Below are 57671 nucleotides of genomic sequence, written 5' to 3' on the forward strand. Positions count from 1 at the left end.
ATATAGTTTTTTATATAATGGTCTCTTAGCGTTTGTGTATCCTACAAATACTAATAAGATATGCTTAAGCAACTGTCTATTTGACAATTAATGTCACTGCGGTTGTTTTTAATACAACACCCCGTTAGTTTCCTCAAGTTTTCTATCAGAAATAGATGTAAAATTCATATCTAGTGCTTCAAAGGTATTTATGTTATTCTTCTTTTAATTAGTTACTATTTATTCATCTAAACCCATTTTGCTAAGTATCTTTCCACATCTTTTCCAATATTATAAATTGTTTTAATAGGATCCATGATAATCGTAAACCATTGCCAGAGAGGTTACACCGCAGTCGCGAGTATTAATCTGAGAACGGTAGTGTTTTCTTCTGAATGTCATAGAATCTCCTAATAATGTTATATACTATATTTTATCATGGTTTTTATTATTTAGATAGTACGACAGTTAAAATTTAGTTTATAATCCACAATAATTTTATTTTCCGAATTTTCAAATCAAGTGCAACAATTGTTATCTGACTAAGTCAGTGTGTTTTATGCGGTTTGATCTATTTAAAACCGTTTTTTAGCAGATTGATAGTCATGTATTCTTCTTGGCCTATCATTGATGGATTGGGTGCAAGTTTCCAGATCAGTTAGAGTCAGCTCTTTTAGCGAGATCCCTTTTGGAACGAACTCCCTCAGTAAGCCATTGAAGTGTTCATTGTTAATACGTTCGTGTGAGGCATAAGCATGGGCAAAACGAGTTTGACGTTCAACCAAGGTCATAATAGATGGATCTCCAGCAGTCTTTAGCCCTAAAACGGAATCAATCTCCCAATGCCCAAAGGTCGAACGGTCGTTGATGTCCTCGGGTCTTTCTTCAATAGAAGTCCCCAGATGTTTCTTAGTGGATGGGCGGAGCTTTTTTCGCTTACGAATGCGGACAGATTTAGGTAAATCAATAGGTTTGATGTCCAGTAACCCTTGATGACCATAGTTGTAAAGAGTTTTGGTGCTAGGAATGATTTTTTCAGGGTGCTCAAGTTTGTATACATGAACAAAAGTATCGACACTATGAATTCTAGGTTTAGCCGTCATCGCTTTAGTAAATGACAATAAGAGAGCTTCTGACACTTTCTCAAGCCTCAGATAACAACTCCCTTTTCTGCCTTCAGAGTACCGAATTTGAGCGGTTTCTGCAAAATATTGTTCCTAGTAAACTTTCTTTCAATTGACTTGTTTAACAGTCCCACGTCTGAGCTCACGAGAGATGGTAGAGCGATTTCTCCCCAAACGTCTTGCAATTTCAGCTGGTTTCAATTCTTCTGAGAGACAAGCTTCAATTTTCCTACGTTCAGCTTCTGAAAGGTTGTGATAGGGCTGTTTGGTGGTAGAATGATTAGTGGACATGTTCATCTTTCCTTTATGCTTTTTTTCGCGACTTTAGTATATCAGACGAACATGTCTTTTTTGTTGCACTTCATTTTATAACGCGGGTCTATATTTTATTAGAAATACACTAAAATCACTACATATAAATATTCTTGTTTACAAATGGACTATCTTTAAATTATTTTTTGAAAAATTAGAAAATTGCAATAACAAAGGATTTGGCGTCTCAATATTATGATGTGAAAAAATTTTTCAGAAAATAATATTTATCTTTTAACTAATAGGAAAATATGCAAGTCCAAATTATATATTAGTTTAGTAAAAAGTGGTTTTGACTTGATGACTAAATGCTTGATATAATAAACCTCGTTGCTCTTTGAAATAGCAAAAAAAAAGAAAAGAGAAGGCATGAACAAGAAATTTTTAAAATCAGTAGCAATTGCCGGACTAGCTAGTACAATTTTAGGCATGGAACAGACAGTTGGGGCGGTTGTGAATAATAAAAAGTATCATTCACAGTTTAAAAAAGTTGAGAAAGAGTTTCAGGAACTCAAAGGCACAAAAATTCATACTGGTCATGTGAAAGACATAACAAATAATTTATTAGATTTAATTGCAATAGTTCATTACATCTTAGCAAAAAACGAGTTTCGAGATGAGGCATATGATAATGCCAGAACTAAATTAGATTTAGCGGTCTCAGGATATGAATTATATTTAAGTTCACGAGCAACAGATGAAAATGGTTTGAAGAAAATTTTTAGTAATGATGAATTAGACTCTATAAAAAAAATGGAACCAGTTTATAGACAAGTCGCAAGCTTAAACATGTTGCAATACAACAAAATAAAAGCTGAAATTGAAGCTGCACTGAAAGAATTTGCTGAGGAGGTAGGAAATATTCAGTATAATAGCCCAGAGCTCTTTTCTCATGCCTATTATATGGATCCAAAATTTGATACTTATACAAATAAAAATAATGATAAAATTTTAGCGGAGATTTTTATTGAAGAGGGATATTATGATAAATTTTATCAACAAGTAAATGATGGCTATCAAAATCCACATTTATCAGGTTTTTATTTGTATAAAGAAAAAGTAAGAGAAATTTTAATATTGCAACATAAAATTGATTCAATAGTTAATAAGGAAGATGAGCATACCGATAGCTTACAAGAATTAGCGTTAGCATCTGGAGTTATCTTTAATACAAATAAAAGAAAATCAAAACTAACATCTAACTTTGATAAAGGTGAGATAGTCCCTCATTTAGTTTTAGCGGAGGATATTCCAAATTTAAAAGTAGCTGAACAAAAAATTGCTGAATTAGGAGGAGTTTTATATGATTATTACGAAGCTATTAAGGATACAGAAGGAATAGAAAAATTTAAAGCATATAAAAATACCCCAAAGCAAATAGTGCAAGAAAAAATTGAGGAAACTCAGGAAAAAAAAGAATATGAGAAGTCTAAATCAAAAATTGAAGAAAGACTCCGAAACAACAAAGTATTATCAATTAACCCCTTAATTAACACTCATAGTATTCCTACTGTAACTACACAAACTTCCGATAGAATCATTGATCCTATTAAACAAGAGAAAAAGGTCCAAACTTTCACAATTGAATTTCCTGCTATATTTTCAGGAAGAAACAACGGTAAAACTTTACCTTCTGTGAAAAGATATGGTTCAACTCCAGCATTAGGCATCATTGATTACTCTAAGACTAGTAGCTTATCTGGCTTGATTGGTGTACGTGAAGATGTAGCAGAACCATATACAATCGATATTGATTATAAAGTTGATTCAGTTACTAGTAATCAAGCTAAGGTAATTGAAGAAACTATTAAACAAGTGGTTCCTGAAATTGAAGTAGAAGCTGTACCTCAAGTAGAAGTTATTGATAATCGATTTAGTGATTATCGAAAAAAAGAAGCCGGTCGTATTATGACTGAGTATGCAGAGATGAGAAACAGCCTACATTTCTACGATTGGGATGCTAAAGTTGTAGACTTGGTTCAAAAAGGAAATTCAAAGTTCAAAGAAATAGAAGATGCTTTAAGCAATTCTAAAAAAGTTACTGAGCAAGAACTAATCTTTGCTACAGACTGGTTAGATATTTTACGAGCTAATCTTCAAATACGTACAGAAGAGTTAAGTTATCAGGAACTTAACAGGTTACATCATGCTGAATAGGTTACACTAAACTAGATAGTCTTATAAAGTGTTCTACACTAAAAAGAAAAACAGGAGAATCTATATCTAGAAAAATTCGTCGCCACTTCACTGATGATTTTAAGCAATAAATCGTTGATCTTCACAATGCTGGGAAAATCGTAGTGAACTTATCAAAGAATATGACTTAACCCCTTCAACCTTCTATAAGTGGATTAGACAATCCAAAACAACTGGTTCCTTCAAATCTGTTGATAATCTAACAGATGAACAGCGTGAGCTAATAGCCCTTAGAAAACGCAATAAAGAACTAGAAATGCAATTAGATATTCTAAAGCAATCGGCAGTGATTATGGCACAAAGAGGGAAATAATCACTACCAATAAGGATAAATACAGTATTTCAGCTATGTGTCGTTGGCTGAACATTCCGCGTTCTAGCTATTACTATCAAGCCGTAGAGCCTGTTTCTGAGATGGAGCTTGATGAAAAAGTTAAAACTATCTTCCTCAAAAGCAAGTCCAGATATGGTGCTAGGAAAATCCAGAAACGGCTGGAATCTAAAGGAATAATACTGTCTCGTTGTCGGATTCGTCGTATCATAAAAAGACTACATTTGGTTTGTGTTTACCAGAAAAGGGCTTTTAAACGGCATTCAAAAGGAAAGAATGACGCCCTAATTCTGGTTCGACATTTCAACCAATAAAAGCCACTTGAAGCGATTTTGACGGACTTGACTTATGTTCGTGTCAATAAGCGTTGGGCTTACGTCTGTTTGATTATTGACCTCTTCAATCGTGAAATCATTGGCCTGTCAGTTGGTTGGCATAAAACTGCGAACTTGGTGAAAGAGACCATTCAAAGTACCCCAGATGCTCTGACTAAAGTTAAGTTATTCCACTCAGATAAAGGTAAAGAATTTAACAATGCTTTGATAGATGAGGTGTTAGAAGTCATTGGCATTACTTGTTCACACTTAGTCAAGCTGGTTGTCCCCACGACCATGCCGTAGCTGAGAGTACTTATCACTCCTTTAAAACTGAGTTTATTAACCAAGAGAGATTTCAATCGCTAGAAGAGCTAACCCTTAAAACTGAAGACTATGTGCACTGGTGGAACCATCACCGTCTACACAGTAATCTCAATTATAACCCCTTAGTTGCTCTTTTCTGTTTCTTGTGTTGTTGTCAACTTTGATTATGTAACAAAATAGATTAAAAAATTGGCTATTTTTCCTGTATTTTAATCTATATAAATACAGGAAAGATAACAAAATGATTTAATTTAAGATCTATATTTCGGAAAGCCTACTGTTGTGGGCTTTTTATGTTGTCTTAAAGTATTGATTTCTGGGTTTACAACTAGAGATACTTTGAGATTAACTAGTACCACGAGTTTTGTGTCTATATTTATAGTATATGTCCATTACCAAAAGCAGTACGATACCCTAGTAACAGCCTGTCGAGAAAAACAGAAAAAATTGCAGGAGGCTACGTCAGCCTTGAAAGGGCAGAAAAGTAAACAGCTCCGCCTTGATGGTTTTATCCAACACCTCAAGCAACAGGATGACCTCATCACAGACTTCAACCAAGAACTCTGGCAGACCAGTGTCGAGCGACTGGATATAAAGGAGGATAAGAAAATCAGCCTAACCTTCAAAAATGGTGTACGGATTGATTTATAGAAGACAAGCGCGTGTCATTATTGACGCGCCTTTTTTTATCGTATCTGTGATATAATAAAAAAAGATATTTTTGGGGTTGTTGCCCTGTAAAAGGATAAAGGTTAAATGCTATGACGAAGTTAGTTGCGACAGATATGGATGGTACGTTTTTAACAGAGGCGGGAACTTATGATAAGGAGCGCTTGGCAGCCCTTTTGCCAAAACTTGCAAACAAAGGCATTCTTTTTGCAGTTTCCAGTGGAAGGTCCTTATTATCCATTGATGAATTATTCAGAGATTTTTTAGATCAAATAGCTGTTATTGCGGAGAATGGTTCAGTAGTTCAGTACAAAAAACAGCTCCTTTTTTTGAATCATCTGAGTAAAGAACAGTGTCAAGAGATTTCTGAGACGATCCGTAGAAGTCCTCATTATGAAAACACAGGGATGTTGTTTTCTGGTCAAAAAGCTGCCTATGTTTTAAAAGAATCTTCTGAAGCTTATTTGAAAAAGGCCTATCGCTATTACAATAATGTTCAGGTAATTGATAGTCTTGATGCGATTTTAGATGATGTCATTTTTAAGGTGACGACTAATTTCACAGGTGAGACGGTTTTGGTAGCTAGTGGATGGCTCGATCAGCAATTGAGTTATGTTTCTGCGGTGACTACAGGTTTTGATTCAATTGACGTGATTTTGAAAGATGTGCATAAAGGGTTTGGCCTGTCTCATTTGTGTCAAGAATTAGGTATCACAGCTGATGAGGTGATAGCCTTTGGGGATAATCTCAATGATTACCAAATGTTAACCTACGCAGGAAAAGCCATAGCTACTGAAAATGCGAGACCTGAAATCAAGGCGATTTCTGACCAGGTGATTGGACATTGTAACGAACAATCTGTCTTAGCGTATTTGGAAGGGATGGTCAAATGACAAGTGTTAAGCTATTAGCCTTAGATTTGGACGGCACCCTGTATAGCGATGACAAAGTCATTAGCCTCAAAAATAAAGAAGCTCTTGCCGCTGCTAGAAAAAAAGGGGTTGCTATTGTCATCACAACAGGTAGACCTCTTCGAGCTATTGGTGATCTTTTAGAGGAACTTGATTTGTGCCATCCAGATCATTACTGCATCACCTTTAATGGTGGTTTGGTGCAACAAACCACAGGTGAAGTGTTAGCCAAGCATGCCTTAACATTCCAAGAAGTGCAAGAAATTCACCGCGCATTAGATGGTGTTGGCTTGCCAACAGATATTTTGAGCGATGGTTGTGTATATAGTTTATCTAGCCGAGATGGAAGAAGCTCGCAGTATCCGCTAGCTAATCCTTTACTAACCTTTGTCAATATAGAGTCAATAGATGACTTGCCTAGGGATATTATTTATAATAAAATTGTGACGGTGACGTCCCCCGACTTTTTAGACCGGCAGCTAGCCCAGCTTCCCCCCGCTTTATTTGCTCATTTTGAAGCCTTTAAATCCAGAGATATTATTTTTGAGGTCATGCCAAAAGGTGTCCACAAAGCAGCTGGCTTGGCTTTGCTCTGCCAACATCTAGGAATTGATGCAAGGCAAGTCATGGCTATAGGAGATGAGGCCAATGACGTGTCAATGTTGACATGGGCAGGTAGGGGGGTTGCTATGGCAAATGCTGTTGCGTCTGCAAAGGCTGCTGCAGATGTTGTCACGCAGGCAACCAACAACCAATCAGGTGTCGCAGAAGCGATTCAACATTATATAGTAAACGAGGAGAACTAATGGGATTATTTGACCGCTTATTTAGAAAAAAAGACAAAACAAAAGAGACCGAACACGAATCAGAGCATAGCTCTTCACAAGAGACCCTAAAAGCCCAAGACGAATCAGAGCCATCAGATGCTATGATAGCTCCTGAAAGCTCTTCTGAGGCTATGGATTCTAAACCAGTTGAACCAGAAGCTTTGGAGGAAGAGCCAGTAGAGAAACTAGAGGAAGAACCTTCTGCCCTCCTAGTTAATGAAATGCCTCAAGAAGCAGAGCACGTCGCAGTACAGGAAGCTGATTTTGTCTCAGAAGAAATCAATCAACCACAGCCAGAAGAAGTCCATGTTACAGAACATGCCAGTGAGGACTTATCAGTCTCTGAACAGACTTTTGACCATCAAGAAAATTCAGAAACAGAAGAAGAAAAATACAACCGTAGCTTGACTAAAACACGAACTGGTTTTTCAGCACGCTTGAACACTTTCTTTGCCAATTTTAGACGTGTGGACGAAACGTTCTTTGAAGACCTTGAAGAACTTCTGATTTTATCAGATGTCGGTGTTAATGTCGCTACAACTCTAACAGAAGCCCTACGCTATGAAGCTAAGCTAGAAAATGCGAAAAAGCCAGAGGCACTTAAGCGCTTGATTGTGGAAAAACTGGTTGACATCTACGAAAAAGATGGCTTGTACAATGAAGCGATTAACTATCAAGAGGGCCTTACGGTAATGCTGTTTGTCGGTGTTAATGGTGTTGGAAAAACAACCTCCATTGGGAAATTGGCTTATCGCTACAAACAAGAAGGCAAAAAAGTCTTGCTGGTTGCAGCAGATACCTTCCGCGCAGGAGCTGTTGCCCAATTAGTCGAATGGGGACGCCGTGTGGATGTTCCTGTCGTTACTGGTCCAGAAAAAGCCGACCCTGCCTCAGTTGTCTATGATGGGGTAGAACAGGCAGTTGCTCAAGGGGTTGATATCCTTCTCATTGATACTGCAGGGCGTTTACAAAACAAAGAAAACCTCATGGCAGAGCTTGAAAAAATGGGACGCATCATTAAGCGCGTGCTCCCAGATGCCCCGCATGAAACCCTCTTGGCATTGGATGCTTCAACAGGCCAAAATGCTCTAAGCCAGGCCAAAGAATTCTCAAAAATCACGCCATTGACAGGTCTAATCCTAACCAAAATTGATGGCACAGCCAAAGGAGGAGTTGTTTTGGCCATTCGTCAAGACTTAGACATTCCAGTCAAGTTTATCGGTTTTGGAGAAAAAATTGATGACATTGGTGAATTTCATTCAGAAGACTTCATGAAAGGCCTCTTAGAGGGAATTGTTTAGGTAGTTGACAAAAGTAATAGTCAACGTATCAATGATTTCTTATAACTCTCTAAGGGCAACTGATCAACAAGGTAATCAATCTGTTGTCGCAAGCCTCTAATGATAGAACATAAAGGAGTTTTGGATGCAAAAAGTGAGATATGGTGTGGTGTCAACTGCTCAGGTGGCTCCTCGTTTTATTGAGGGGGTTCGTCTGACAGATAATGGTGAGGTTGTAGCGGTTTCGAGTCGTCAACTGCCACAAGCGCAAGCTTTTGCAGCTAAGCATGGCATCCCAAAGGCTTACGGTAGTCTGAAAGAAATGCTCGCAGATGACGCTATTGATGCGATTTACGTGGCAAATATTAATAAAGCGCATTACCCAACAGCTAAAGAGGCCCTATTAGCTGGTAAGCATGTGTTAGTGGAAAAACCGTTTACACTGACACATCAACAGGCTACAGAGCTGTTTGAGATAGCGCGTGAACGTCAACTCTTTTTGATGGAAGCCCAAAAGTCAGTGTTTATTCCCATGACTCAAAAGGTAAAAGACGTGATTGCGTCTGGCACACTTGGTGACATTGTCTCGGTGTCTTCGACAACTGCATATCCCAATATTGATCATGTGACCTGGTTTAGGGAGTTATCCTTAGGCGGGGGTAGTGTTCACTTTATGGCACCTTATGCTTTGTCTTATTTGCAACATATTTTTGAGGCTTCCATTACAACAGCAACTGGGGTAGCTCATTTTCCAAAAGGTCAAAGTGATAGCCAATCTAAAATACTGCTAGCCTTGTCAAATGGAGTTTTGGTTGATGTTTTCTTAACCACTCATATCAAATTGGCGCATGAAATGACGATTTTTGGAACAAAGGGACGTCTGGTTATTCCTAATTTTTGGAAAACCACCACGGCGACCTTGGTCATGGCAGATGGTCGTCAAGAAACACTTGAAGCCTCTATGGCTAGTGATTTTGAAGCTGAAGTTTATCATGTCAGTCAAATGATTTTGGAAGGGCAGACAACCAGTCCGATAATGACACCTGAGGTGACCTTATCAGGGGTAAAGGTTATTGAGCAGCTTTATCAGTCTTGGAAAAGCAGTAATTAAATGCGTCAAACAATCATTTTCAGATGAAATGATTGTTTTTTTGATGGTCTTTATTTGCTGTTATTTTTGATTAGCATATCAAATTCAAGTTTTTCCATGGGATTCTCTATGGTTTTCATGAGCTGGTTTCGGTAAAATAAGAGTAACTTAAGAGAGGAGTTTATATGGCTATTAGTATTATTGTTATGGCATCGGTCTTTATTGCAGGGCTGTTATCATTTTTCTCCCCGTGTATCTTTCCAGTGCTTCCTGTTTATCTAGGGATTTTACTAGATACTGACGACACAAAAACAATCACGATTGCAGGTAAAAAATTGTACTGGTATGGTGTTTTAAAAACCTTTGCTTTCATTTTTGGGTTATCAACCATTTTTGTGATATTAGGATACGGTGCAGGAGCTATTGGAAATATTTTATATGCAGCCTGGTTTCGTTATTGTCTAGGCATTTTGGTGATTCTACTAGGGATTCACCAAATGGAAGTCATTACCATCAAGCGTCTGCAATTTCAAAAGAAAATCACGTTCAAGGCTAATCAAAAGCGCCATGCCTTACTCAACGCTTTTATACTAGGAGTAACTTTTAGTTTTGGGTGGACTCCGTGTGTAGGTCCAGTTCTGAGTTCTATTTTAGCGTTGGTGGCTTCTGGAGGAAGCGGAGCTTGGCAGGGTGGTTTTCTAATGATGATTTACACCTTGGGATTAGGCATTCCATTTTTAATCTTGTCACTTGCTTCAGGTATTGTCCTAAAGCAATTTAATAAATTAAAACCTCACATGATGCTATTGAAAAAAATCGGTGGTTTGCTCATCATTATGATGGGTATCTTACTCATGACCGGACAGCTTAACAGTCTCACAAATCTATTTTAAATTAAGGAGAAATCATGAAAAAAATCATAGGATTAACAGCTGGCTTACTCAGCCTTAGTTTATTAGCGGCATGCTCGCCAAAAGAAAAAGCAATGACCTCTGATGGCTCTCAAAACAAAACAAGCCAAGTCATGTCAGATAAGGATCAAGCGTCTAAAAGCAACATGCCTTCTTTAGCTCCAGATTTTCAATTGCAGGGAGTCGATGGCAAAACTTACCGTTTGGCAGATTATAAAGGCAAGAAAGTTTATTTAAAATTTTGGGCATCGTGGTGCTCCATTTGCCTATCAACCTTAGAGGACGCAGAGGCCTTGGCTAAGGCATCAGACAAAGACTATGAAGTCTTGACCATTGTGTCACCAGGACATCAAGGAGAGAAGTCCGAAGAAGCCTTCAAAAAATGGTTTGCAGGAACAGACTTTAAAGATATGCCCGTCTTACTCGACCCAGATGGCAAGCTGTTGGAAGCTTATGGAGTCCGCTCTTATCCGACAGAGATTTTCATCGGCAGTGATGGCAGTTATGCTAAAAAACATATCGGTTATGCCCCAAAAGAAGCCATTGAAAGAACCTTAAAAGACATTGACTAACAAAGGAGTTACCTTATGGAACACAAATGGAAATTAGTTTTACTAGTTGTGGGCTTATTGGTTATACTTGGTGGAGTTGTTTTTAGCTTTCAAAAAAGCTATGCGCACCAATCGAGTCGTAACCAGCTACAGCTTCCTCCCAAAGACACGCCCCCTTCAGACCCTAGCACCTCTCCAAAAGATAAACAAGTGATTTATCTGGCAGGAGGTTGTTTCTGGGGAGTTGAAGATTATTTTTCAAGAGTTGATGGTGTTTTAGATGCCGTTTCTGGATATGCCAATGGCAGAGGCGACACCACATCTTATGAATTGATTGCTCAGACAGGGCATGCTGAGACGGTTAAGGTGACGTATGATGCCAATCGTATCAAGCTCAAAGACCTGCTTTTGCACTATTTTAGAATTATAGACCCAACTAGTGTCAATAAACAAGGAAATGATCGTGGCAGTCAGTATCGAACAGGGATTTATTACACTGATGATAAAGACTTGGCAGTGATTGATCAAGTGTTCCAAGAAAAAGCAAGCGCTTATGATGCTCCTATTGTTGTCGAAAAAGAGCCCCTCAAAAATTTTGTCAAAGCTGAAGCTCATCACCAAGATTACCTCAAAAAAAATCCAAATGGCTACTGCCATATCAATGTTAATGCTGCTAGCTACCCTGTCATTGACGCATCTAAGTACCCTAAGCCAACACCAAAAGAAATCAAGAAGAAATTATCGCGCGACGAGTACCGTGTCACTCAGCTTAACGAGACCGAGAAAGCTTTTTCAAACCGATATTGGGATTTGTTTAAGCCAGGCATTTATGTGGATGTCGTGACGGGTGAACCCTTGTTTTCATCAGCTGACAAATTCGAATCTGGTTGTGGCTGGCCGAGTTTTAGTCGTCCGATAAGTCCAGATGTTGTACACTATAAGCAAGATAAAAGCTTCAATATGACACGGACAGAAGTACGGAGTCGCTCTGCCAATTCACACTTGGGCCATGTCTTTACGGATGGGCCAAAAGATAAAGGCGGGCTACGCTATTGCATCAACAGCCTGTCAATCACCTTTATCCCCAAAGCAGAGATGAGCGAAAAAGGTTATGGCTATTTGCTAAAGAATGTAGACTAAAAAAGCCGCGAAAATTTGTTATAATGTAGGGAAGACAACCATCATCCCGTTTGTCACAAAGCTGGTTGAGAAGTTTCCAAAAAACACAAAGGAGAAGCTGAGTGTATTCTTTACTAATTGTCGAAGACGAATACCTTGTCCGTCAGGGTATTCGTTCTTTGGTTGACTTTGAAAGATTTCAGATCACACGCGTCAGTGAAGCAGAAAACGGCAAAATCGCCTGGGAATTATTTCAAGAGGCCCCTTATGATATTGTTTTGACAGATATCAATATGCCAAAACTCAACGGCATACAGTTGGCTGAATTGATTAAGGCCCAGTCCAAACAGACCCATGTTGTTTTTTTGACCGGTTATGATGACTTTAACTATGCCTTATCAGCTTTAAAGCTAGGTGCGGATGATTACTTGTTAAAACCTTTTTCCAAATCCGACATTGAAGAGATGTTAGCCAAGGTTTTGAGCAAACTTGATGCTTTGAAAAAGACCCAAGCCATTCAAAACTTGGTTGTCTCGCCTGAAACAGAAAGCTCAAGCATCACAAGCTTTATCCAACAACATCTGGCAGACTCGACTCTGAGCCTTAAAAGCCTATCACAGCAGTTGGGATTTAGTCCAAATTATGTGAGTGTTTTGGTTAAAAAAGAGTTGGGTGTCCCCTTTCAAGATTATTTGGTAAAAGAGCGTCTCAAAAGGGCTAAATTACTGTTGTTAACAACAGATCTCAAGATTTATGAAATTGCAGACCAAGTTGGTTTTGAAGACATGAATTATTTTTCGCAACGTTTCAAGCAAGTGGTTGGCATGACACCCAGCCAGTATAAAAAAGGAGGCAAGTGATGAAGCGCTACCCTCTTTTAGTGCAACTAATCACCTATTTTTTCCTGATTTTACTGACTTTAATCACTATTTTAGGGCTATTTTATTATCAGAGTAGCTCAAGAAACATCAGACAGCTCATCGAGAGAGACACTAGGCAGAGCATCAGGCAGAGTTCACAGTTTATTAATGCTTATATCAAGTCACTCAAGGAAACCGCGTCAGCTCTTTCACATCACCCTGACCTGCAGGAATTTGCTAGAGGTGGTCCAGAAACAAGTGATCAGCAGGTATTGGGCTTGATGACTACGGTTCTCGCAACCAATTCAGACTTGGTATCTGCTGTCATGGTTACCAAAGATGGTAGGATGGTGTCAACCAATCCCCAGCTTACCATGAAAACTTCAGGGGACATGATGGCAGAGCCTTGGTACCTGTCAGCAATTAACCGCCAAGCAATGCCCGTGCTGACCTCTGCCAGACAATTATCCTCTCAGTCTAGTAACGAGTGGGTGGTTTCAGTAACTCAAGAACTTGTGGATGCTGAAGGTAATAATTTGGGCGTGTTGAGGCTTGATATTGGCTACAACACCATCAAATCATCCTTAGACCAATTGCAGCTGGGGCGTAGCGGCTTTGCCTTTATTGTCAATGACAATCATGAATTTGTTTATCACCCTCAAAAACAAGTTTACAGCTCCAATCGAGAAATGGTAGCCATGAAACCCTATCTTGCTGTTAAAAATGGGTATGCCAAGGACAAAGGGTGTTTCGTTTATCAAAAGGTTATCCCAGATAGTCAATGGACCCTAGTAGGAGTGGCTTCACTAGACCAGCTATCTCGCGTGCAAAATCAGATTTTTTGGTCCTTTCTTGGAACAGGGGTGTTAGCTGCGATGATTTGTGGCTTTGCGACGGTTTTTGTTTTGAGAACATGGATTCGACCAATTCGCACCCTACAACGGGTGATTTTAGCCATTCAAAAAGGAGACCACAACCTTAGAGCTAAAGAGGCAGGGTCACCAGAGTTAGCGGACTTAGTGAGGCAATTCAATACCATGTTAGATCAGATTGACGAGCTTATGATTTCAGTTGCAGATAAGGAAAAATCCATTGGTCAATACCGCTTACAGGCTTTAGCGAGTCAAATCAATCCTCATTTTCTTTATAACACGCTAGATACGATTATCTGGATGGCAGAATTCAATGATAGTCAACGTGTGGTCGATGTTACCAAATCACTAGCCAAGTATTTTCGTTTGGCCTTAAATCAAGGTAATGAGTGGATTACCCTAGCTAATGAATTGGATCATATTCGCCAGTATTTATTTATTCAAAAGCAGCGCTATGGGGATACATTATCTTATCAGATTAGTTCTTTGCCAGCCTATGACACTTGTCAGATTCCTAAGTTGATTCTTCAACCTTTAGTAGAAAACGCCATTTACCATGGCATCAAAGAGGTTGATCGCAAAGGTATGATCAAGGTTAGTGTATCAGAAACAGACAGTCATGTGCTGTTATCTGTTTGGGACAATGGCAAGGGCATGTCTGCAAATCTGGCATCAAAAAGTCAGCAGCTGCTAGAACGAGGAGGCGTTGGCTTGAAAAATGTTGACCAACGTCTGAAATTACAATATGGAGATGCCTACCACATGGTTATCAACAGTCAAGATAATTGTTTTTCTGAGGTGATTCTGCATTTGCCAAAAAATGAATTGGTCAACAAGTCTACTCCAGCCAACTCAAAACAATAGGCTAAGAATGTATATCCCAAAAGGAGGTCATGATGACGCTAATATCAGAGTATTTTAAGCATAAAATTCCCCTTTTTGACCGTTTGATTCCTTACGGCTTTACCAAGGTTGGAGAGACTTATCATTACCGTGAATCCTTTATGACAGGAAATTTTGAAGCCGTGATAGAGATTACGAGCTCAGGTCAAGTTTCTGCTAGTGTCTATGACAAGGATTTTGGTGAACCGTATCTGCCCATAGAGCAGCACCATCAGCAGGGAGCCTATCTGGCTGAAGTGCGTCAAGCTTATTTAGCTGTTCTAGATGCTTTATCAGAAGCTTGTTTTAAAGTGCTGCCATTTGAGTCCAGACAGGCCAACCATTTGACCCAACGCATCGCTCATGAGTGGGGGGATTGCCTAGAGCCTGCTCTTGACCAGAACGGACATGCGGTCTATGAGCTATCTGGCAAGTCCTACGCCGTGATCAGGTCGCTGTCAGCAGAGCAACTGGGAGAGGTGGCTACAGAGCTAAGAGGAAAGACTATAGATGTTATCACGCTTAGGGCATCTCCTCAACAATTACCAAAGCTTTTAGCGACCAACGGCATTTACCCGGCTTATCAGATGCCTAAAAAAAGCTGGGTCAGTGTCGCACTGACGGGTGAGTTAGCTGACGATAGTTTGTGGAACTTGCTAGTGTCCAGTCGTCAGATGGCCCAAAATACCAGTCTAGCCAATCCTAATGGTCCAGACTATTGGGTAATCCCAGCTAATTTGGCTTATTATGACATTGATGCGGAATTTGCTGCCAATCAGGAGATTCTATGGACGCAAAAGGCATCTGTTCGTCCAGGAGACTATGTGTTTATCTATATCACAGCTCCTGTCAAATCCGTACGATATGCTTGCCAAGTGTTGGAAACGGATATCCCTAATCAAGGGTACCGAGAAAATCCAACTATTGATCGCCTGATGTCCTTAAGGTTATTAGCACAATACCCAGATGGCCTTTTTTCTCTTGATGTTCTCAGCTCACATGGGGTAAAGGCGGTTAGAGGGCCAAGACGACTGACGCCACAGTTGATTGCCTTTTTAAAAAAACAGCACTTTTTGAGGTCAAGTGCAGAGAGTAATGACTAAAAACGAACGTCAAAGCAGTGTGTTTAAGAAAGAAAAGACTAAATAAACCAATTTAGTCTTTTCTTTTGCTTTTAATAAGTGTATAATAATCATAATATTTTTTATTTTTCTAAGAATTAGGACGGATAAGAGATAAATCGTGACTCAGTCACACCCATTTTTTAAGGAGGAGCTATGAAGAAAAGTTTTATTCATCAACAAAAGGAGATTTCTTTTGTCAAAAATACATTCACCCAGTATTTAATTGATAAACTTGATGTCGTTGAAGTGCAAGGCCCTATTTTGAGCCAGGTCGGGGATGGGATGCAAGACAATTTGTCAGGCATTGAAAACCCTGTATCGGTCAACGTTCTTAACATTCCAGATGCTACGTTTGAAGTTGTGCATTCATTAGCTAAATGGAAGCGTCACACTTTAGCACGTTTTGGATTCAATGAGGGTGAGGGTCTTGTTGTAAACATGAAAGCTCTCCGTCCTGATGAAGACTCTCTAGATCAGACCCATTCAGTCTATGTCGATCAATGGGACTGGGAAAAAGTGATTCCAGATGGCAAGCGTGACTTAGCCTACCTGAAAGAAACGGTTGAAACCATCTATAAGGTCATTCGTTTAACAGAGTTAGCAGTCGAAGCCCGTTACGATATTGAGGCAGTCTTGCCTAAAAAAATTACTTTTATCCATACAGAAGACTTGGTTGCCAAATACCCTGATTTGAGTCCTAAAGAACGTGAAAATGCGATCACTAAAGCATTTGGTGCTGTCTTTTTGATTGGTATCGGTGGGATTTTGCCAGATGGCAAGCCCCATGATGGACGTGCGCCTGATTACGATGACTGGACGAGTGAAACCTCAGAAGGCTATCGTGGTTTGAATGGAGATATTTTGGTTTGGAATGACCAACTAGGTTCAGCCTTTGAGCTGTCTTCAATGGGAATTCGTGTTGACGAAGACGCCCTCAAGCGTCAAGTTGAAATCACAGGAGACCAGGATCGTCTTCAGTTTGATTGGCACAAATCGTTGCTAAACGGTCTTTTCCCTCTAACGATTGGTGGCGGGATTGGTCAATCGCGTATGGCCATGTTCTTATTGCGTAAAAAACATATTGGAGAAGTGCAAACCTCAGTATGGCCAAAAGAAGTGCGTGACACCTACGACAATATTTTATAAGAAAAGTAGCTAGAAGATCTCTTTCTAGCTTTTTGTTTGCTGATTTATCAACAAGAGCTAATGAGATAAGAAAAATGGTCTGAGGAATAAAGCACTATTTGATAGCAAATTAAGGGAATATTTTGGTATAATAGCAGGTATGAGAATTGTATCAGGTGAATTTGGAGGGCGTCCCTTGAAGACGCTCGAAGGTAAAACAACACGACCGACTTCTGACAAGGTTCGTGGCGCTATTTTTAATATGATTGGTCCTTACTTTGATGGCGGGCGTGTTCTAGACTTGTTTGCAGGCTCAGGCGGTTTAGCAATCGAAGCTATCTCAAGAGGCATGTCACAAGCTGTCTTAGTGGAGCGTGACCGTAAGGCACAAGCCATCATCACACAAAATATTGATATGACCCAAGCACCACAACAATTTACCTTGTTGAAAATGGATGCTGAGAGAGCTATCAATCAGCTATCAGGGCAATTTGATTTGGTTTTACTGGACCCTCCGTATGCCAAAGCGTCGATTGTCTCAACTATTGAGGCCTTGGCTGACAAGGGCTTGCTGAGTGAAGAGGTCATGGTGGTTTGTGAGACTGACAAGTCTCTTGTTTTGCCAGAAGAGATTGCAGGTTTAGGCGTATGGAAAGAAAAAAAATATGGAATTAGTAAGGTAACTGTTTATGTCAACTAAAATTGGACTTTATACGGGCTCTTTTGACCCGGTCACCAATGGGCACTTAGATATCATCACGCGAGCAAGCAAGCTTTTTGACCATGTCTATGTTGGTATTTTTTACAACCCTCATAAGAAAGGTTTTTTTGATTTAAATATGCGGACTCGTATCTTGACCGAAGCTGTCCAAGACTTAGAAAACATCACAGTGGTGACAGCAGAAAATCGTTTGGCAGCAGAACTAGCCAAGGAATTACAAGTGACTCACATGGTGAGGGGACTGCGCAATCCGACTGATTTTGAGTACGAGTCAAATTTGGAATATTTCAACCATCGTCTGGAACCATCGATTGAAACGGTTTATTTTATCGCCAATCACGAGTTGCAACCCATTAGTTCTAGTCGCATCAAGGAGTTGCTTCATTTCAATGCCTCAATTGAAGGATTAGTCCCTCAGTCTGTTATTAATCAAGTGGAGAGAATGCATGAAAATCACTAAAATATTGTATCGTATTAAATGGTGGCTAGCTGGATTAGTTGCCTTACTAGGAGTGCTAGTAGTCTTTTTATTTCCCCTCCCTTATTACATCGAGATGCCTGGCGGAGCCTATGATATTCGACCAGTTGTGACAGTTAATGGCAAAGAAGACAAGGCAAAAGGCTCTTATCAATTTGTTGCCGTTAGTCTCATCAGAGCGACCCCAGCTCATATCATCTACGCATGGCTGACGCCTTTTACAGAAATCAAATCCGCTGAAGACACCACAGGCGGTTATAGCGACGCTGATTACATGCGCATTAACCAATTTTACATGGAAACGTCACAAAACGAAGCAGTCTTTCAATCCCTCACTTTAGCTCATAAGCCTGTTAACCTTGATTATAAAGGGGTCTACGTTTTAGATATCAGCAAAGACTCTACCTTTAAAGACTCCCTCCACTTGGCAGATACGGTCACAGGGGTCAATGGAAAAGAGTTCAAGAGTTCAGCAGATCTGATTGCTTATGTTGCAGGCTTGAAGGTAGGTGATAAAGTCACGGTGCAATTCACCTCAGCAGGTCAGTCCAAATCTGATACTGGAAAAATCATCAAGCTAAAAAATGGGAAAAACGGTATTGGCATTAGCCTGATTGACCACACCCAAGTTAGCTCAGAAGATAAAATTGAATTTAAGTTAGAAGGCGTCGGAGGACCAAGTGCTGGTTTGATGTTTACCCTGAATATTTATGACCAAATCAATCAGGAAGATTTGCGCAAAGGACGAGTGATTGCAGGAACAGGAACCATTGATAAAGATGGCAAAGTTGGAGATATTGGAGGAGCTGGGCTCAAGGTCGTTGCTGCTGCAAAGGCTGGAGCAGATATTTTCTTTGTTCCCAACAATCCTGTGGACAAAGACATCAAAAAAATTAATCCTAAAGCCATTAGCAACTACGAAGAAGCTAAAAGAGCAGCCAAAAAGTTACAAACCACGATGAAAATCATTCCCGTCAAAACGGTTCAAGAAGCCGTGGCTTACCTTAAACAATAAACAGAAGGTTCATTGCTTAGCAATGGGCTTTTTTGTTTGGGAAGTCGTTGACAAGCAAAAAGAAAACGGTTACAATATCTTTATGAGAACGTTCCCATAGTTGATCGAAAGAGGAGGAGGGGTATTGGCAACAATCAAACAAGTCGCTCAAGAAGCTGGACTGTCAAAGTCAACGGTCTCGCGATACATTTCAAAAAAAGGGTATGTGTCAGAGGAGGCTAGTCAAAAAATTCAAGCAGCAATTGACAAACTGCACTATAGCCCAAATGTGTTGGCCCAGTCGTTGAAAACGAAGAAAAATCAACTGGTTGGCTTATTACTACCTGATATTTCCAACCCTTTTTTCCCGCGTCTAGCTAGGGGTGCCGAGGAATACCTCAAAAAAAAGGGATACCGTGTCATGCTAGGAAACATTTCAGACAGTGACGCTTTAGAAGAAGAGTATGTTCACGTCCTTTTGCAAAGCAACGCATCAGGGATTATTACCACTCATGATTTTACAAGGCGTTATCCTGATTTACCGATCCCGGTGGTTGTGGTTGACCGGGTTGACCAAGAAACACGATACGGTGTTTTTTCAGATAATAAGGCTGGGGGGCGTTTGGCAGCTGAAAAAATTTGGCAGGCTGGGACAAAAGAGGTTCTCCTCATCAAGGGCCCTCTGGATAATGCAGAAAACATAAGCCAGCGTTTTCAAGCTAGTTTAGATTATTTGACAAGAAAAGACGTTTTGATTCGTGTCTGTGATAGTCACAGCTTTGATTTTGAGCATATTCAGCTAGAAGCCAGTTCCTACCTCACGCAATACCCAGCTGTTGATAGCATTATTGCACCATCTGATAGCCATGCCATTGCTTATATCCATGAATTGCACGCAAGGCAAAAAGCTATTCCAGAGGATGTTCAGATTATCGGCTATGATGATATTTTGATGAGTCGATTTATTTACCCATCTCTATCAACCATTCATCAATCATCTTATCTCATGGGGTATTATGCTGCTGAAATGGTTTATAACATTGCCAACCATTTGCCTATACCGACTCATCGGATGAGGCTACCTGTTCATTATGTTGAACGCGAGACATTAAGGAGGAAAAATGACTAATATTGTTGTTATCGGCAGTATCTCCATGGACTTAATCATGGAAACCACTCGTATCCCTAAACAGGGAGAAACCGTTTTTGGCGACAGCTTTTCCATGTTGCCTGGAGGCAAGGGAGCCAATCAAGCTGTTGCTGTTGGTCGTCTTAGTTCAGATAATGATAGCATTAGCATGTTAGGCGCTGTCGGACAAGATGCTTTTGGACCTATATTATTGAAAAATTTACAAGAAAAAAATCTTTGTATTGACCTTGTGGGAACGGTACCAGGGTCATCTGGCATGGCTCAGATCACCCTATACCAGCAGGACAATCGGATTATCTACTGTCCTGGAGCAAATGGCAAGGTCGATACTAAATTGTGGTCTAAAGAATGGGACGTCATTGGAGCGGCTGATCTGGTGATTCTGCAAAACGAAATCCCTCACGAAAGCAACAAACACATTGCACAGTGGTGTCATGATAGAGCTATCCCAGTGCTGTACAACCCTGCTCCAGCTCGAAAAACTGATATTGAACTGTTGGAATGGGTCACCTATATCACCCCGAATCAGCATGAGGTTCAGGAACTTTTCCCAGAATATTCTTTAGAGGAAGCATTACAACGTTACCCCAACCAATTAATTGTGACCTTAGGCAAGCAAGGATCAACCTATTGCGATGGGGATGCTATTCGACAGATACCAGCGATTAAAACCGAGGCATTGGACACGACCGGCGCTGGGGACACCTTTAATGGTGCTTTGGGATATGCTATTTCAAAAGGGCTTTCCTTAGATTCAGCTCTAGGTTTCGCGACCTTGGCAGCCCATTTATCGGTTCAAAAATTTGGCGCGCAAAATGGCATGCCGCATTTATCAGACATGAAGGAGCATGAGGCTTATGAAAAAGCATGGGATTTTGAATAGTCATTTGGCAAAAGTGGCAGCTGATCTTGGGCATACCGATTGGGTTTGCATTGGTGACTTGGGACTGCCTGTACCAGACGGGGTTCCAAAAGTTGATTTAGCGGTGGTGCCTGGCAGTCCGAGCTTTCAGGAAGTTCTAGACATGTATTGTGACAATATTGTCGTTGAAAAGGTGATTTTAGCTGAAGAAATCAAAACCATTAATCCCAAGCAACTGCAACAGTTACTAGAGAGACTTTCTGAGGAGGTTCAGGTAGAATATGTCAGTCACGCAGAGCTAAAAGCCCTGACCAAAAATGCCAAAGCAGTCGTAAGGACTGGGGAAAATACGCCCTATTCAAATGTCATCTTACAGTCAGGAGTCACCATTTAGAAAGGATTGCATCATGAAAATCAGCATGACAAATATTTCCAAATCCTTTGGGGACAATAGGGTATTAGAAAAAATTGATTTGGTCTTGCAATCAGGGGAAGTTCATGCGCTCATGGGGGAAAACGGTGCTGGAAAATCAACCTTAATGAACATTTTGACAGGTTTATTTCCTGCCAATTCAGGCGATATCCTAATTGATGGAAAAAAGATGCAATTTTCCAATCCTCGCGAGGCTGAGCATTACGGCATTAGCTTTATTCACCAAGAGTTAAACACCTGGCCTGAAATGACCGTTTTAGAAAACCTGTTTTTAGGACGTGAGCTTAAGACAGCCTTTGGCTTTTTAGATGAAAAAGCCATGAGGTTAAAGGCACAGCAGACTTTTGAACAATTAGGTGTCAATCTACCACTTGATAAAGAAATCGGACGGTTGTCAGTAGGGCAGCAGCAAATGATTGAAATTGCCAAGAGCTTGCTGTCTCAAGTTTCTCTATTAATCATGGATGAACCAACAGCAGCTTTGACAGAGCGTGAGACGGAGCTATTGTTTGGAGTCATTCGACGGTTAAAAGAAAAAGGAGTAGGTATTGTCTATATCTCACATCGCATGGAAGAAATCTTTAAGATTACAGACCTTATCACGGTGATGCGAGACGGTGTCATCGTTGACACCAAGCCAACCAGTGAAACACACCCAGACGAGCTGGTGAAAAAAATGGTTGGACGTGACATCAACGATTATTATCCTCAAAAAACAGCTTCTATTGGACCAGTGGTTTTTGAAGTTCATCAGCTATCTGGCGATGGCTTTAGGGACGTTTCCTTTCAGGTTAAAAAAGGAGAAATACTGGGCTTCTCAGGGTTGATGGGTGCAGGTCGCACGGAGGTTATGCGAGCCATTTTTGGCATGAGTCAGAAAAAATCTGGTCAGGTTAAGCTAGACGGAAAGCCATTAGAAATTACAAATCCAATGCAAGCCATTAAACAAGGCGTTGCCTTTTTGACAGAAAACCGCAAAGAAGAGGGCCTTGTTTTAGATTTTAGCATCAAAGATAATATGATTTTGCCCAATATCAAAGAGTTTAGTCCTCATGGGTTCTTTGATGACGCCACAAGTACTAGCTTTGTTAACCAATTGATCACGCGCTTGCAAATTAAATCAGGAACTCCTGATTTGCCTGTTGGTCACCTCTCAGGAGGTAATCAACAAAAAGTGGTCTTAGCCAAGTGGATAGGAATAGGGCCTAAGGTTCTGATTTTAGATGAACCGACCAGAGGTGTTGACGTTGGGGCTAAAAGGGAAATCTACCAACTGATTAATGAATTAGCTGAAAGAGGCATACCAATTATTCTAGTATCCTCTGATTTACCTGAGGTGTTGGGAGTGAGTGACCGAATCATCGTGATGCATGAAGGAACAGTTGCTGGAGAACTAGACCGTCAAGAAGCTAGTCAAGAAAAGGTTATGCAATTAGCCACAGGAGGAAACTAAAGTGAAACAAGTGATGAAATATCTGTCAGAGTTGACCACTTTGATGGCACTTATTGGATTGATGGTTGTTATCACGGTAATGAATCCAAACTTTTTAACCACTAATAATTTATTAAATTTATTGTTACAAGTCACGGCAAATGGCTTCATTGCATTTGGGATGACCTTTGTTATCTTGACAGGAGGGATAGATTTATCTGTAGGGTCTATGCTCGCCTTGTCTAGTGCTCTATCTGCAGGTCTTATCGCATCTGGAGTACCTGTCCCTATAGCGATAGTATTAGCTGTCGGGCTAGGTGCCCTATTAGGCATGCTTAATGGACTCTTAATCGCCTATGGAAGGCTAGCGCCTTTTATTGTTACCTTAGCCACCATGACCATTTTCCGAGGGGCTACCTTGGTGTATACCAATGGAAACCCAGTGACCAAAGGGCTAACAGATTCCTTTTTGTTCCAATTTTTAGGTCAAGGTTACGTGGTAGGGATTCCATTTCCAGTTATTTTGATGGCTATTGTCTTTGTCTTGCTTTACGTATTGCTTCATAAAACAGCTTTTGGGAAGTCTGTTTATGCTTTAGGAGGCAATGAAAAGGCAGCATATATTTCAGGAGTCAACCTAAACAAGGTCAAGGTGATGATTTATACTATTTCAGGGATGATGGCTGCCATTTCTGGCCTCATTGTCACATCACGTTTGAGCTCAGCTCAGCCTACAGCAGGGACGACCTATGAAATGGATGCCATCGCAGCGGTTGTTTTAGGAGGAACTTCACTTGCTGGAGGAAAAGGACGCATCTTAGGAACCTTGATTGGTGCTTTGATTATTGGTGTGCTAAACAATGGTTTAAATATCATTGGCGTGTCTGCTTTTTGGCAACAAGTGGTTAAAGGAGTCGTGATATTAATTGCGGTGTTACTAGATCGCTTTAAAGCCGTTAATTAACGAGTTGTCTCAAAGCCTTAAAAAAGTTATTCATCAACTAAACCAAAGGAGAAAAACATGAAACTTAGAAAAAGAATTGGTCTAATGGCTGCGCTATTATCAGTCGTTTTAGTTTTAGGGGCTTGTGGAAAAACAGGTCTAGGAAATGCGTCTCAGGAGTCAAAAACCGTACAGAAAAAAGCTGCCCGTGATTTGAAGCTAGGAGTTTCCATTTCAACCACCAACAACCCTTATTTTGTTGCGATGAAAGATGGCCTAAGCCATTATGCCGAGAAAGAAAAAGTGACCATCAAGATTACTGATGCCCAAGATGATGCTGCGCGCCAAGCTAATGACGTGCAAACCTTTGTCAGTCAAAATGTTGACGCTATTTTGATTAATCCTGTTGACTCTGATGCCATTGTTCCTGTCATTAAAGCTGCTAACACAGCAAATATTCCAGTTATCCTTATGGACCGAGGCAGTAATGGTGGCGAGGTATTGACAACCGTAGCCTCAGATAATGTGGAAGCTGGCGCAATGGCTGCTGATTACATTGTCAAAGAACTCGGAGAAAAAGCTAAAGCATTTGAATTATCAGGTGTTCCAGGGGCGTCAGCCACTGTTGACCGTGGAAAAGGCTTTAACAAAGTAGCCAAAGAAAAACTAGACATCCTATCTAGTCAGTCTGCTAATTTTGACCGTGCCAAAGCACTAAATACCGCACAAAACATGATTCAAGGGCACAAAGATGTTCAAGTAATCTTTGCCCAAAATGATGAAATGGCTCTAGGAGCAGCACAAGCGGTCAAAGCTGCTGGTCTTGAAAACATTATGATCATCGGTATTGATGGCGAACCAGATGCTCACCAAGCGATTGAAAAAGGAGAGTTATCAGCAACGATTGCTCAACAACCAGCAAAAATGGGAGAAATTGCCATCCAAGCAGCAATTGATTTCTACCAAGGAAAAACAGTTAAGAAAAAAACCATCTCACCTATTTTTCTTGTCACTAAAGAGAACGTCAAGAAATATCAGTGGTAAGTGTTCATAAAAAATCAAAAAGAAGAACCGGTGAGGTTCTTCTTTTTATCACTTCAATCAATTGAGTGTCCGTACGGACAGCGCATCTGATTACAAAAATCAAAAAATAGTGTATAATAAAGCAGTTATGGTCAACGTAATGTCTGACCGAATCCCTATTTTTAAAGGTGATAATCGGACGCATCACATGGATATATGCCATTATGTGTTACCTAATCAAAAACACTAATCTCTCAATGAATAATAACGATTCTTAAGAAAGGAGTCGCATGAAAAAAGAAATTTCACCAGAAATGTATAACTACAATAAGTTTCCTGGGCCAGAATTTGTCCATTTCGACAATCACGTTAAGGCGGCAGATATAGACTTGTTGCTATTAGAAAATGAAAAAAATGCCTTTAACACCACAAGTTTTTCGCAGCGCTTTACAGATATTTTACTAAAATATGATTATATTGTAGGCGACTGGGGCAATGAACAATTGCGCTTAAAAGGCTTTTACAAAGACAAAAATGATGTCAAAAAAACAAGTCGTATTTCACGCTTAGAAGATTACATCAAAGAATTTTGCAATTTTGGTTGTGCTTACTTTGTTTTGGAAAATCCGACGCCAAAAGAAATAGTATATGAAGAAGAGCGTCCACCAAGACGTCGCAGAAGCTCCAAGGCTAACCGCAGAAAGCCTCAGCAAGGGCAAGGTAAAGATAGCAAAGGACCTGTTGTCAACGTCAAGTCAAAAAAAGTAACCAAAGAAAGCATGCTTGAAAAGCAGACCTTTGTTAGCAAAAAACGAAAAGAGTCTTCAAAACCAGCTGCTAAACCAAAGCGTAGTCAACCTACCCAACAGCCAGCTAAAGGCAAGTCTGACCATTTTATTATCAGAAAGAAGGACAATTGATTCATGAAACCATCAATCTACGGCTTAACACGTGACGAGTTAATCGCTTGGGCACTTGAGCGTGGCCAAAAAAAATTCAGAGTAACTCAAATCTGGGACTGGCTCTATAAAAAGCGAGTGCAATCATTTGAGGACATGACCAATATCTCAAAAGACTTCATTGCTTTATTATCCGATGCCTTTTGCATCAATCCATTGAAGCAAAAAATTGTTCAAGAGTCAGCAGATGGTACTGTCAAGTACTTGTTTGAACTGCCAGATGGCATGCTGATTGAGACGGTTTTGATGCGTCAACACTATGGTCACTCTGTTTGTGTGACCACTCAAGTAGGCTGTAACATTGGTTGCACTTTTTGTGCCAGTGGTTTGATTAAAAAACAGCGAGATTTGACCAGCGGAGAAATCACTGCGCAAATCATGATGGTGCAAAAATACTTTGACGAGCGTGCTCAAGACGAACGTGTCAGCCACGTTGTTGTGATGGGGATTGGAGAGCCGTTTGACAATTACGATAATGTCATGCGTTTCCTTCGCACGATTAATGATGACAATGGTTTAGCCATAGGAGCTCGTCACATTACCGTGTCTACCTCAGGTCTTGCTCACAAGATTCGTGACTTTGCAAACGAAGGGGTTCAAGTGAACTTGGCGGTATCCTTGCACGCGCCAAACAATGAGTTGCGCTCAAGTATTATGCGTATCAATCGTTCTTTCCCGTTGGAAAAACTGTTTGCTGCCATTGAGTACTATATTGAAACCACTAATCGTCGTGTCACCTTTGAGTACATCATGCTAAATGAAGTGAACGATGGCGTCAAACAAGCTCAGGAACTGGCAGATTTGACCAAGAATATTCGCAAGCTATCTTATGTGAATTTAATTCCTTACAACCCTGTTTCAGAGCATGACCAATATAGCAGAAGCCCTAAAGAACGCGTATCAGCCTTTTACGATGTGTTGAAGAAAAATGGGGTTAACTGTGTTGTGCGCCAAGAGCATGGAACGGATATTGATGCAGCTTGTGGGCAATTGCGCTCAAACACAATGAAAAAAGAGAAACAAGACTCAGCTCAAACAGCTAAAGCTCAAACAGCTAAAGCTTAAGCAGCCCATGATAGATTTAACAGGATTTCTTAGCCCTAATCATAAGCAAAAAAAGCAATTGCTAGTTTTATGGCTGGTGTCGATTCTTGCCGTGATGGGTCTGTGTTTCACTCCACAACCTCATCTGTTTCAAGGGATTCAAACACCCAATGTGTTAGCTATTGGTCGTCTTCGTCTTTTGCTGGTTCCTTTAAACAGCCTGTGGTCTTTGGGACAACTCAAGGATTTGTCAGAGGTGCTATGGATACTGTCACAAAACGTCATGAACATCTTTTTGCTTTACCCAACGGTTTTTCTAACCCATTGTTTATCAAAAAAGTGGCACAGTGCAGTTAAGAGTTTTCAGCTAGGTTTTTTGATGAGTCTTGGAATCGAGGTGACCCAGCTGATATTAGATATTCTAGTTGATGCCAACCGTGTTTTTGAAATCGATGACCTCTGGACCAATGCCTTGGGCGCTTTATTTGCTTACTACAGTTACCATTTTTTGGTTAAAACCTTACAAAACTAAAAACAGTTAATCCAAACACCTTGTCTTGCACAGGGTGTTTTTTGCACAAAAATTTCAGAAAAAATAAAAATACACATGTAATTAAATAAAATTTAAACAAAAATTATTAAAATTAAACTTAGTTAAAAAATGCAAAGAATATCATTTTTTTGTTGTGAAATTATTTACAAAGTTACATTAAAGTTTTATAATATAAGTGATAGGAGATAGGTAAGCATCGATTTGAGATGTAAAAGTACAGCTAGTCATTGTTTTACACCCATCTTATACCTGAGCGTTAACAAGCCCCTCTAGCAGAGGTTTCTGTTAATAAAAAAATCAGATAGTGATTGTCTACCTAACTTCTATCACTTATTGATACCCACATTGATAATAATGCAAGGAGGAAACATTATGCTTAAATTAAATTCTAATGTTATGGCTGCTAGTGTTGCTGAAGCAACTCAAGTTGCCCCAGGCGGTTGTTGCTGTTGTTGCTGTTGTTCTTGCTGTGTGTCTGTGAATACTGGTAGTGGTAGTTCATCTGGAGGTTCACCAAGTCTTCAACTTCCTAAACAATAACCCTACCTGAGTCAGTTTATTAGTAGGCTTTAGCAGAAAATGTGTTAGTAACTAGCTGTTAATGAGTTTTTAACTAAGGCCCTCTAATAACTACCTGTGATGCTAGTGCTAGAGCCCATCTGGCAACAGGACAACATTGTGTCCTTGTTACATGGGTTGTAGCTGCTAATATCACACCCCCCAGATCTCTCTCTGGGAGATTTGCAAACCGTTTGGTGAGCAATATCAAATTGATGAGCTAATGTTATGGAGAGAGTCAGAATCCTTGATGAGAGGTGTTCTGGTTTAACATGGTATTGTTAGTGGTAATGCGTAAGTGTCTGTGAATACTTACGCATTACTATTATCTATAATAACGAAAATTAGGAATAGTCTTATGCCATTTTTTACCAAAGAAAAGTCCTCACCCCCTGAACAAGCTAAGCTTTCTGTTGAGGATGCTCGCCAATTATTTGAATTTAACACCAATCACTTTTCTTTTTCTGATTACCATCATCAGACGGTGCTAAAAACATCTAAACAGCTCGTTGCTCAGCACTTGATGCCATATGAGTTTGATAATTTGAGTCAACGCTTTCTACAAAATTATAAAAGCAACAACGATTACCTAGGCTTTGAAGTGAGTGTTTCTGAGTTCTTCACGGATTCGGCGATGACAACCTTTAGCAGTAGCCAGTATTTCGAGGATAGTGGTCATATCATTAGCTTGCCAAAAGCTAAAAAACTCTCTGTTGCTTTATCGACTTGTATTGTGAAAAGGCGTAGCCAGCGACAATTTAAAGACCTAGAGATGTCTTTACAAGACCTTGCCAATCTCCTGTATTATGCCTGTGGCGTTAACGATGAGGTTGCCATCAAACCAGGTAGTGATCAAAAAATACCACTGAGAAATTGTGCTTCTGGAGGTGGCTTGTACCCAATCACGCTATTTTTCTACGCACGTCATATAGAACAGTTAACAGATGGCTTTTATGAGTACCTACCTTATCAGCATGCCTTGAGATGTCACCAATTATCTGATGAAGACATCAGGACATTTGCAGAATTTGGCACTATCAATGCCCAAGATAGCAACCTGGTTTTGATTTATGCTTATGATTATCTAAAAAACACTAGAAAATATGGAAATCAAGCGACTGCTTATGCCTTTATCGAAGCAGGAGAAATTGCTCAAAACATCCATCTGACTGCCCTAGCCTTAGTTTATGGTAGCTTGGATATTGGTGGCTATAATAAAGAATATTTAGAAGAAAAACTAGGTTTAGATGGGTTGAGCCAACACGTTATCCACATGACAGTTGTCGGAAATAAGGAGTTTTAATGAAATATCAATTAAATAGTAATGTTCGCATTGTCCAATTTAATGAAACCTTTTGTTTTAGAAAAGGTATTTGGGATTTTAACGAAGCTAGTTTGGATACGAGCCAAGAGTCCCAAGAGTTAAAGGCTGTTTTAAGCACCATTGTGTCAGACCTATTCAAGGGAGAGGCTGTTGACTTATCTGTTTTTGAAAGTCAATTAGATGCAACTGATTTTGCCAAATTAACTGAGGTTATTGACGCCTTGTACTACAGTGATTTTTTGATGGATGAGGATGCTCATAATCTTCAAGAAAATATCATGAAAGTCCTGTTGGGGAATTTCAGATTTATGATAGGCCCTGAAAAAACCATGAATCCTGAGCCTATTTTATTTATCAGCGATATTGACTTTGTCAATGCATCTGCCTTGGCTTTGTCAAAAGAACTTGGACTCAGCCTTGAAGTCGCTAGCGATGACTTAAAGGACCTGATTCAAGAAACAGATGTCTCATCACGTTTAGATGCCTTGACACATCGCCAAAACATGCGCCTTTTGAGCGACAAACTGTCTGCTTACCAAGCCATCGTGGTTTGCCAACAACGGCTGAACATCACGATGGTTCGCCACTTAAATGAAGTGATTGTGGCACTAAAAAAACAATTACTGCTAGGCTATGTGGACGGTCCCTTTATCCATGTTTGTGCCTTGAACCCACCTAAAACAGCAGATTTTGATAGCTTAGAGCGCCGCGTCTTAGCAAGGCTACAAGACCATACCTTGTACCAGCAATTTGCCAATCAGATGCTACCAGCGACCCAATCCGTGAGTCAAGCCTTTTTGCCGTTACTGAACATTTTGATGAATCTCCTGCTTAGCGAAGCCTTTCTTGTTGCTCGTACTGGTAGCTCCAAGTTTGAAGGACGACTCCTCAGCATTTACTTACCAACACTAGAAATCCAAGTACAAGACATTTTGAAGATGTCTAACTCTCAAGCGCAAGGAGCACTGGCAAAACTCAAATACGAAGACCAGCAAATTGCAACACGAGAAGTGGTAAAAGCTCTGCTCAAAGAAGATGAGGTGTAATCCTATGTTGAGATATTACCCATCATTTAACCATGTGTTTTCGGAACTTCGTACCCTGAGTGGCAATAGAACAGGCATTTTAAATCAGTCTCAAGCTCCTATTTGCAACCATCGTCATGACGCTTACCTCAAAAGTGTGACTGGACAAATGCCTGACTACCACAAGCAATTCATTGGTGACGATAGTCAAGTGGCCTATCATATCATTGGTTATGGCAGCCATTACGAAGAAGCACTCATCAAATATTTTGGGGAGAGCATTGAGCGTTATGCCACTATTATCGCTGGAGAACTATTATCTGAAAGAACTATCTATGCTTCTTATCGTGAATTGAGCCAGTCGTATCGGGTCATGTCCTTGGATTATTTGAGGGTGTTTACACCAGAGCAAATTGAAAGAAGCAAGTCTTTTGGCATGAACATGTGTGAAAAAGTCATCACTGAAGATGATGTCCTAGGTTGGGTAAAATGCCCGATGCTCTTTGAAGATGAGGACATGTATGTTCCTGTGCAAATGTTGTGCGTGGGTTACACTCCTAATCACGACGCTGGGGAGGTGCATGCTATCCCAGGATTTTCAACAGGTACAGCGTCTCATAAAAGCCTTGAGGCGGCAATGTGTAACAGCCTGATTGAGTATCTTCAGATTGATTCTATGATGTTGAGCTGGCACACGAAAAAACCTTGCCGTCGCATTCACATAGATGATCCAGACGTCTTAGAACTTTTAGAAGAAGCGCGATTAGGAGTTGATAGCCTTTACGAGATTATTCCTATCGATATGACGGTGGGTGAGGACAACCCTCTGTACACTTTTGGCATTATTTTAAAAAATAAACATCAAGAAGCTCCTTATCTTCTTTTTGGGGTTCAAGCAGGTCTTGACCCAAAAGAAACGCTTTTGAGAGGCATCATGGAAGCATCTGCGATTAGCTATAGTTATTATTATAGCTTGTTGTATAATAGACCATCCTTGTCAAAGATTGAGAGCCCAGAACCGCAGTTTTTAGACTTGGACAGCAATGTGTTTTATTACGCCCATCCAAAACAATTAGAGGAAAAATGGAAAGCCTTTGAGCCACTCATCTCAGGAGAGGTCAGTCTGAGTTCGTTCAAAGATAATAGTGGGCAGTCTAAAAAAGATGACTTAAAAATATTGTTAGCCTATACTAAAAAAGTCAGTCCAGAAGCTGTCTTTTTAGACATGACACCGCCAGAAACCGTTGAAAAGGGCTGGTGTGTGACACGTGTTCTGATGCCAGAATTACTTGAAATGTGCATTCCTGCCTTTCCTTTTGCAAATCACCCACGTATGAAAGCCTTCGGAGGTGTGACCAATGAGCATGTCCATCCTATGCCTTAGCCTTTGTGGTTTACTTGCTACCTTAGCGCCGTCTATTGCGATGCAGGCTATTTTTGGAAAAACAGCCTCTGACTATGGGTTTAATCTCGAGCGTTTTTTAAAAGCGATTAACGCTTACTATGGCTTGGTTTTGTTAGGTATTGCCTTTTTGAGCCCGGCATTTTTTGAACAACAGCCTGGTTTGTCAATGGCAGAGCTAGTGATTTCAGTCACTCTTATTCTTGTGGTCTTTGTGCTAGAAGTGGGTTTCTTGCATGCTTTGCAGTGCAAAAAAGCAAGGCGCTTGCTTCCTTTAAAGTTATCTTTTATGGGAACGAGCTCTAGCATCGGAGGCTTGATAGGTACCTTGACTTTGGCAGCCTTTGAAGAAGTGACGTATCGATGGCTTTGGTTTGGCATTCTGTTAAGAATATGGCATTTGCCGTTAATTTTGGTCATTTTAATCAGCACTTTATGCTATGCCTTAAACCACCTTCTGATGGGGAGTGCCATTTTTTATTCTAAGTTATTGACTGGGTTGAGCTATGGCATCATTTACGGCATGACCATGAGTATTTGGTCAGTTCTCATTGTACACGTTGGTGGTAATTTATTAGTAGGAGGCCTCAGCCTTTATCAAGCAAGGAGGAGGTTGCAATGATTCTTACTTCATTAATGATTGTGCTCCTTTTGTTAGCAGGTGCTACCCTTGTTTTACGAAGACCATCGAATCGCTTTTTAAGACGTGGTCACCTCAAATTGGTGGATTTAGCATCATATGACCAAATGGTTGACTTAGCTCTTATTAGTTGTCAATGTCTTGCAATAGGTTTTCTGCTGCATCAAACAGGTCAGATAGCTTTAGGCAGTTGGTCCTATGATTGGCACTTTTTAGTGTTTTTACTGCTATATCTAGTGGCATTAGTCGAGATGACACTCTTGCTTTTGATTCTTTTTGTTGATGGTTGTTTGCAAACAGATAGTCGCTTGTTATTTCAAAAGATGCGCTGGCTCAGTTTTGATAGAAATCACCCAAGCTTGAGTATACTTCTTATCTTATTAGCAACTATAGGAGATTTTGTCCTGTATATTGTTTTTTTGAGAGGTACTTTAGCACATAATATGACGGGTATGGGGATAGTCATTTTACTCTATGCCATTAGCAAGGCTGTTTATTTTAGAGGAGGAGTGGCTAAGGTCTTAGCTGTGATGCTCTTTTCAGTCATTGGCTTATGGGTCTTGACAGCGACTGTCTTATATGGCGAATTGAGCGCTATTATCCTGCTACTTGTGACCTACACGTTCATTAGCGTTAAGGAGTAGGTTTTTTGGCGGATTAGAAAAGGAAAATTATGAGTATTGTAGAAATAAAAAATGTAAGCAAAGCTTATTCTAACGGAACAAAAGCCGTGAATCAGGTCTCTTTGACGCTAGAAAAAGGGAAAATCTATGGGCTTTTAGGACCTAATGGTGCTGGGAAATCGAGTTTGATTAATCTCGTGTTAAGTCTGACCAAACTGACTTCTGGAGACATTAGCTTATTAGGGCATAGTGTCAAAGACCTCAAAAAAATTAGTTCACAAATTGGATATGTTCCCCAAGATATTGCTATTTATTCTGATTTAACAGCTTATGAAAACGTGGCTTTATTTGGAGCTTTGTACGGCTTAAAAGGAAAAAACTTAAAAGAGAGTGTTCTTGATAGTTTGGCTTTTGTTGGATTAACCGACCAAGCCTATCAATTTCCTAGTCACTTTTCAGGAGGAATGAAACGACGACTAAATATAGCGTGTGCCTTGGTTCATAAGCCACAATTGATTATCTTTGATGAGCCAACTGTAGGGATTGACCCACAATCTAGAAATCATATTTTAGACTCTATTCGCAGTTTAAATGCAAAAGGCGCTACCGTGATTTATACCACTCATTATATGGAAGAAGTGGAAGCACTTTGTGATTACATTTATATCATGGATCATGGCAAAGTTATCGAAGAAGGCAGTAAGGCAGACCTTGAAGAGCGCTATAAGAAGAGTGTTCCTAGTCATATTTTTGTCACTCTAACCGATAAAGAGTCTGTCCAAAAAATCAATAAGCCTAACTGGCAATTAGTGGAAAAAGAAAATGAAACCTTGGTGATGATCAGCAATGACACGATACCAGAAGTTATTGATTATTTGTTGGCAAATGATATCGGATTTAGCGAAATCAGAAATAACCATTTTAATTTAGAAGAAATCTTTTTACACTTAACCGGTAAAAAATTGAGAGATTAGGGGTTGCTATGCTTTTATTTCAGTTAATCAAAAAAGAAAGCCTTCAAATCTTTAGAAACCGAACTGCTTTTATCATGATGGTTGTTTTTCCAATCCTGATGATTTTGATATTGAGTTTTGCTTTTAAATCAAGCTTTAGTACGACCACAGCAGTTCCTAAATTGAAGGTACACTATCAACTAGAAGGTAAAAAAACAGCTTACCAAGAGGGCTTTGTGACGTTTTTAAAATCACTTCATAAAGAGTTAGGCCTAGAGGCTAAACCGAGCAAAAACCTTGCAGCTGACAAGCAAGACGTCAAGGAAGGTTCGCTAACGGCAGTCCTGGAAGTAAAGCCAAACCAGACCATCAATGTGACTACCAATCGCATTAATCAGCAAAATGCTGATTTGATTAATATGTTAGTAGATACCTATGTTGAAAACGCCAAAACCTATGACTCGATTGAAACCCTTTATCCGCAACTCTTGGCTAAAGTCAAGACTAGAACAGTTGATTATGTCACTGTGCGGTCAACCAAGGTTAATAAAAACATGACATCGTCTGATTATTTTGCCATTTCTATGGTGACGATGATTACATTTTATGGCATAATGTCAGCCATGAACTTGGTTTTGGTTGATTACCAAAAAGGTACCTTGAGTCGTATTCGCTTAACAGGTGTCTCAAGCACCAATGTCTTACTGGGGAAATTAATTGGCGGTATGCTTGCGACAGGTGTCCAACTGACTCTTTTATACCTATTTACCCGCTTTGCCATGCAGGTCAATTGGGGAGATCGTCCCCTAGCTATTATGGGACTCATAGGCTCCTTGGTTTACTTGTCAACAGCTATAGGTATTGGGCTAGCCAGTGGCATTCGCAATGATGTCTTTCTCATTGCAGCATCAAATGTTGTGATTCCCATCTTTGCATTCTTAGGTGGTAGTTACATTCCTTTGAGCGTATTTAATAGCGCGTTGCTTAATCAACTGGCAATGATATCACCAATCAAATGGATGAACGACAGCCTCTTTTACCTTATTTTTGGCGGTTCCTTTAACCCCATTGCCATATCCCTTGCGGTTAATGTGGGCGTAGGCACCTGCTTTATATTATTTGCCTTATTTAGCATGAGAAAGCAGGTGACGCTATGATAGCCTTTATTAAGACACTTTTCATCAAGAAATGCCGTGCTAAATCGAGCTATGTGACCTTTATTTTTCTACCGATTTTGACTACCTTGCTTGCCTTATCGCTGAGTTTTGGAGGGGATGTCCCCGCTAAAATAGGGATTTTAGACAAGGACAATAGTCGCGTGTCAAAAACTTTTGTGAATCATATCAAAGACAATGAAAAATATGATATTTATACCAAGTTAGATGAAAAAGCCATTAATCAGTACCTTCAGGACAAATCGCTAGAGGCTGTTTTAGTACTGGACAAAGGCTTTGAAGACAAGGTGCTGACAGGGCAAACACAAAAGCTACAGTTAGAGGCTGTTGCAGGAAGTCAGACGACAGAGTGGTTCAAAGCACACGTTAACTATTTGTTAGAATATTACAATACCATAGGCGATGTTGCTAAAGGGGATAAGACTATTTTTAACAACATTTTGAAACAGAATAAGGCTTTGCCATACGGTGTTACAAAAAAACAACTGGCAGACCGCTCGCACAGCAAATCGGTCTCAGCTAGAAGTACTGGTTTTTTGTTAATCTTAATGTTGGGAAGTTCTAGTGTAATTTATAGTGCCATCCTCACCGACAAAAACCGTCGGCTATATGACCGTTTGATATTGACTAAAATCACCAAATTACAATACCTCTTGAGTTATGTTTGTCTGGGGCTCTTGGCCTATACCATACAGATTGCCATTATCATTGGTGTTTTGAAAGTAATAAACATTAGTTTCTACATTCCTTGGTATATTTTACTGCTTACTTTCTATTTATATGCATTATTGTCGATAGGCTTTGGTCTATTTGTTGGAGCGGTGTCGCAAAATCCCCAACAAAGTAGCCAATTATCCAATTTGATCATCATGCCTTCGTCAATGTTGGCAGGGTGTTTATGGCCGTTGAGCATCACGCCACCCTACATGCAGGCTATCGGGAAATTACTACCACAAAATTGGGTCTTGTCTATTATCGAAGGCTATCAGTCTGGAGCCAATATCGTTGCAGTAGCTCCTTACTTGCTTGCTTTAGGAGTGATGTCAGCAAGTTTGATTGTGTTTTCTAGTTTACTGATGAAACCGCAAAACACTCAATAAACATTGAATCACCAAGTGCACTAGACACTTGGTGATTTTTGTTTGATTTGTTAGGTTAGAGCAACAAAAGCTCAAATGCAAGACTTGTAACCAAACCAAACGTTAGATAAGGAATAAAAGGAATTGATTTGGCTTTAGAGAAAAAGCAACAAATCAGACCTGTTAGACTTCCTATCTGAACCACCCAAATTAGAGAAATAAACGGTATAGCCAAGGCTAAAGTGGCTAGGTATAAAAAATCTCCTGCACCTATCTGCAGAGGAATTAGACAAGCAAGCATAGCCAAGATCAAAAATCCTAAAGCTGTTGCATTGATGGTGTAAAAAGGCAAAAGAGCAGTGAAGCTCAGCAGCCAAAGGGCCAAAGGATACTCCTTAGCTGTCCAGTCAAATAAACTCAATAGCAGAGACAAACAGACCAGATAAAGTGCTGTCAGAGACAAATAGCCCCAAAGAGTCATTACACAAAGACAGCCAGTAATGACTTCTAAAAAGTTTGGGAAAACAAGGGGCTTACGATAGCAATTGGTAAATGGGCGACACCAAAAAGAAAGCTTGTTAGGCATTGAGGTAAGGATTGTTTTGGTTGCATTGTCCGAAAACCAGTACCAAATGCCTCTTAACCAGTTGCCTAAAAGCATGCCGATATAAAAGATAAAAATAGTTTCCATAACTATTTATTCGAAAATAAGTTAAATACTTGAATTTTTTTGAGCATCGTTATACAATAGACTTATAAAACGATAACGATTCTAATTAAGAGCGTTTTCGTAGTGTCGAATTGCGATGATAGGGCTCTAAACACGGTGGCAATAGCTGCTATGTGACCCCTTGAACATCCGATTCATGCCCTTTTACGATAACATAAGGAGAATGACTATGACAAACACACTTGTTGAAAATATCTATGCCTCAATAACACATAACATTTCAAAAAAAGAAGCTTCAAAAAATGAAAAAACCAAAGCTGTTTTAAATCAAGCAGTAGCAGATCTTTCAGTAGCGGCATCTATTGTTCATCAAATTCACTGGTATATGCGTGGTCCAGGCTTCTTGTATCTTCATCCAAAAATGGATGAATTGCTAGACGGTTTGAACGCAAACCTAGATGTGATGAGCGAACGCTTGATCACTATTGGTGGTGCACCTTATTCAACATTGGCAGAGTTTACACAACACTCTAAACTAGATGAGAGCAAAGGAAGCTTTGACAAATCAATGGCGCAACACTTAGCAAGATTAGTTGAGGTTTACCTATACCTTAACAGCCTTTACGAAGTTGGTTTGACCATTACTGAAGAAGAAGGCGATGACGCTACTAATGACCTATTCACCGCAGCTAAAACTGACGCTGAAAAAATCATTTGGATGCTACAAGCAGAACGTGGACAAGGTCCAGCAATCTTCTAATTTTACGATTTAAGACATTGTTAACAAGACTGAGGAGGAGCCTGAAGGGCCCCTCCTTTTTTGTGACGTGTCCAAATAAAGGGCAGAAACAGAAAATAATCCTAAAAATTCAGAAAGCGATTGCACTATTATCTTGAAATTTTTAGTATAATTTGCTAAAATTTACTTTATATGAAAACATTATATGATGTGCAGCAATTATTGAAACGGTTTGGCATTTTTACCTATATCGGAAAACGTCTCTATGACATTGAGATGATGAAGATAGAGCTTAAACGACTGTATGATAATGGTCTATTAGAAAAAGATGATTATCTTCATGCAGAACTGATTTTGCGACGTGAGCATAAACTAGAAATGGAAAAAGAAGGACGGAAAAATGACTAGAAAATTACTTGGGATTGACTTAGGGGGAACAACTGTTAAATTTGGTGTTTTGACCCTTGATGGAGAAGTGCAAGAAAAATGGGCTATTGAAACAAATGTTTTAGATGGCGGTAAGCACATCGTGCCAGACATCATTGCTTCTTTGAAGCACCGTTTGGAGATGTATGGGCTAACAAAAGACAATTTTGTAGGAATTGGCATGGGCTCTCCAGGAGCTGTGGACAGAGACTCAAATACGGTCACAGGAGCCTTTAACCTTAATTGGAAAGGCACCCAAGAAGTCGGCTCAGTCATTGAAAAAGAGCTAGGAATTCCCTTTGCGATTGATAATGATGCTAATGTAGCGGCTCTTGGCGAACGTTGGGTAGGTGCTGGCGAAAATAATCCTGATGTTGTCTTTATGACTTTAGGAACCGGTGTTGGAGGAGGCATCATTGCAGATGGCAATCTTATCCACGGAGTAGCTGGTGCAGGTGGCGAAATTGGTCACATCATCGTTGAACCACAAAATGGCTTTTTGTGCACCTGTGGGTCGTACGGCTGTTTAGAGACTGTGGCTTCTGCTACTGGTGTGGTCAAAGTAGCTCGTTTGTTAGCGGAGTCCTATGAAGGCGATTCACCTATCAAGGCTGCCATTGATAATGGTGACACTGTTACGAGTAAAGATATTTTTATGGCTGCAGAGTCAGGCGATGCTTTTGCCGATTCTGTGGTAGAAAAAGTTAGTTATTATTTAGGTTTGGCTTCTGCTAATATTTCAAACATTCTAAACCCTGATTCGGTTGTTATCGGTGGAGGTGTTTCAGCAGCGGGAGAATTTTTGCGCTCACGTATTGAGAAATACTTTATGACCTTCACATTCCCACAAGTTAAGCAATCAACCAAAGTTAAAATTGCTGAGCTTGGTAACGATGCCGGTATTATTGGAGCAGCTAGTCTAGCGAGACAGTTTATAGCAGAATAGGAGTTAGCGATGTCACCACTTACAGTTATTGGATGGGCTTTAATAGTTGCCATTATAGCTTATTACATTTGGAATTACTTTACCTTTAAAAAAATGGCTAAGCAGATTGACAACGACACATTTAAAGAACTGATGCGAAAAGGCCAAGTTATCGATTTGAGAGAGCCTTCGGCTTTTCAGAATAAGCACATTTTAGGAGCTAGAAATTTCCCTCCACAGCAGTTTGCAGCCTCCATCACAGCCTTACGCAAGGATAAGCCGGTGCTTTTATATGAAAACATGCAGCCTCAATACCGCATTAAAGCAACGAAACGATTAAGAAAAGCAGGCTTTACAGATATCTATATTTTAAAAGATGGTCTAGATTATTGGGATGGCAAAGTAAAATAAGTCATCAAAAGCCAAAAAAATGATGATAAAAAGTTAGGTAATCGATGAGAATTATTCCGTCAATACCTAGCTTTTTGAGTTTTCATGAGTACAATAAAGAGACCTACTTTAAAGTAGGTCTCTTTATTGTACTAGACTCATTTAACTTCACGTTCTCACCAACTAAAGCTGAGTATAGGGATAGAGATTTTTTGTTTACTCTAAACCATTAGAATTTTTGTGAGATAGTAGCCAATTCCCATCTTCTTGTTTGACAAAGTCTAAATTAACACTTTTATAATCAGATGCTCCCATATTGTCATATGTAACATACATAGAAGTATAGTCTCCTGATGTTGATTCTGATTTATTTTTTGGTTCTCCAAATTTAGCTAAAACGTCGTTGTAATTTGTTCCACCTGCACCACTAAAAGAGTCGCCAACAATAAGTCCATCATAATCTGACTTTTTCCATTTGAAAGATTCTTCGGCTTTCTTTTGATCATCTTTAATTTTCTTATCAACTTTTTTAACAGAATTATCGACGGATTTACTAACTTTATCTAAAGCTGTTCCGTACATTGATTGCGTCACTAATACAATAGCTATTGCTATAATTGAAAGAATAATCCCAATTATAGATAACATTTTATTGTTTTTTCTATTAATTATTAAGGAAGTAAAACCAAGTATTAAAGCTGGTATCGCAATAATGAACGATAAATTGTTTAAGATCGGTATCCAAGATCCTAATAAAGCTAATATGCCCAAAATAATAGCTAAAATTCCCAACATCTTTTTCTCACTTTTGTTTTCCATGAAAACATCTCCTTTCAGCTTGCTTTTAACGTGGTTCAAGCATTACACGTATATATAAATCTAAAATCCTGATAATGGGTTTTAGATTAGTTCTTCTATTCATTTTCATTTAAATTATACCATAGAAGAAGAGTTGTGGAAATTATGGATGCGCGTAAAGAAAGTTTATAGAGGGGTTGAAAATGATGTAAAGCAAAATAGATTAAGATTCTGCAATTTGGTACAAATGTGCACTATCGGCACTCGTTTTTAAGAGTTTCACTGTAAGGATTATTATGAAGTTTAATAGCTTCGGATGTATTTTCTTCAACTCTGATTTATCTATTAATAGATAAATCAGAGTTAGAAAAGGTTCAATAGCTAAAGCAAAATCATTAAATGCATCTTTTTTATGTCTAAAATGTAACAGATTAGAGGTGTTACAAACAGATAAAAAGGTAGTGATTCCTGATTACCCTACGAGGGAATTAGAACTGTGATATTGTGGTGTTAGAGTTGCTGGATGATATATGGACGCAGTTAAAAGGGTGCTAAAAAGGGGTCAAAAATTACGTAAAACTCGATTTTTAATGATTAAAAGAAAGAATTACCACTTAATCAAAACGTTTACTTAGAGCCTTTTAGGGAAAATGCGTGCAATTTTAATCAGCAAGTGTTATACTTATCTAGTTAAAAATATTTATGCTACAAGAGGAAAAAATGACAAAATTTAGAGAAGATATCCGTAACGTTGCAATCATTGCTCACGTTGACCACGGAAAAACTACACTCGTTGATGAATTACTAAAACAATCACACACACTAGATGAGCGTAAAGAACTCCAAGAGCGTGCGATGGATTCCAACGATATCGAAAAAGAGCGTGGGATTACCATCCTAGCTAAAAATACTGCGGTGTCTTATAAAGACACACGTATCAACATCATGGACACACCAGGCCATGCGGACTTTGGTGGAGAAGTTGAACGTATCATGAAAATGGTTGACGGGGTTGTGCTTGTCGTAGACGCTTACGAAGGAACAATGCCTCAAACACGATTTGTTTTGAAAAAAGCTTTAGAGCAAAATTTAATCCCGATTGTTGTTGTTAACAAAATCGATAAACCTTCAGCACGTCCAGCAGAAGTTGTTGACGAAGTGCTTGAATTGTTCATCGAGCTTGGTGCTGATGACGAACAGTTAGAATTCCCAGTTGTTTATGCGTCAGCGATTAATGGAACGTCATCACTATCAGATGATCCTGCTGATCAAATCAAAACAATGGAACCTGTCTTTGATACGATTATCGAGCATATTCCAGCACCTGTGGATAATTCAGACGAGCCACTTCAGTTCCAAGTGTCACTACTTGACTATAATGATTTTGTGGGACGTATCGGGATTGGTCGTATTTTCCGAGGTTCTATCAAAGTTGGCGATAACGTAACGCTTTCTAAATTAGACCGATCAACAAAGAATTTCCGTGTTACCAAATTGTTTGGTTTCTTTGGACTTGAACGTCGTGAAATCCAAGAAGCAAAAGCGGGTGATTTGATTGCCGTTTCAGGGATGGAAGACATCTTTGTCGGGGAAACCATCACACCAACCAATGCCATTGATCCGCTACCAATTCTTCGTATTGATGAGCCAACTCTTCAAATGACTTTCTTGGTTAATAACTCGCCATTTGCAGGTCGCGAAGGAAAATGGATTACTTCTCGTAAAATTGAAGAACGTTTACTTGCTGAATTGCAAACAGACGTGTCCCTTCGTGTTGAAGCGACAGATTCTCCTGATAAATGGAGAGTATCTGGTCGTGGAGAGTTGCATTTGTCAATCTTGATTGAAACCATGCGTCGTGAAGGCTATGAGATACAAGTGTCACGTCCAGAAGTTATTATCAAAGAGGTTGATGGCGTAAGATGTGAGCCTTTTGAAAGGGTTCAAATTGACACCCCGGAAGAATACCAAGGGGCTATAATTCAATCGCTTTCAGAGCGTAAGGGTGACATGCTTGACATGCAAATTGTTGGGAATGGTCAAACACGTCTTAGCTTCTTGATTCCAGCTCGTGGCTTAATTGGATACTCAACTGAGTTTCTATCAATGACACGCGGCTATGGTATCATGAACCACACCTTTGACCAATACCTCCCAGTTGTTTCTGGAGAGATTGGTGGACGTCATCGTGGTGCCTTGGTTTCTATTGATACTGGTAAAGCAACAACTTACTCAATCATGCGTGTTGAGGAACGTGGAACTATTTTTGTTAACCCAGGAACTGAAGTTTACGAGGGAATGATTGTCGGTGAACACTCACGCGATAACGACCTAGGTGTGAACATCACAACGGCAAAACAAATGACCAATGTTCGTTCTGCTAACAAGGACCAAACCTCTGTGATTAAAACGCCACGTATTCTGACGCTTGAAGAATCACTTGAATTCTTGAACGATGACGAATACATGGAAGTAACTCCAGAATCGATTCGTTTGCGAAAACAAATCCTAAATAAAGCAGCGCGTGACAAAGCTAGCAAAAAGAAAAAATCATCTGAGTAAGCTCTAAGGACTGAAACAGGTAATACGAAGATTTCTAGAAGGTCTCTTGACGTCTTTGTTGCTACTAGAATCGAAAGGGGACGAACGTGTTTTATTTGATCATTGCCATCCTAATCATTTCTTATTACCTATTCATGGCGCCAAAAAGTGTTCAAAACACGCTTGGAATGATTGGCCTGGTTGGACTTGTGGCCTTGCTGATTGTTTTAGCAGGACTCAGTTTTATAAAAATAATGCAAACCCCGCCAGAGATTTTTGTCGGCCTTGCCATGATGGTATTGGGATACTATGCTTTGAAAGATCTTTCAAAGATGCCTAAAAAGTCTAAAAAGTAATCACAGACCAGGAGTAGTTTCCTGGTCTTTTGCGTATTTACTCAACTGTTTAAACCTCCTATGGGCAGAATCCTAGCCGTTTTAAATCTTGAAAAAGCATTAAAATAAAGGTAAAATATAAAGAAATAGAATAGGTAGTGTAAGTAAAATGAAAAAAACGACAGTGTTTCAACATAAGAAAGTTTTGGTTCTTGGCTTAGCAAAATCAGGAGAGGCAGCAGCGAAACTCTTGGCTAAGCTGGGAGCTATTGTTACTATTAACGATGCAAAACCCTTTGAAGAAAACCCAGCAGCCCAGCTCCTCCTTGAAGAAGGCATCAGGATCATCTGTGGGAGCCATCCGATAGACTTGTTAGATGAAGCTTTTGATTACGTGATTAAAAACCCGGGGATTCCTTATCATAACCCGATGGTCAAAAAGGCCCTCACGAAAAATATTCCAGTCTTGACCGAGGTCGAACTCGCTTATTTGGTTTCTCCAGCTCCCATTATAGGGATTACAGGTTCAAACGGCAAAACAACCACGACTAGTATGATTGCTAATGTTCTTAATGCTGGAGGGTTATCTGCTGTTTTAGCTGGGAATATTGGACTTCCAGCCTCTGATGTGGTGCAAGAAGTCACAGAAGAAGACCTTTTGGTCATGGAGCTATCATCCTTCCAGTTAATGGGAGTTGATCAATTTCACCCTAGCATTGCTGTGATTACCAATTTAATGCCTACCCATTTAGACTACCATGGCAGTTTTGAGGATTACGTATCAGCTAAGTGGAGTCTTCAACGTCATATGACTGTAGCAGACTACCTGGTGCTAAATGCAAATCAAGGATTAACTGCAGAGCTTGCCGCCAGAACAAATGCTACTGTGCTATATATCTCTACCAAAGAAAAAGTTGATGGGGCTTATTTGGACAATGGCAATCTTTATTTTAAAGATCAGTTTATCATGCAAGCTGCTGACTTAGGCGTACCTGGTAGTCACAATATTGAAAATGCGCTGGCAACGATTGTTGTTGCAAAATTAAGTGGCGTTTCCAACCAATGTATTGCAAGTAGTTTGTCTCGTTTTTCAGGAGTCAAACACCGCTTGCAGCTAGTTGGAAGTCTTAATCAGGTGGCCTTTTATAATGACAGTAAATCCACCAATATCCTAGCAACTCAAAAAGCCCTGTCTGGATTTGACAATCACAAAGTGATTTTAATTGCGGGAGGCTTAGACCGAGGCAATGAATTTGATGACCTGGTTCCAGACCTTGTTGGCCTTAAACGAATGGTGATTTTAGGAGAATCAGCAGAGCGTCTCAAACGAGCGGCTGATAAAGCAGGTGTGCCTTATCTGATAGCCACAGACGTGGCAGAAGCCACTCGTAAGGCCTTTGACCAAGCAGACGCTGGAGATGTTGTTCTACTTAGCCCAGCCAATGCCAGTTGGGACAGGTACCGTAATTTTGAAGAGCGTGGCGATGAGTTTTTGGCCACATTTGAATCGCTAAGAGGAGAAGTGTAATGTCAAAAAAAATCGTATTTACTGGAGGCGGGACGGTTGGTCATGTCACCTTGAATTTAATCATAATCCCCAAATTTCTCAAAGATGGATGGGAAGTGCACTATATCGGGGATAAAAATGGTATTGAGCGCCAAGAAATTGATAAATCAGGGCTTGAAATTACTTTTCATCCTATTGAAACAGGCAAGCTAAGGCGTTATTTTTCATGGCAAAATATCTGGGATGTTTTTAAAGTTGGCTATGGCTTGTTGCAGTCATTAGTGATTATTGCTAAATTAAGACCACAAGCTTTATTTTCAAAAGGTGGTTTTGTAGCAGTGCCTCCGGTTATTGCAGCAAAACTATTGGGCATATCGGTATTTGTTCATGAGTCTGACTTGACTATGGGGTTAGCTAATAAAATCGCATACCGCTTTGTCACAAAACTCTATACAACATTCTCTCCAGATCCAGCTTTGTCAAAGGCAGAGCATGTAGGAGCAGTGACCAAAATTCACGGTGGTGCGTCCCAAACTGACAATCAGCAAATCCAGGCCATTAAAGCACAATTCAATCCCGAACTTAAGACCCTTTTATTTATTGGTGGTTCTGCAGGAGCAAAAGTGTTAAATGATTTTGTTAGCCAGCACCCTGAATTGCGAAAAGACTTCAATGTGATTAATATCACGGGAGACGCCAATTTAAATGACCTGGGTCCCAATCTTTACCGTATTGATTACGTGACGGATTTATATCAACCCTTAATGCAATTGGCAGATTTGGTGGTGACAAGAGGTGGTTCAAATACGCTTTTTGAACTATTAGCCATGCATAAGCCACATCTCATTATTCCCTTGGGCAAGGAAGCTAGCCGAGGAGACCAACTTGAAAATGCGGCATATTTTCAAGAAAAAGGCTACGCAAGACAGATACTGGAGTCTGATTTGACAATAGCACGCTTTCAGCAAGAACTAGCGCACGTGTTTGCGCACCAAGAAGATTTTGTATCTGCCATGAAGCACTCTCGAGATATTCAGTCGCCAGAAACGTTTTACCGTCTTTTGCTTAGTGATATCAACTCCGTGATGAAGGAGAGATAAATGACCAAAAAGAAAAAGACAGAAACGACTGCTACTTTGACGGAGTGGCAAAAACGAAACATTGCCTTTTTGAAAAAAAAGCAACAGGAACTAGCAGAAGAAAAAAAGAGAAGTGAAGCGTTAAGGAAACAAAAAAAAGCTCAGCTACAATTAGACGCTAAGTCAGATGAGCTGACTGCTAAAACAGAATCTAAACCGACACCTATTCATAAAAAATTAACACTCAAAAAACCCAAGCAAAAAAAGGGAAAGACACCACGGCAAAAAGCCTTTCGCAAAGCTGCTCCAGTTCTTTTAGGCGCTCTTTTAGTGATGGCGGCATCAATTTTCATGATTACGCCCTATAGTAAATTAAAAGTGTTTTCTGTAACAGGTAATAAACACATCAGCCTTGAAGAGGTGGTGAAAAGTAGTAAGGTGAAAGCTTCAGATTACTGGTTAACCCTTTGGGCAATGCCTAGGCATTACGAGGAAGCACTTGTTCAATCCAACGTTTGGGTAAAACAAGCAAAATTGCATTACCAATTTCCTAATCAATTCCTTTTTGACGTCACAGAACATCGCATCATTGCCTATGCTCAGACGGCAGAAGGGTTTCAACCGATTTTAGAAAATGGCAAAAGAGTGGAAGTTGTGAGTGAATCGGACTTGCCGAAATCTTTTTTGATTGTCAATCTTGAGGATGAACGTGCGGTCCAACACTTAGTAAAAAGTTTGGCCAAGCTATCAAAATCCTTAATTAAAAACATCAAGTCGGTATCTTTAGCCAATTCAAAAACAACAAAAGACTTGTTGCTTATTGAATTGCATGATGGCAATCTGATTAGGGTACCTCAATCGCAGATTGAGAAGAAACTGCCTTATTATCAGAAATTAAAAATGCATCTAGCAGAACCTAGCATTGTTGATATGGAGGTTGGACTGTACACGACAACTGAAGAAATTGAAAGCCGTCCAGCGAAACCCGTAACACCAGAGCCCAAAGCGAATGAACAAAAACCTCAAGAAGGTGCTCCAGCAGAAGGCGATGCTAACCCACAGGAGCAATCTCAAGAACCTCAATCTGGTCCTCAAGAAGCCCCTTCACAGTCTCCTCAAGCCCCAGTTGGTGAAACTCCAGCTGAATAGATAAGGTAACACATGCTAAAAAACAAGAGCTTATCCCTCAAAAGACAAGGTCAGATAGGCTTCTATCCCAGATTAAGTTTATATAACAAAATGCGTAAAATGATAACATTTTACGTTTTTTTATGGTATAATATTCTCTGAATAATTCTGTTTTTTAGCAGTTTTTAGAATAGTAAAAGTTTGGAAAGTAAGTGAGGTCGAGTGAATGGCTAGAAATGGCTTTTTTACTGGTTTGGACATTGGAACAAGCTCGATAAAAGTTCTGGTTGCAGAATTTATATCTAACGAGATGAATGTTATTGGAGTGAGCAATGTTCCTAGTACCGGCGTAAAAGATGGTATAATAATTGATATTGAGGCAGCAGCTGCTGCCATCAAAACTGCAGTAGAACAAGCTGAAGAAAAAGCTGGAATGACGATAGAAAAGGTTAATGTTGGCTTGCCAGCAAACCTTCTTCAAATCGAACCTACACAAGGTATGATTCCTGTTCCAAGTGAGTCAAAAGAAATTAAGGATGAAGACGTTGACAGTGTTGTTAAATCAGCACTAACTAAGAGCATTACACCAGAGCGTGAAGTGATCTCACTAGTTCCAGAAGAATTTATCGTAGATGGTTTTCAGGGTATCCGTGATCCACGTGGTATGATGGGTATTAGATTAGAGATGCGTGGATTGATTTACACTGGACCAAGCACAATCTTGCACAACCTGCGCAAAACCGTTGAACGGGCAGGGATTCGTGTTGAAAACATTATCATTTCTCCATTGGCAATGACTAAAGCTGTCTTGAACGAAGGGGAACGTGAATTTGGTGCATCCGTGATTGATATGGGAGGTGGACAAACAACAGTAGCGTCCATGAGAGCCCAAGAACTTCAGTATACAAACATTTATCCTGAAGGCGGAGAATACATCACAAAAGATATTTCTAAGGTGCTTAAAACGTCCATGTCGATTGCTGAGGCCTTGAAATATAATTTTGGGCAAGCTAATGTCGCAGAGGCAAGTTTGACAGAGACTGTTAGAGTTGATGTCGTTGGTAGCGATGAGCCTGTCGAAGTGACAGAGCGTTATTTATCAGAAATTATTTCAGCGCGTGTTCGTCACATTTTAGACCGCGTCAAACAAGATTTAGAACGTGGACGTTTACTGGACCTTCCAGGAGGAATCATTTTAATAGGTGGTGGTGCCATCATGCCTGGTGTTGTTGAGACTGCTCAGGAAATTTTTGGCACAAACGTTAAGCTTCATGTTCCAAATCAAGTTGGCATTCGTAACCCAATGTTTGCTAATGTGATTAGCTTAGTTGAGTATGTCGGCATGATGTCTGAGGTGGATGTTTTAGCACAAAATGCTGTCTCAGGAGAAGAGCTCCTAAGACGCAAACCAGTTGATTTTAGTAATCAAAACAGCTATTTGCCAGATTACAATGCTCCTAGAAGGCAAGAGCCAGCAACGGCTTATGAGCAAGCGCAGCCACAAACGCATTACGAACCACAAGAACCAAGTGAACCAAAACCAAAATTGGCAGAACGCGTTCGCGGTGTCTTTGGAAGCATGTTCGACTAAAAGCAATAAAGTGAGGAAATAAAATGGCATTTTCATTCGATACAGCATCAATTCAAGGTGCAGTTATTAAAGTAATTGGTGTCGGAGGTGGTGGCGGAAACGCTATCAACCGTATGATTGATGAAGGAGTTGCAGGCGTAGAATTTATCGCTGCAAATACTGACATTCAGGCACTAAGTTCATCAAAAGCAGAAACCGTTATTCAAATCGGTCCTAAATTAACTCGCGGTCTAGGTGCTGGAGGACAACCTGAGGTTGGTCGCAAAGCAGCTGAAGAAAGCGAAGAAGTTTTGACAGAGGCACTTAATGGTGCAGATATGGTATTCATCACCGCAGGTATGGGAGGTGGTTCTGGAACAGGAGCAGCCCCAGTTATTGCACGCATTGCTAAGAGCTTAGGTGCTTTAACGGTTGCGGTTGTGACGCGTCCATTTGGATTTGAAGGTAATAAACGAGGCAATTTCGCCATTGAAGGTATCCAAGAATTGCGCGAGCAAGTTGATACCTTGTTGATTATTTCAAACAATAATTTGCTTGAAATTGTTGACAAAAAAACCCCATTACTTGAAGCTTTGAGCGAAGCAGACAATGTCTTGCGTCAAGGTGTTCAAGGGATTACTGATTTGATTACTAGTCCAGGGCTTATTAACCTTGACTTTGCCGATGTTAAAACAGTTATGGCAAACAAAGGGAACGCTCTTATGGGAATAGGAATTGGTTCTGGCGAAGAGCGTATCGTTGAAGCAGCACGTAAGGCAATCTACTCACCATTATTAGAAACAACTATCGATGGTGCAGAAGATGTTATCGTAAACGTTACAGGTGGCATCGACATGACCTTGACAGAAGCTGAAGAAGCATCTGAGATTGTTGGACAAGCAGCAGGTAATGGCGTTAACATCTGGTTAGGAACTTCAATCGATGAGTCAATGAAAGACGAAATTCGTGTCACAGTTGTGGCAACAGGCGTTCGCCAAGACAAGGCTGAGCAAGTGTCAGGGTTCCGTCAACAACGTACTTTTACCCAAGCAAATGCACAGCAAAGTGCAGGAGCTAAATATGCTGCTGAGCAAGTAAAGCAACCAACACAACCAAGTTTTGATCGCAGAACAAGCTTTGATTTTGATATGGGAGACGTGGGTGAAGTGCCAAAACCACAAACGCCACCGTCAGGACACCATTCAAACCAAGGTTCAGCATTTGGCAACTGGGATTTGCGTCGTGATAACATTGCACGTCCTACAGAAGGTGAAATTGATAGCAAGCTAAATATGTCAACTTTCTCACCTAATGATGATTTAGATGATGAGCTAGAAACACCACCATTCTTTAAAAACAGATAACAATGGATTTGCAAAAAAATAAAGATATTGTTTTTGAAAATATCCGTTTAGCCACAGAAGCAGCGCAGAGACCCAAAGATAGTGTAGCTGTCATTGCTGTTACCAAATATGTGGATAGTACCGTTGCAGGTCGGCTTATTGACACTGGAATTGAGCACATTGCTGAAAATCGTGTTGATAAGTTTCTTGATAAATATGAGGCATTAAAAGATAAGCCCGTAAAATGGCACTTAATTGGAACCTTACAGCGTCGAAAAGTCAAGGACGTGATTAATGTAGTTGATTATTTTCATGCGTTGGATTCCGTAAAATTAGCCTCGGAAATTGAAAAAAGAGCAAATCATCCTATCAACTGTTTTCTACAAGTCAATATTTCAAACGAAGAAAGCAAGCACGGCTTCAAACTGGACGAGGTTAATCAAGCTGTTGATGAGATTAGCAAGATGTCACATGTGCATCTTGTCGGTATTATGACAATGGCACCGGCAGATGCCAGTCCAGACCAACTTGCAACTATTTTTCATCAAGCAAATCAATTGAGAAAAAGCCTGCAATCAAAACAGAGAAAGAATATGCCCTTTACAGAACTAAGCATGGGAATGAGTGGTGATTATCAATTAGCCATTCAAGAAGGTTCCACTTTTGTTCGTATCGGTCGCTCTTTCTTTCACTAAATGGAGAACAAGATGGCATTTAAAGACACTTTTAATAAGATAATTTCTTATTTCGATACTGATGGTGTCAGCGAAGTTGAAGAGGAATTAACCTCTTCACCAGCTGATGAAGCACCAAGTAGACCACAACAACCGACTAGACCTCGCCAGCCACAACAAGTGGCTAGGCCTAGCGCTCCTCAACAACCGAATCATCGTGTAAATCCCGAGAGGCACTATAGCCCTACACCAGGATATCAAGAACAAAAGGCAGCAACATCAGCCGCTACTAGTCACCGTGAGCAATATCAGCAAACGCCCCAACAAGAAAAAATAACAATTGCTTTGAAGTATCCTAAAAAATATGAAGATGCTCAAGAAATTGTTGATTTATTCATTGGTAACGAATGTGTTTTGATTGATTTTCAATACATGCTAGATGCACAAGCAAGACGCTGTTTGGACTTTATCGATGGTGCAAGCAGAGTATTGTATGGTACCTTGCAAAAGGTAGGTGCTTCGATGTACCTACTGACGCCATCGAATGTTTCTGTTAGCATTGAGGACATGAACATACCAAACAATGGACAAGACATTAGTTTTGATTTTGACATGAAGAGACGGTAACAGTATGATTTTTATATTACTAGTCCTTCTCAAATTGATTAAAGTTTATTCCTATTTGTTATTAGCCTATGCCTTGTTGTCTTGGTTTCCAGGAGCTTATCAATCAAGGATAGGCAGATTAATCAGCGACTTTGTAGAGCCCATTTTAAAACCATTTCAATCATTACCGCTCCAATTTGCTGGAATAGATTTTACAGTTTTTGTCGTGATGATTGCTCTGAATGTTCTTAGCAATATTCTGATTAGCGTATTCAGTTAATGGTTGATTCAAAAACAATGTACCAACATTTTCAGCCAGATGAACACCCCTTTATTGAAAAAATGACAGATCTTATCAGACGCGTCGACAACAATTATGTTTTAGAACGAACTGATTTTTTGAACCCACGTGAAGTTGACATTTTGAAAAATCTTGTCGCTAAGACGCCTTTGCAGTGTCACGTGTCTACAGATTTGTATCCTAGTGAATATGGGCGTGTTATCATTGCACCTGAATATTATGAGTTGGATGTGGTAGATTTTGACATGTCACTGATTGAAATCAGTTATAACCCCAAATTCAATCGGCTGACTCACGCCCAGATTTTAGGGACATTGCTAAACGAATTAGGCATAAAAAGGTCATTGCTTGGTGATATTTTCACACAAGAAGGCTATGCCCAAATCATGATTAGCAAGGCACTATTAGGGTATTTTTTAGGGAACATCTCAAAAATTGCAAGAGCCAGTGTAAAGCTAAAAGAAGTCGATTTTGATCAGTTGATTGGACCATCCCATCACGAAACAACAGTTGACATTCTTGCTTCTAGTTTAAGGATTGATCGCTTAATTGCGACCGCTTTGTCATTATCTAGGAATCAAGCCATTAAGTTGATTGAATCAGATAATGTTAAGGTGAACTATAGGGTGGTTAATAAAATTTCCTATGTTTTAGAACTTGGCGATATGATTAGCATTCGAGGATATGGTCGCTTTAGGATTTTAGAGCAAAATGGGATAACTAAAAATGGCAAGTATAAGGTGACACTTGGCAAAATGATGCATAAATAAGGAGAAACAATGGCACTTACAGCATTAGACATTAAGGATAAAACCTTTAAAACAAAATTCCGCGGATATTGCGAAGAAGAAGTTAATGAATTTCTTGATATCGTTGTGAACGATTATGAGGCTTTGGTTCGTCAAAATAAAGACTATGAAGCAACAATCAAGGCACTTGAAGAAAAGCTATCGTATTTTGATGAGATGAAAGAATCTCTTAGCCAATCAGTTATCTTAGCACAAGAAACAGCAGAAAAGGTAAAAGCATCAGCTAACGCTGAAGCAACCAATCTGGTAAGCAAGGCTAGCTACGATGCGCAACATTTGATTGAAGAATCAAAAGCAAAAGCAAATCAAATGTTAAGAGACGCAACTGATGAAGCAAAACGCGTGGCTATTGAGACAGAAGAATTGAAACGTCATACACGTGTTTTCCACCAACGCTTGATTTCATCAATTGAATCACAACTCAGCTTATCTAACTCTCCTGAGTGGGATGAGTTGTTGCAACCAACAGCTGTTTACTTACAAAATTCAGATGCTGCTTTTAAAGAAGTGGTTAAGACAGTACTTGACGAGGATATTCCTGAGTCAAATGATAGCGAGTCCTTTGATGCGACGCGCCAGTTTAGCCCTGATGAGTTAGCAGAGTTACAACGTCGTGTTGATGAAAGCAATAAAGAATTAGAAGCTTACCAAACAGAGCAAGCTGATGAGCCTGAAGTCAACTTAAATGAAACACAAACCTTTAAATTAAATATTTAATCACAAGAAAAACACAATTTATTGTTCACATTTACAGCAAGTAGGAGATGATGAGAGTCCTATATTCCCTGAGCATGGCAATTATCATTTTCTTTGATTCTAACTGAAACGAGTAAGTTAGAAGGGGTGCTCACCTTACGAGTCAAGAGGGAATGGTTATGTAACCATTCTAAATTAAGGTGGTACCACGAGCTTTCGTCCTTTCTGTGACGGGGGCTTTTTTAGTTACATGATCATCAAGATAGAACCAAAAGGAGTTTGACCATATGAAATTAAAAGAAACATTGAATCTAGGAAAAACAGCATTTCCTATGCGAGCTGGTCTTCCTAATAAGGAACCACAGTGGCAAAAAACTTGGGAAGAAGCAGAGCTTTATCACAAACGTCAGGCCTTAAATGAAGGCAAACCAGCCTTTCATTTGCATGATGGCCCTCCCTATGCAAATGGGAATATTCACGTTGGCCATGCACTGAACAAAATTTCAAAAGATATTATTGTTCGTTCAAAATCCATGTCAGGCTACCAAGCTCCTTACGTGCCAGGTTGGGATACACACGGTCTTCCAATTGAACAAGTTTTGGCTAAAAAAGGAATCAAGAGAAAAGAGCTAGACTTGGCAGATTATTTGGACATGTGTCGTGAATATGCGCTGAGCCAAGTTGATAAACAGCGAGATGACTTTAAGCGTCTAGGTGTTTCAGCAGACTGGGAAAATCCATACATCACCTTGGACCCTGAGTTTGAAGCAAATCAAATCCGTGTCTTTGGAGCGATGGCTGATAAAGGCTATATTTATCGTGGGGCTAAGCCTGTTTATTGGTCTTGGTCATCAGAGTCCGCACTAGCCGAAGCAGAAATCGAATATCATGACATTGATTCAACGTCGCTTTACTATGCAAATAAGGTTAAAGATGGCAAAGGTGTCCTTGATACCGATACTTATCTTGTTGTTTGGACAACAACTCCATTTACCGTAACGGCTTCGAGAGGGTTGACAGTTGGCTCAGACATTGACTATGTTTTGGTTAAGCCAGCAGCTACTGATCGCAAATATGTTGTGGCAGAAGGCCTTTTAGATAAATTGGCAGTAACCTTTAACTGGGATGCTTTTGAGATTTTAGCAACCTACAAAGGTTCTGAGTTAGAAATGATTGTCACAGAACACCCTTGGGACGCAGACGTTGATGAACTAGTGATTTTAGGAGACCATGTCACACTTGAATCAGGGACAGGTATTGTCCATACGGCTCCTGGTTTTGGTGAGGATGACTATAACGTTGGTATGGCATATAACCTAGAAGTTGCTGTTACCGTTGACGAACGCGGGTTGATGATGGAAAATGCCGGTCCAGATTTCCATGGTAAATTCTATGACAAAGTAACCCCTATCGTCATTGAAAAACTTGGTCAGCTCCTATTAGCTCAAGAAGTCATCAATCACTCTTACCCGTTTGATTGGCGGACGAAAAAACCAATTATTTGGCGTGCGGTTCCACAATGGTTTGCATCGGTTTCTGATTTCCGACAAGATATTTTAGATGAAATTGAGCAAACGACTTTCCACCCAGCATGGGGCAAGACTCGTCTTTACAATATGATTCGTGATCGTGGGGATTGGGTTATTTCACGTCAACGTTCATGGGGAGTACCACTACCAATTTTTTACGCCGAAGATGGCACTCCAATCATGACCAAAGAAGTGACAGATCACATTGCTAGTCTTTTCCAAGAGCATGGGTCAATTATTTGGTGGCAAAAAGAGGCTAAAGAACTCTTGCCTGAAGGATTTACACATCCAGGTTCACCAAATGGTGAGTTTACAAAAGAAACCGATATTATGGATGTTTGGTTTGATTCAGGCTCTTCTTGGAAAGGTGTCATGGAGAGTCGTGATCAACTTGATTATCCTGCAGACCTTTACCTTGAAGGATCTGACCAATATCGTGGATGGTTCAACTCGTCCTTAATCACGTCTGTTGCAGTTAATGGACATGCACCTTATAAGGCTATCTTGTCACAAGGATTTGTCCTTGATGGCAAGGGTGAGAAAATGTCAAAATCAAAAGGGAACATTATCTCGCCTAATGATGTGGCAAAACAGTACGGAGCAGATATCCTCAGACTTTGGGTAGCATCAGTGGATACCGATAATGATGTTCGCGTTTCAATGGACATCCTAGGTCAGGTATCTGAAACTTATCGTAAAATCAGAAATACGCTACGTTTCTTGATTGCTAACACATCAGATTTCAATCCAGCGACGGATACAGTTGATTATGCTAATCTAGCTCCAGTGGATCAGTACATGACCATCACCTTTAATAAATTGATTGCTACCATTAATGATGCTTATGAGCGCTACGACTTCATGACGATTTATAAGGCTGTTGTTAACTTTATTATCGTTGATTTATCAGCTTTCTATCTTGATTTTGCTAAAGACGTGGTTTACATTGAGGCAGCTAATAGCCTTGAACGTCGTCGCATGCAAACTGTGTTTTATGACATTTTGGTTAAGATTACAAAACTATTGACACCAATCTTGCCACACACAACAGAGGAAATCTGGTCTTACCTTGAGCATGAAACTGAAGAATTTGTTCAACTAGCAGAAATGCCAAAAGCAAAACATTTTGAAGGTGAAGAAGCTATTTTAGAAGAGTGGCAAGCCTTTATGACCCTTCGTGCCCAAGCGCAGAAAGCTCTAGAAGAAGCTCGTAACCAAAAAATTATCGGTAAATCACTAGAGGCTCATTTAACGATTTATGCGAGCCCAGCTATCAAAACGCTATTAACCTCGCTAAACAGTGACATCGCCTTGTTGTTGATTGTTTCTCAACTGACAATCAGTGAAGAACCTGCCCCTGCAGATGCGGTAAGTTTTGATGGTGTTGCCTTTACTGTTCGCCGCGCAGAAGGAGAAGTATGTGAACGTTCACGACGCATTGATCCAACAACTCGTATGCGTTCTTACAATGCTTTTGTCTGTGACCACAGCGCTAAAATCATCGAAGAAAACTTCCCAGAAGCTGTTGCTGAAGGATTTGAATCTTCACAAAAATAAACAGAAATTAGTATGCTAGCACTGCTAATTTCATATCACTAAAAAAAGAGAACGAACAGTTAGTTCGCTCTCTTTTTTGTAATTAGATTGTTGTGGGAAGAGAAATTTCAATAAGGTGATCAGTATAAAGGGTTTTGGTTTCTCCTGGGATAACAATCGATTGGTCAATTTTACGTCTAAAGAAAAATTCGCGAATAGCATTTAATTCGTCATCTTGGATAGCACGGTATTTATTGGAGATGAGTAATTCATAATGGTTAGGGGCTTTAGTAAAAATCACATCGGTATTTCCGGCGGAATAGATTTCAACCAATTGGGCGTCGGTGTTTTGGAGTTGATTTCGGACAAGTTCAGGGTTGCTGTTGGTTGTATTGATAAGTCTCATGGCGATCCTCCTGGATAGTTTGCTCATATGATAGCATGTCTTTTCAGATTAGTGGTGTTTTTTTTGCCACTCTTTAACGCCCCAACGGTGGCTATCCCGTTTTAATACTGCGATAGCTTCTGATATGGGGAACCAAGCAAGGGTGTTAAAGTCTTCTAAGGGTTTTGAGATGGCTTGACTAGTGGTGACTTCGTATAAGTAAGCCGGGTGGTAAAAATGGGTGTCACGATGGCGGGAGTAAAAGTACTCATCTGCCTGTCCATAAAAATACCCCACATCCGCAACAAAGCCTAGTTCTTCAAGCAATTCACGGTCTAAGGCTTCACGCTGTGTTTCGCCAGGTTCGATTTCACCACCAGGCAAAAACCAAGACCCGTTAGGCGCTTGGACAAGGATGATTTCAGTTTTGTCGAGATTAGGAATAACAGCATAGACGCCGTGCCGCGTGGTATAGTTAACTTGCGTGACTTTTTGGCCAAATATTGGTATGTTCATAGTGTTCTCCTTTTTCCTATTATACTAAATTTTGCAGGATTATTCTTATGAAAATAGACAAAAACACCATCTTGTTTTAACAAGACGGTGTTTTGAGTGAAGATGCGTCAAAAGTAAGATTAGGCATTAGCCTCCTCAGGTACAGGCTCAGCTTTTTTAGCAGCTTTAATGACGATTGTGCCATTGCTTGACATGACGGCACACAATTCTTTTTCAGTTGGGTGCTCAAGGTAATAATCAGTGATGGCGTCTTCGATGTGATCTTGGATGGTACGGCGTAAAGGTCTTGCCCCCATTTTAGGATCGTAGCCTAGATCTACTAATTTTTCCTTAACTTTTGCCGTAATATCAAGGTGAATATTATTGTAGGCCAAGCGGTTATTGACATCGTTTAACATGAGGTCAACAATACGTAAGAGATTTTCCTTACTCAAGGCCTTGAATTCAATGATACCATCAAAACGGTTCATGAATTCTGGGCTAAAGAAGTTGCCTAGCTCTCCTAAAACAGAGTTTGTACGCCCTTCTCTAGCAGCGCCAAAACCAACAGAGGCTTCGGTTTTACCAGAACCAGCGTTTGAGGTCATGATAATAATGGTATCTTTAAAGCTGACAGTTCGTCCTTGACCATCAGTCAAACGGCCATCATCCAAAACTTGCAAGAACATGTGTAGGACATCAGGGTGAGCTTTTTCAACCTCATCTAAAAGAATGAGTGAGTAAGGATTGCGACGGACTTTCTCAGTTAATTGTCCAGCCTCTTCGTAGCCAACATAGCCTGGAGGGGCACCGACCAATTTAGCCACAGCGTGTTTTTCCATGTATTCTGACATGTCAAAACGGATCATATTATCAGACGAGCCAAAGAGCTCAATTGCTAACTGTTTAGACAGCTCTGTTTTTCCGACACCTGTCGGACCAACAAAGAGGAAGGAACCGATAGGACGATTTGGTGTGCCAAGACCAACACGATTTCGACGGATGGCTTTGGCG

Annotated in this window: 54 protein-coding genes and 5 pseudogenes (1 of these 59 running past the window's edge); 52 read left to right on the forward strand and 7 right to left on the reverse strand. The window is 40.0% G+C overall.

All coding sequences use genetic code 11. The features are described from left to right. Positions 1–285 precede the first annotated feature (285 nt). Positions 286–381, reverse strand: a pseudogene (locus tag AKK44_RS09230) (cysteine peptidase family C39 domain-containing protein); the annotation flags it as partial. A 173-nt stretch (positions 382–554) separates the two neighbouring features. Then, a pseudogene (locus AKK44_RS04120) lies at positions 555–1394 on the reverse strand (IS30 family transposase). Between the two features lie 390 nt (positions 1395–1784). On the opposite strand from AKK44_RS04120, the gene AKK44_RS04125 reads away from it, so the two are divergent. From AKK44_RS04125 to AKK44_RS04290, 35 genes and pseudogenes are all read left to right on the forward strand, one after another. After that, on the forward strand, positions 1785–3572 hold the full coding sequence (locus tag AKK44_RS04125; RefSeq protein ID WP_054278643.1) for a coagulase domain-containing protein: 1788 nt from the start codon (positions 1785–1787) through the stop codon (positions 3570–3572). A gap of 110 nt (positions 3573–3682) precedes the next feature. Further along, positions 3683–4747: pseudogene (locus AKK44_RS04130) on the forward strand (IS3 family transposase). Between the two features lie 175 nt (positions 4748–4922). Beyond that, positions 4923–5234, forward strand: a complete 312-nt coding sequence (locus AKK44_RS04135) for a hypothetical protein (protein ID WP_054278644.1) — start codon at positions 4923–4925, stop codon at positions 5232–5234. A 110-nt stretch (positions 5235–5344) separates the two neighbouring features. Beyond that, a complete protein-coding gene (locus AKK44_RS04140) occupies positions 5345–6145 on the forward strand; it encodes a Cof-type HAD-IIB family hydrolase (protein ID WP_054278645.1) in 801 nt (266 codons plus the stop codon). Beyond that, positions 6142–6969 (forward strand): Cof-type HAD-IIB family hydrolase, encoded by an 828-nt coding sequence (locus AKK44_RS04145; protein ID WP_054278646.1) that lies wholly within the window; start codon positions 6142–6144, stop codon positions 6967–6969. The genes AKK44_RS04140 and AKK44_RS04145 overlap by 4 nt, the downstream gene beginning before the upstream one ends. A gap of 395 nt (positions 6970–7364) precedes the next feature. Next, positions 7365–8291: pseudogene (ftsY, locus tag AKK44_RS04150) on the forward strand (signal recognition particle-docking protein FtsY); the annotation flags it as partial. A gap of 124 nt (positions 8292–8415) precedes the next feature. Next, entirely contained in the window at positions 8416–9381 is a 966-nt protein-coding gene (locus AKK44_RS04155) for a Gfo/Idh/MocA family protein (protein WP_054278648.1), read from the forward strand. Between the two features lie 164 nt (positions 9382–9545). Further along, positions 9546–10253 (forward strand): thiol-disulfide oxidoreductase-associated membrane protein CcdA2, encoded by a 708-nt coding sequence (gene ccdA2, locus AKK44_RS04160; protein ID WP_054278649.1) that lies wholly within the window; start codon positions 9546–9548, stop codon positions 10251–10253. A gap of 14 nt (positions 10254–10267) precedes the next feature. After that, positions 10268–10843 (forward strand): TlpA family protein disulfide reductase, encoded by a 576-nt coding sequence (locus AKK44_RS04165; protein ID WP_054278650.1) that lies wholly within the window; start codon positions 10268–10270, stop codon positions 10841–10843. Between the two features lie 174 nt (positions 10844–11017). After that, a pseudogene (gene msrB, locus AKK44_RS04170) lies at positions 11018–11962 on the forward strand (peptide-methionine (R)-S-oxide reductase MsrB); the annotation flags it as partial. 101 nt (positions 11963–12063) lie between these two features. Then, positions 12064–12801 (forward strand): response regulator transcription factor, encoded by a 738-nt coding sequence (locus AKK44_RS04175; protein WP_054278652.1) that lies wholly within the window; start codon positions 12064–12066, stop codon positions 12799–12801. Then, positions 12801–14537 (forward strand): cache domain-containing sensor histidine kinase, encoded by a 1737-nt coding sequence (locus AKK44_RS04180; protein WP_054278653.1) that lies wholly within the window; start codon positions 12801–12803, stop codon positions 14535–14537. Before AKK44_RS04175 ends, AKK44_RS04180 begins: the two co-directional genes overlap by 1 nt. 32 nt (positions 14538–14569) lie before the next feature. After that, a complete protein-coding gene (locus tag AKK44_RS04185) occupies positions 14570–15658 on the forward strand; it encodes an MmcQ/YjbR family DNA-binding protein (RefSeq protein WP_054278654.1) in 1089 nt (362 codons plus the stop codon). A gap of 174 nt (positions 15659–15832) precedes the next feature. Then, positions 15833–16825 carry an aspartate--ammonia ligase gene (asnA, locus tag AKK44_RS04190; RefSeq protein WP_037596243.1) on the forward strand — a complete coding sequence of 331 codons (993 nt, stop codon included), beginning with the start codon at positions 15833–15835 and terminating at the stop codon, positions 16823–16825. 139 nt (positions 16826–16964) lie between these two features. Further along, on the forward strand, positions 16965–17504 hold the full coding sequence (gene rsmD / locus AKK44_RS04195; protein WP_037596241.1) for a 16S rRNA (guanine(966)-N(2))-methyltransferase RsmD: 540 nt from the start codon (positions 16965–16967) through the stop codon (positions 17502–17504). Continuing rightward, positions 17494–17985 carry a pantetheine-phosphate adenylyltransferase gene (coaD, locus tag AKK44_RS04200; protein ID WP_054278655.1) on the forward strand — a complete coding sequence of 164 codons (492 nt, stop codon included), beginning with the start codon at positions 17494–17496 and terminating at the stop codon, positions 17983–17985. The genes rsmD and coaD overlap by 11 nt, the downstream gene beginning before the upstream one ends. After that, a complete protein-coding gene (locus tag AKK44_RS04205; RefSeq protein ID WP_054278656.1) occupies positions 17972–19018 on the forward strand; it encodes a SepM family pheromone-processing serine protease in 1047 nt (348 codons plus the stop codon). Before coaD ends, AKK44_RS04205 begins: the two co-directional genes overlap by 14 nt. A gap of 124 nt (positions 19019–19142) precedes the next feature. Beyond that, positions 19143–20126 (forward strand): LacI family DNA-binding transcriptional regulator, encoded by a 984-nt coding sequence (locus AKK44_RS04210; protein ID WP_054278657.1) that lies wholly within the window; start codon positions 19143–19145, stop codon positions 20124–20126. After that, the gene (locus AKK44_RS04215; protein ID WP_054278658.1) at positions 20119–21030 is read left to right on the forward strand and encodes a ribokinase; all 912 of its coding nucleotides are present in this window, start codon (positions 20119–20121) and stop codon (positions 21028–21030) included. The genes AKK44_RS04210 and AKK44_RS04215 overlap by 8 nt, the downstream gene beginning before the upstream one ends. Then, the gene (gene rbsD, locus AKK44_RS04220; RefSeq protein ID WP_037596234.1) at positions 21005–21403 is read left to right on the forward strand and encodes a D-ribose pyranase; all 399 of its coding nucleotides are present in this window, start codon (positions 21005–21007) and stop codon (positions 21401–21403) included. The genes AKK44_RS04215 and rbsD overlap by 26 nt, the downstream gene beginning before the upstream one ends. A 13-nt stretch (positions 21404–21416) precedes the next feature. Next, positions 21417–22895 (forward strand): sugar ABC transporter ATP-binding protein, encoded by a 1479-nt coding sequence (locus tag AKK44_RS04225; RefSeq protein WP_054278659.1) that lies wholly within the window; start codon positions 21417–21419, stop codon positions 22893–22895. Between the two features lies 1 nt (position 22896). Beyond that, on the forward strand, positions 22897–23838 hold the full coding sequence (locus AKK44_RS04230) for an ABC transporter permease subunit (RefSeq protein ID WP_054278660.1): 942 nt from the start codon (positions 22897–22899) through the stop codon (positions 23836–23838). A gap of 57 nt (positions 23839–23895) precedes the next feature. Beyond that, a complete protein-coding gene (locus tag AKK44_RS04235; RefSeq protein WP_054278661.1) occupies positions 23896–24861 on the forward strand; it encodes a substrate-binding domain-containing protein in 966 nt (321 codons plus the stop codon). 269 nt (positions 24862–25130) lie between these two features. After that, entirely contained in the window at positions 25131–25760 is a 630-nt protein-coding gene (locus tag AKK44_RS04240; protein ID WP_054278662.1) for a YutD family protein, read from the forward strand. 3 nt (positions 25761–25763) lie between these two features. Continuing rightward, the gene (rlmN, locus tag AKK44_RS04245) at positions 25764–26864 is read left to right on the forward strand and encodes a 23S rRNA (adenine(2503)-C(2))-methyltransferase RlmN (protein ID WP_054278663.1); all 1101 of its coding nucleotides are present in this window, start codon (positions 25764–25766) and stop codon (positions 26862–26864) included. Positions 26865–26871: 7 nt separating this feature from the next. Then, entirely contained in the window at positions 26872–27375 is a 504-nt protein-coding gene (locus AKK44_RS04250) for a VanZ family protein (protein WP_054278664.1), read from the forward strand. Between the two features lie 417 nt (positions 27376–27792). Next, entirely contained in the window at positions 27793–27936 is a 144-nt protein-coding gene (locus AKK44_RS08655; protein ID WP_330218226.1) for a streptolysin S family TOMM toxin, read from the forward strand. A gap of 376 nt (positions 27937–28312) precedes the next feature. After that, on the forward strand, positions 28313–29257 hold the full coding sequence (locus tag AKK44_RS04255) for a SagB/ThcOx family dehydrogenase (protein WP_037596220.1): 945 nt from the start codon (positions 28313–28315) through the stop codon (positions 29255–29257). Continuing rightward, on the forward strand, positions 29257–30324 hold the full coding sequence (locus AKK44_RS04260; protein WP_054278665.1) for a streptolysin associated protein SagC: 1068 nt from the start codon (positions 29257–29259) through the stop codon (positions 30322–30324). Before AKK44_RS04255 ends, AKK44_RS04260 begins: the two co-directional genes overlap by 1 nt. Positions 30325–30328: 4 nt before the next feature. Continuing rightward, entirely contained in the window at positions 30329–31687 is a 1359-nt protein-coding gene (locus tag AKK44_RS04265) for a YcaO-like family protein (RefSeq protein ID WP_054278666.1), read from the forward strand. Beyond that, positions 31668–32327: a CPBP family intramembrane glutamic endopeptidase gene (locus AKK44_RS04270; protein WP_330218225.1), complete on the forward strand. Its 660-nt coding sequence runs from the start codon at positions 31668–31670 to the stop codon at positions 32325–32327. Before AKK44_RS04265 ends, AKK44_RS04270 begins: the two co-directional genes overlap by 20 nt. Continuing rightward, positions 32324–32989: a SagF family protein gene (locus tag AKK44_RS04275; protein ID WP_054278668.1), complete on the forward strand. Its 666-nt coding sequence runs from the start codon at positions 32324–32326 to the stop codon at positions 32987–32989. The genes AKK44_RS04270 and AKK44_RS04275 overlap by 4 nt, the downstream gene beginning before the upstream one ends. Positions 32990–33018: 29 nt before the next feature. Continuing rightward, positions 33019–33942 carry an ABC transporter ATP-binding protein gene (locus tag AKK44_RS04280; protein ID WP_054278669.1) on the forward strand — a complete coding sequence of 308 codons (924 nt, stop codon included), beginning with the start codon at positions 33019–33021 and terminating at the stop codon, positions 33940–33942. An 8-nt stretch (positions 33943–33950) separates the two neighbouring features. After that, complete coding sequence (locus AKK44_RS04285; protein ID WP_054278670.1) at positions 33951–35078, forward strand: SagG family ABC transporter permease subunit; 1128 nt, start codon at positions 33951–33953, stop codon at positions 35076–35078. Next, on the forward strand, positions 35075–36196 hold the full coding sequence (locus AKK44_RS04290) for an ABC transporter permease (protein ID WP_054278671.1): 1122 nt from the start codon (positions 35075–35077) through the stop codon (positions 36194–36196). The genes AKK44_RS04285 and AKK44_RS04290 overlap by 4 nt, the downstream gene beginning before the upstream one ends. Positions 36197–36251: 55 nt before the next feature. Here the strand turns inward: AKK44_RS04290 and AKK44_RS04295 are convergent, their stop codons facing one another. Continuing rightward, the gene (locus AKK44_RS04295; RefSeq protein ID WP_236686656.1) at positions 36252–36866 is read right to left on the reverse strand and encodes an A24 family peptidase; all 615 of its coding nucleotides are present in this window, start codon (positions 36864–36866) and stop codon (positions 36252–36254) included. A gap of 208 nt (positions 36867–37074) precedes the next feature. Here AKK44_RS04295 and AKK44_RS04300 point away from each other — a divergent pair, with 208 nt between their 5' ends. From AKK44_RS04300 to AKK44_RS04315, 4 genes are all read left to right on the forward strand, one after another. Next, a complete protein-coding gene (locus tag AKK44_RS04300) occupies positions 37075–37605 on the forward strand; it encodes a Dps family protein (RefSeq protein WP_037596344.1) in 531 nt (176 codons plus the stop codon). A 171-nt stretch (positions 37606–37776) separates the two neighbouring features. Then, positions 37777–37992 (forward strand): YqgQ family protein, encoded by a 216-nt coding sequence (locus AKK44_RS04305; RefSeq protein WP_037596346.1) that lies wholly within the window; start codon positions 37777–37779, stop codon positions 37990–37992. Next, positions 37985–38956, forward strand: a complete 972-nt coding sequence (locus AKK44_RS04310; RefSeq protein ID WP_054278673.1) for an ROK family glucokinase — start codon at positions 37985–37987, stop codon at positions 38954–38956. Before AKK44_RS04305 ends, AKK44_RS04310 begins: the two co-directional genes overlap by 8 nt. 9 nt (positions 38957–38965) lie before the next feature. Further along, the gene (locus AKK44_RS04315) at positions 38966–39346 is read left to right on the forward strand and encodes a rhodanese-like domain-containing protein (protein WP_054278674.1); all 381 of its coding nucleotides are present in this window, start codon (positions 38966–38968) and stop codon (positions 39344–39346) included. 195 nt (positions 39347–39541) lie between these two features. On the opposite strand, the gene AKK44_RS04320 is transcribed toward AKK44_RS04315, so the two are convergent. Then, positions 39542–40144 (reverse strand): hypothetical protein, encoded by a 603-nt coding sequence (locus tag AKK44_RS04320; RefSeq protein ID WP_054278675.1) that lies wholly within the window; start codon positions 40142–40144, stop codon positions 39542–39544. Positions 40145–40843: 699 nt separating this feature from the next. Between AKK44_RS04320 and typA the strand changes: the two genes are divergently transcribed. From typA to ileS, 13 genes are all read left to right on the forward strand, one after another. Beyond that, positions 40844–42685, forward strand: coding sequence for a translational GTPase TypA (typA, locus tag AKK44_RS04325; RefSeq protein ID WP_037596352.1), 1842 nt, complete (start codon positions 40844–40846; stop codon positions 42683–42685). An 86-nt stretch (positions 42686–42771) separates the two neighbouring features. After that, on the forward strand, positions 42772–43020 hold the full coding sequence (locus tag AKK44_RS04330; RefSeq protein WP_037596355.1) for a DUF3165 family protein: 249 nt from the start codon (positions 42772–42774) through the stop codon (positions 43018–43020). Positions 43021–43168: 148 nt separating this feature from the next. Further along, positions 43169–44527: a UDP-N-acetylmuramoyl-L-alanine--D-glutamate ligase gene (gene murD, locus AKK44_RS04335; protein ID WP_054278676.1), complete on the forward strand. Its 1359-nt coding sequence runs from the start codon at positions 43169–43171 to the stop codon at positions 44525–44527. Further along, entirely contained in the window at positions 44527–45606 is a 1080-nt protein-coding gene (locus tag AKK44_RS04340) for a UDP-N-acetylglucosamine--N-acetylmuramyl-(pentapeptide) pyrophosphoryl-undecaprenol N-acetylglucosamine transferase (protein ID WP_054278677.1), read from the forward strand. Before murD ends, AKK44_RS04340 begins: the two co-directional genes overlap by 1 nt. After that, entirely contained in the window at positions 45607–46734 is a 1128-nt protein-coding gene (locus AKK44_RS04345) for a cell division protein FtsQ/DivIB (protein ID WP_054278678.1), read from the forward strand. Positions 46735–46939: 205 nt separating this feature from the next. Further along, positions 46940–48304 carry a cell division protein FtsA gene (gene ftsA / locus AKK44_RS04350; protein ID WP_054278679.1) on the forward strand — a complete coding sequence of 455 codons (1365 nt, stop codon included), beginning with the start codon at positions 46940–46942 and terminating at the stop codon, positions 48302–48304. Positions 48305–48327: 23 nt separating this feature from the next. After that, on the forward strand, positions 48328–49647 hold the full coding sequence (gene ftsZ / locus AKK44_RS04355; RefSeq protein WP_054278680.1) for a cell division protein FtsZ: 1320 nt from the start codon (positions 48328–48330) through the stop codon (positions 49645–49647). A 2-nt stretch (positions 49648–49649) separates the two neighbouring features. Further along, a complete protein-coding gene (locus AKK44_RS04360) occupies positions 49650–50321 on the forward strand; it encodes a YggS family pyridoxal phosphate-dependent enzyme (RefSeq protein WP_054278681.1) in 672 nt (223 codons plus the stop codon). A 12-nt stretch (positions 50322–50333) separates the two neighbouring features. After that, on the forward strand, positions 50334–50927 hold the full coding sequence (gene sepF / locus AKK44_RS04365) for a cell division protein SepF (protein ID WP_054278682.1): 594 nt from the start codon (positions 50334–50336) through the stop codon (positions 50925–50927). A 4-nt stretch (positions 50928–50931) separates the two neighbouring features. Next, positions 50932–51186, forward strand: a complete 255-nt coding sequence (locus AKK44_RS04370) for a YggT family protein (protein ID WP_037596375.1) — start codon at positions 50932–50934, stop codon at positions 51184–51186. Continuing rightward, complete coding sequence (locus tag AKK44_RS04375; RefSeq protein WP_054278683.1) at positions 51186–51977, forward strand: YlmH family RNA-binding protein; 792 nt, start codon at positions 51186–51188, stop codon at positions 51975–51977. The genes AKK44_RS04370 and AKK44_RS04375 overlap by 1 nt, the downstream gene beginning before the upstream one ends. Before the next feature lie 9 nt (positions 51978–51986). Continuing rightward, positions 51987–52733: a DivIVA domain-containing protein gene (locus tag AKK44_RS04380; protein WP_054278684.1), complete on the forward strand. Its 747-nt coding sequence runs from the start codon at positions 51987–51989 to the stop codon at positions 52731–52733. Positions 52734–52999: 266 nt separating this feature from the next. Beyond that, a complete protein-coding gene (gene ileS, locus AKK44_RS04385; RefSeq protein WP_054278685.1) occupies positions 53000–55798 on the forward strand; it encodes an isoleucine--tRNA ligase in 2799 nt (932 codons plus the stop codon). 82 nt (positions 55799–55880) lie between these two features. On the opposite strand, the gene AKK44_RS04390 is transcribed toward ileS, so the two are convergent. The 3 genes from AKK44_RS04390 to AKK44_RS04400 form a co-directional block, all read right to left on the reverse strand. Next, positions 55881–56183, reverse strand: coding sequence for a DUF1827 family protein (locus AKK44_RS04390; protein ID WP_037596033.1), 303 nt, complete (start codon positions 56181–56183; stop codon positions 55881–55883). 48 nt (positions 56184–56231) lie between these two features. Next, a complete protein-coding gene (locus AKK44_RS04395) occupies positions 56232–56678 on the reverse strand; it encodes an NUDIX hydrolase (protein ID WP_037596032.1) in 447 nt (148 codons plus the stop codon). A 119-nt stretch (positions 56679–56797) separates the two neighbouring features. Next, on the reverse strand, positions 56798–57671 hold the 3' end of the coding sequence (locus AKK44_RS04400) for an ATP-dependent Clp protease ATP-binding subunit (protein ID WP_054278686.1). 1397 nt of this gene lie beyond the right edge of the window; only the last 874 of its 2271 coding nucleotides appear in the window; the start codon falls outside the window, past its right edge; it ends in the stop codon at positions 56798–56800.

The sequence above is a fragment of the Streptococcus phocae genome (genome assembly GCF_001302265.1).
In the GTDB taxonomy this organism is placed as follows: Bacteria; Bacillota; Bacilli; order Lactobacillales; family Streptococcaceae; genus Streptococcus; species Streptococcus phocae.

Bases quoted from the DNA above. Each gene is read 5' to 3' on its own strand.
- AKK44_RS04125 (WP_054278643.1), top strand. From the start codon at position 1,785: ATGAACAAGAAATTTTTAAAATCAGTAGCAATTGCCGGACTAGCTAGT.
- AKK44_RS04140 (WP_054278645.1), top strand. From the start codon at position 5,345: ATGACGAAGTTAGTTGCGACAGATATGGATGGTACGTTTTTAACAGAG.
- AKK44_RS04145 (WP_054278646.1), top strand. From the start codon at position 6,142: ATGACAAGTGTTAAGCTATTAGCCTTAGATTTGGACGGCACCCTGTAT.
- AKK44_RS04155 (WP_054278648.1), top strand. From the start codon at position 8,416: ATGCAAAAAGTGAGATATGGTGTGGTGTCAACTGCTCAGGTGGCTCCT.
- ccdA2 (WP_054278649.1), top strand. From the start codon at position 9,546: ATGGCTATTAGTATTATTGTTATGGCATCGGTCTTTATTGCAGGGCTG.
- AKK44_RS04165 (WP_054278650.1), top strand. From the start codon at position 10,268: ATGAAAAAAATCATAGGATTAACAGCTGGCTTACTCAGCCTTAGTTTA.
- AKK44_RS04180 (WP_054278653.1), top strand. From the start codon at position 12,801: ATGAAGCGCTACCCTCTTTTAGTGCAACTAATCACCTATTTTTTCCTG.
- AKK44_RS04185 (WP_054278654.1), top strand. From the start codon at position 14,570: ATGACGCTAATATCAGAGTATTTTAAGCATAAAATTCCCCTTTTTGAC.
- asnA (WP_037596243.1), top strand. From the start codon at position 15,833: ATGAAGAAAAGTTTTATTCATCAACAAAAGGAGATTTCTTTTGTCAAA.
- rsmD (WP_037596241.1), top strand. From the start codon at position 16,965: ATGAGAATTGTATCAGGTGAATTTGGAGGGCGTCCCTTGAAGACGCTC.
- coaD (WP_054278655.1), top strand. From the start codon at position 17,494: ATGTCAACTAAAATTGGACTTTATACGGGCTCTTTTGACCCGGTCACC.
- AKK44_RS04205 (WP_054278656.1), top strand. From the start codon at position 17,972: ATGAAAATCACTAAAATATTGTATCGTATTAAATGGTGGCTAGCTGGA.
- AKK44_RS04215 (WP_054278658.1), top strand. From the start codon at position 20,119: ATGACTAATATTGTTGTTATCGGCAGTATCTCCATGGACTTAATCATG.
- rbsD (WP_037596234.1), top strand. From the start codon at position 21,005: ATGAAAAAGCATGGGATTTTGAATAGTCATTTGGCAAAAGTGGCAGCT.
- AKK44_RS04225 (WP_054278659.1), top strand. From the start codon at position 21,417: ATGAAAATCAGCATGACAAATATTTCCAAATCCTTTGGGGACAATAGG.
- AKK44_RS04235 (WP_054278661.1), top strand. From the start codon at position 23,896: ATGAAACTTAGAAAAAGAATTGGTCTAATGGCTGCGCTATTATCAGTC.
- AKK44_RS04240 (WP_054278662.1), top strand. From the start codon at position 25,131: ATGAAAAAAGAAATTTCACCAGAAATGTATAACTACAATAAGTTTCCT.
- rlmN (WP_054278663.1), top strand. From the start codon at position 25,764: ATGAAACCATCAATCTACGGCTTAACACGTGACGAGTTAATCGCTTGG.
- AKK44_RS04250 (WP_054278664.1), top strand. From the start codon at position 26,872: ATGATAGATTTAACAGGATTTCTTAGCCCTAATCATAAGCAAAAAAAG.
- AKK44_RS08655 (WP_330218226.1), top strand. From the start codon at position 27,793: ATGGCTGCTAGTGTTGCTGAAGCAACTCAAGTTGCCCCAGGCGGTTGT.
- AKK44_RS04255 (WP_037596220.1), top strand. From the start codon at position 28,313: ATGCCATTTTTTACCAAAGAAAAGTCCTCACCCCCTGAACAAGCTAAG.
- AKK44_RS04260 (WP_054278665.1), top strand. From the start codon at position 29,257: ATGAAATATCAATTAAATAGTAATGTTCGCATTGTCCAATTTAATGAA.
- AKK44_RS04265 (WP_054278666.1), top strand. From the start codon at position 30,329: ATGTTGAGATATTACCCATCATTTAACCATGTGTTTTCGGAACTTCGT.
- AKK44_RS04270 (WP_330218225.1), top strand. From the start codon at position 31,668: ATGTCCATCCTATGCCTTAGCCTTTGTGGTTTACTTGCTACCTTAGCG.
- AKK44_RS04275 (WP_054278668.1), top strand. From the start codon at position 32,324: ATGATTCTTACTTCATTAATGATTGTGCTCCTTTTGTTAGCAGGTGCT.
- AKK44_RS04280 (WP_054278669.1), top strand. From the start codon at position 33,019: ATGAGTATTGTAGAAATAAAAAATGTAAGCAAAGCTTATTCTAACGGA.
- AKK44_RS04285 (WP_054278670.1), top strand. From the start codon at position 33,951: ATGCTTTTATTTCAGTTAATCAAAAAAGAAAGCCTTCAAATCTTTAGA.
- AKK44_RS04290 (WP_054278671.1), top strand. From the start codon at position 35,075: ATGATAGCCTTTATTAAGACACTTTTCATCAAGAAATGCCGTGCTAAA.
- AKK44_RS04295 (WP_236686656.1), bottom strand. From the start codon at position 36,866: ATGGAAACTATTTTTATCTTTTATATCGGCATGCTTTTAGGCAACTGG.
- AKK44_RS04300 (WP_037596344.1), top strand. From the start codon at position 37,075: ATGACAAACACACTTGTTGAAAATATCTATGCCTCAATAACACATAAC.
- AKK44_RS04305 (WP_037596346.1), top strand. From the start codon at position 37,777: ATGAAAACATTATATGATGTGCAGCAATTATTGAAACGGTTTGGCATT.
- AKK44_RS04310 (WP_054278673.1), top strand. From the start codon at position 37,985: ATGACTAGAAAATTACTTGGGATTGACTTAGGGGGAACAACTGTTAAA.
- AKK44_RS04315 (WP_054278674.1), top strand. From the start codon at position 38,966: ATGTCACCACTTACAGTTATTGGATGGGCTTTAATAGTTGCCATTATA.
- AKK44_RS04320 (WP_054278675.1), bottom strand. From the start codon at position 40,144: ATGGAAAACAAAAGTGAGAAAAAGATGTTGGGAATTTTAGCTATTATT.
- typA (WP_037596352.1), top strand. From the start codon at position 40,844: ATGACAAAATTTAGAGAAGATATCCGTAACGTTGCAATCATTGCTCAC.
- murD (WP_054278676.1), top strand. From the start codon at position 43,169: ATGAAAAAAACGACAGTGTTTCAACATAAGAAAGTTTTGGTTCTTGGC.
- AKK44_RS04340 (WP_054278677.1), top strand. From the start codon at position 44,527: ATGTCAAAAAAAATCGTATTTACTGGAGGCGGGACGGTTGGTCATGTC.
- AKK44_RS04345 (WP_054278678.1), top strand. From the start codon at position 45,607: ATGACCAAAAAGAAAAAGACAGAAACGACTGCTACTTTGACGGAGTGG.
- ftsA (WP_054278679.1), top strand. From the start codon at position 46,940: ATGGCTAGAAATGGCTTTTTTACTGGTTTGGACATTGGAACAAGCTCG.
- ftsZ (WP_054278680.1), top strand. From the start codon at position 48,328: ATGGCATTTTCATTCGATACAGCATCAATTCAAGGTGCAGTTATTAAA.
- AKK44_RS04360 (WP_054278681.1), top strand. From the start codon at position 49,650: ATGGATTTGCAAAAAAATAAAGATATTGTTTTTGAAAATATCCGTTTA.
- sepF (WP_054278682.1), top strand. From the start codon at position 50,334: ATGGCATTTAAAGACACTTTTAATAAGATAATTTCTTATTTCGATACT.
- AKK44_RS04370 (WP_037596375.1), top strand. From the start codon at position 50,932: ATGATTTTTATATTACTAGTCCTTCTCAAATTGATTAAAGTTTATTCC.
- AKK44_RS04375 (WP_054278683.1), top strand. From the start codon at position 51,186: ATGGTTGATTCAAAAACAATGTACCAACATTTTCAGCCAGATGAACAC.
- AKK44_RS04380 (WP_054278684.1), top strand. From the start codon at position 51,987: ATGGCACTTACAGCATTAGACATTAAGGATAAAACCTTTAAAACAAAA.
- ileS (WP_054278685.1), top strand. From the start codon at position 53,000: ATGAAATTAAAAGAAACATTGAATCTAGGAAAAACAGCATTTCCTATG.
- AKK44_RS04390 (WP_037596033.1), bottom strand. From the start codon at position 56,183: ATGAGACTTATCAATACAACCAACAGCAACCCTGAACTTGTCCGAAAT.
- AKK44_RS04395 (WP_037596032.1), bottom strand. From the start codon at position 56,678: ATGAACATACCAATATTTGGCCAAAAAGTCACGCAAGTTAACTATACC.